We start from the raw sequence: 55,212 nt of genomic DNA, 5'->3' as shown, positions 1-55,212 counted from the left end.
CCGGCGGACATACGCGGCTCACCGCCCCGGACGTCCTCCCCGGCGGACATGTGTGGCTCACCGGCCCACCCGCTCTCCCCGGCGAACATATGCGGCTCATCGCCCCGGATGCCTTCTCCGGCGGACATGTGTGGCTCACCGCCCCACCCGCCCTCCCCGGCGGCCGTACGGAACTCACCGGCCCGGACGTCCTCCCAGGCAGGCGTGTGAGACTCACCGGCCCACCTGTCCTCACCAGCGGATATATGAGGCTCACCGCCCCACTCGGCCTCCCCGGCAGGCGCGTGGGGCTCACCGCCCCACCCGCTCTCCCCGGCGGCCGTACGAAGCTCACCGGCCCGGACGTCCTCTCCGGCGGCCGTACGGAGCTCACCGGCCCGGACGTCCTCTCCGGCGGGCGCACGGAGCTCGGCGGACCCCGGGCTCTCCCCGGCGGGCACGGGCGGCCGCTCTCGCCTCGGCCGCGGTCGGGGCGGCACCGGCCTGTGGCTCTCGGCGGGCCGGGTCTCGACCGCCACGATGAAGGCCTCCAGCGCGAAGTCCACGGCCATCTCGTTGTAGCCGCCGAGTTTCGTGCGGAACCGGGCGTCGCGGATCTCGTCGGCGGTGATCGGCTCGCCGTCCAGGGAACCCCGGCCGAGGGTGCCCTCGATCCGACGGATCAGGGCATCGACCTGGTCGGGGTCATATCCGGCACGCACTCCCAGCACCCGTGGAAAACGATTCAACCCCGGATCCCTTCTCGTCCCGTTTTCGGTGTCCCCATTCTGATAGGACACGGCCGGTAAAGCGAGTGATCGCGGTAGGGTGACGGCCTATGCGGCTTTCCCAAGTGTCCTTCCGATACTCACGCCGCAGCCCCTGGATCCTGCGGGACGTCGAGCTCACGCTCCGCCCGGGTTCCGTCATCGAGGTCACCGGCCGCAACGGCGCGGGCAAGTCCACCCTGCTGCGCCTGCTCGCCGGGATCATCCCCCCGACCCGGGGCACGGTCGCCGACCGGCCCCGCGTCGTCGGCTACGCCCCCGATGTCTTCCCCGTGGACCAGCCGTTCACCGTCACCGCCTACCTGACCCACATGGCCAGGGTCCGGGGCGTCTCCCCCGCCTCGGCCGGCGAGCTGGCCGGACGGCTGAACGCCACCCACCTGATGGACCAGCCGGTCGGCGACCTGTCCAAGGGCAGCGCCCAGAAGGTCGGGCTGATCCAGTCGCTGCTGGCCCCACCCGGCCTGCTGATCCTGGACGAGCCCTTCGCCGGGCTGGACGAGCAGACCCGCATCGAACTCCCCGTCATCATCGGCGAGATCGCCGCGGGCGGCGGGACGGTCGTGGTCAGCGACCACCAGAACCAGCTCCAGAACTTCCCGGGGGCCGACCACTGGCTGGTCGGCGCCGGCGCGGTCACCGCCCAGACCGGCGAGCGGCCGGCACAGGCGGTCATCGAGGTGCTCGTGGACGCCGCCGAGGCCGACGAGGTCGAGCAGAAACTCCGCGCCGACGGCTATACCACCAGGCGGGCCTCGTGACGGCCGGAACATCTCCGCCGGATACCCATGCCTCCGGCTCCGGCTCCGGCTCCGGCTCCGGCTCCGAGAAGCCTCCCACCACGGCGCACCGGCCCCCGGCGGCCGGAGCGCACCGATGATCTCCCCGCGGCACACCGGCACGCGGCGCATGCCCGGGAGGGGCCGATGACCGCCCTCGTCCGCTTCAAGCTGGCCGCCTACGCCCGGTCACACCGGCTTTTCCAGCCGATGATCGGGCTGTTCGCGATGCTGGCCGTCTTCTACTCCTCGGCGGTCCCGCCGGGCAGCGAGCTGTCCTCCTATGCCGACTCGGCCGGGCTGCTCGTCGTCGTCTTCGCCTGGGCCGCCCGGGGACTGCTCGACACCGAGCCGGCGACGCAGCGGCTGATCTCGATGACGGCGGCCGGCAGGCCCGGCCGGGAGGTCGGCGCCGGCCTGCTCGCCGCGCTCGCCGTCAACCTCGGGATGGCGGCGATCGCGGTCGCGATGCCGCTGGTCATCGGCTTCGCCGCCATGCCGTCCCCTGGCGACCTGGCCCAGGGCATCGCGCTGCACCTGCTCGGCCTGATTGCCGGGACGGCGCTGGGCACGCTGACCAGCAGGCCGATCCTGCCCTCCCCCGCCGCCTCGATGCTGGCCCTGTTCGGCGGCTACCTGGCCCTGCTGCTGATCAGCCTCACCCCGGTGGGCCGTTTCACGGTGCCGATCATGCCGTGGATGCGCGCGGCGAACGACGGCGCGCTCGGCGAGGCCCTGCCCATGCTCGCCGCCGCGACGCTCTTCTGGAGCGTCGCCGGAGTGGCCGCCTACGTACGGCTGCGCCGTACCCGCCCCTGAGCGGCCGGGCATCGGCCGAGCCGGCTCCCGGGGCCGTCTGTCCGGGACGGCCCGAGGCCCCGCCGCCCGCTTCCGAGGACTTCGACGAGGGAACGGCCGGCCCCGGCGTGGCCCCGGACCTCGCATGATCAACATGTTGCCGCGCCGATGGTCAGCGGCGAGACATGGCGATTTAATACCTTTGATTCTGGTGCGTCGTAAGTGGCATGCGAGGCTGGAGTGATGACGTGACCGCGACACCCGAAGGTGACGAGCTCACCGGCACCGGAGAGGCCGCCGGAGGATTGGTGGGCGCCGTCGTGAGCGAGGACGGCCTGCTGGCCAGGCTGCGGCTGGACGCGCGGGCGATGCGTTTCGGGTCCCAGGACCTGGCGGACCATATCGTCTCCGCCGTACGGGCGGCGCAGCAGGATCGGCTGGAGCGGATGGGCGAGCCCGCCGCGTCCCCCGAGGAGGGCGTGCTCCCGGAGGAGTTCATGCGCCGCCTGGACGACATGGAGGTCCAGGCCGCCCACGATTTCGCCCGATTGACGGCGAGCCTCGACGAGACACTTCGCCGCCTGGAGGAAAGGTGAGATGTCACGACAAACGATGAGATCGCATGGGATATGGATGGTCGGCAGGCATCCGGCCAGAGGTTCCGTACGCTGACAGACGAGCAGCAGCAGTCCCACCAGAGCCTCCGAGCACAGATGGGCGACGGAAATCCGTTGCCCTATCCGGAGTTCGCCGGCCCCTATCAGGAATTCATCGGCGCGCTGTGCGGTGGCTCCGAGGAGTTGACCACCGAGTGGGGCGGGGTCGGAGACGGCCAGGGCGGTCCAGTCAAACCTGGTTGCGGTCCGGCCGCAGGTGACCTAGGTTGCTGCCAACGCGTCGACGGAGACGAGTAGTCCGGGAACAGCGCGGGTCAGAGAGCCACCGGTAGCTGCGAAGGTGGCCTCGCACCCCCGGGCGAAGACACTCCTGAGCGCGGGGAGGAACGGCCCGCCGCATGCCGGCCGGGTCCAATGCCCCGCCGGCCGGCCCCCGTCACCGGGCCAGAACGAGGCCGCCGCCTCACCGGGTCCACCGAGCGGCGGTGGCGAAAGTGCGGTGGCACCGCGAGTTCCCTTCTCGCCCGCACTCCCAAGGGATCAGTTCATGCTCCGTGAGGGAATGTGATGATCCATCGAGTCCTCGCCGCCGACCTGCCCCGGCACGTCGGCCGCCATGTCCGTCTTGCCGGTTGGCTGCATCGCCGCCGCGACCTGAAGTCCGTCTCCTTCCTCGTGATCCGTGACCGCTCCGGCCTCGCCCAGGTCGTGCTCGGCCAGCCCGTGCCGTACCCCGAGGAGACGGTCCTGCAGATCAGTGGCACCGTGGTCGCGAACCCGCAGGCCCCGGGCGGCGCCGAGCTGACCGGTCCGACGATCGAGGTGCTGGCCGAGGCGGTGGAGCCGCCGCCGTTCGACCTCTACCGGCCCACGGTCCCGGCGACGCTGCCGACGGTCCTCGACCACGCCCCGGTCGCGCTCCGCCATCCCCGGCTACGGGCGCCCTTCGAGATCGCCGCGGCCGGCGTCGCCGGGTTCCGCGCCGCACTGGACGGGCTCGGGTTCGTCGAGAGCCAGACTCCGAAGATCGTCGGCACCGCCACCGAGTCGGGGGCCAACGTGTTCGGCATCGACTACTTCGGCCGTCCCGCCTTCCTCGCCCAGTCGCCGCAGTTCTTCAAGCAGGCGCTGGTCGGGGTCTTCGAGCGGGTCTACGAGGTGGGACCGGTCTTCCGGGCCGAGCCGCACGACACCGCCCGGCATCTGGCGCAGTACACCAGCCTGGACGCCGAGCTGGGATTCGTCCGCGACCACCGCGACGTGATGGCGGTGCTGCGGGAGGCCCTGGCGGGCATGCACGCGGCGGCGGCCGAGCGGGCCACCGGGGCCCTGGAACTGCTGGGGATCGAACCGCCCGAGGTCCCCGGGGAGATCCCGGCGATCCACTTCGCCGACGCGCAGGAACTGCTGGCCCGGCACACCGGTGAGGACCCGCGAGGGGAGCCCGACCTCGCCCCCGCGCACGAGCGCTGGCTGGGTGAGTGGGCGTTGCGCGAGCACGGCTCGGAGTTCCTGTTCGTCACCGGTTACCCGATGGTCAAACGCCCCTTCTACACGCACCCGGACCCGGAACGACCGGAGTTCTCGCGGAGCTTCGACCTGCTCTTCCGGGGGCTGGAGCTGGTCACCGGCGGGCAGCGGCTGCACCGGCACGCCGACTACCTCGCGGCGCTGGCCGTCCGGGGCGAGGACCCGCAGGCGTATGCGGGCTATCTGGCCGCCTTCGCCCACGGCATGCCTCCGCACGGTGGCTTCGCGATCGGCCTGGAGCGCTGGACCTCACGGTTGACGGGGGCCGCCAACATCAGGCAGACCACGCTGTTCCCCCGGGACCTGCACCGCCTGACGCCGTAGAGGTTCTTCGCGCCCGCCGTACGGTCCCCCGTACGGCGGGCGGGAGGGCTACTCGGCGGCGGCGAGCTGGCCGCAGGCGCCGTCGATCTCGCGGCCCCGGGTGTCGCGGACGGTCACCGGGACGCCGTGGAACTCCAGGCGGCGGACGAAGGCCCGCTCGTCCTCGGGACGGGAGGCCGTCCACTTCGAGCCGGGGGTGGGGTTGAGCGGGATCAGGTTGACGTGCACCAGCTTGTTCTTGATGAGCTTGCCGAGCAGGTCGGCCCGCCATTCCTGGTCGTTGATGTCCTTGATCAACGCGTACTCGATGGAGACGCGGCGCTTGGTCGTGGCCGCGTAGTTCCAGGCCGCGTCGAGGACCTCGGCGACCTTCCAGCGGGTGTTGATCGGCACCAGGGTGTCGCGGAGCTCGTCGTCGGGCGCGTGCAGGGAGAGCGCCAGCGTCACCGGCAGTCCCTCGGCGGCGAGCTTGCCGATCGCGGGGACCAGGCCGACGGTGGAGACCGTGACGCCCCGGGCGGAGATGCCCAGGCCGTCGGGCGAGGGCTCGACCATCCGGCGCACGGCGCCGATCACGGCCTTGTAGTTGGCCAGCGGCTCGCCCATGCCCATGAAGACCACGTTGCTGACCCGTCCGGGGCCGCCGGGGACCTCGCCGGCGGCCAGGGCCCGCGCACCGGCGACGACCTGCTCGACGATCTCGGCGGTGGTCATGTTGCGGGTCAGACCGGCCTGGCCGGTGGCGCAGAACGGGCAGTTCATGCCGCAGCCTGCCTGGGAGGACACGCACATGGTGGTGCGGTCGGTGTAACGCATGAGGACCGACTCGACCAGCGCGCCGTCGAACAGCCGCCACAGGGTCTTGCGGGTGGTGCCGGCGTCGGTCGTCATCTCCCGGACCGAGGTCAGCAGCTTGGGGAACAGCGCGGCGGCGAACTTCTCCCTGGCCGTGGCCGGCAGGTCCGTCATGAGCTCGGGATCGCCGTTGAGCTTCTCGAAGTAGTGCCGGGAGAGCTGGTCGGCGCGGAACGGCTTCTCACCCAGCTCGGCGACGACCGCCCGGCGCTCGGCCATGGTCAGGTCGGCCAGGTGGCGCGCGGGCTTCGCCCTGCGAGGCGCCACGAAGGTGAGCTGGCCGGGTGCGGGGGTCCCGGGCGGGCTGACAGTCGACAAGTCCAACGCCTTCTCTCGACGGTTACTCGAAGCGGTACTCGACTCTGATCTAGAGTCCGGAGGTATGGCGACAATCCGCCCCTCAGGCGAGCGGGGAGACGGCGTCGAGGTCGTGCTCACCGACATCAATCCCTACGGGAGCCGCACCCTGGTGGTCGAACGCGACGAGACTTCCTCGGTAGCTTACCTGTGCGGGCCCGGAGGCATGGTGCACGGAGCGGTATGGCTGGCCAACCACGGCCCGGCCCCGGAGGCGATCGACCAGAGACGCCTGACCTCCGAGCTGCCTCCGGCGGCGCCCCGGGCGAACACCCGGCACCCCGACGGCCGGCCTCCGCTGGGCGCGCTGCGACCGCTGTGGTTCGAGGAGGGCGACGGCGTCGCCCTGTACGAGAACGACGAACTGCTCGCGGTCATTCCTGGCTGGGCGGACATGGGCAGGGGCATGCCGGGCTACTCCCGCGACGCGGTGGGCGAGTCGCCGTTCGCCTGGTCGCTGGAGGAGGCCCACGAGGGGCTGGTCCCCCGCCTGGCGAAGGCCCGCGCCTACTGGGACTGGCGGGGCGGCGACGGCGCCTGGGCCTCGTTCCAGCAGTTCGTGATGGGCCATCTGGACCGGGCGGTCGGGACGGCGGGCCGGTTCTGGGACGCGGGCGGCGACCGGCTGCCCACGGTCGGCATCACCGAACGGCCGCCGGAAGGGGAGCGGGAGCACACGATCCTGTCCACGGTGGGGATGAGCTGCCAGCGGATGCCCACCGTGGAGCAGTACATCGACCGGCCGGACGCCTACGCCCGGGTGGAGCTCGCCGTCGCCACCCCCGGTGACGCGCGGGACGCGGCACGGCTGTTCCTGTGGCTGGGCCAGTACCCCTGGCATTCGGTCACCTGGCTGGGACACGGTCACACCGCGAAGTGGTATCACCGGCCGGAGACGTTCCCGCTCGGCTCCGCCTACAGCGGCGTCATCATGCTGACCGGGCTACCCGGCCTGCCCGACCTGTCGGGCTTCACCTTCGGCGGTGACGCCGTGCAGTGGCTCTGGCTGGTCCCGATCACCACCGGCGAGCTGCGCCTGGTCGCGGAGAACGGCTACCGGACGCTGCTCCCCCGCCTCTCGGCCGACCGGCTCACCCGGGCGGGATGACCGGCTCACCCGAGCGAGGACGGACGGCTCACGCAGGCTGGGTGACCGCACCGCGCGGCCCGGGAACGGTGGCCGGCATCGCTCGCACGGGCCGGGCGATCGGCGTCAGACGAGCTCAGACGAGCTCAGACGAGCTCAGACGAGCAGGGTGAGCAGCACCCAGACCGGGATCAGCGCGGCGACGAGGGAGTCGAGCCGGTCCATCAGACCGCCGTGGCCGGGCAGCACGCTGCCCATGTCCTTGACCCCGAGGTCTCGCTTGATCACCGACTCGACCAGGTCGCCGAGGGTGGCGAAGACCACCACGACGGCACCGATCAGCACGCCCTTCCAGACATCGTCCTCCAGCAGCCACGCCACCAGCCAGCCGCCCACGGCCATGCACGCCAGCGCGGACCCGGCGAAGCCCTCCCAGGTCTTCTTCGGGCTGATCAGCGGGGACATCTTGTGCTTGCCCAGAGAGATTCCCGCGAAATATCCGCCTATGTCACTCGCGACGGTGGTGGCGATGAAGACGACCACCCGGTCGGGACCGTCGAGCGGATGCGCGAGCAGCAATGCCACGAACGCGGCGAGCAACGAGGGGTAGACCGTGACCAGGATGGTCGCGGTCGTGTCGCGGACGTAGCCCTCGGTGCCCTGGAACATCCGCCACATCATCAGCACGAGCACCGTCATCGCGAAGACGCCGACCAGCCAGGCGGGACCGCCGTAGTAGGCGCCGACCACCATGGCGGCCATCCCGGCCAGGACCGGGATCAGCGGGACGGTGATGTCCCGGGCGGCGAACGATCGGACCAGTTCCATCACGCCGATGCCCACCGCCGCGATCACCACGGCCAGGAAGAGCACTTCGACAAAGTAGAGGGAGCCGATGGCCAAGGCTCCCAGACCGGCACCCACCGCGATCGCGACGGGAAGATTCCGGCCGGTACGGCTACCGCCCGCCGCAGATTCCAAGGGGGTCCTACTCTCATGCACAAAATCCTTGTCCCGCGCGGGCCTCCCGCGCGAGACAAGGATGAGGGGGCTCAGACTTCGAGCAGCTCGGCTTCCTTGTGCTTGAGCAGCTCATCGATCTTGGCTACGTGCTTCTGGGTGAGGTCGTCGAGCTCCTTCTCCGCACGACGCACCTCGTCCTCGCCCGCCTCGCTGTCCTTGACCATCTTGTCGAGGGTCTCCTTGGCGTTGCGGCGGATGTTGCGGATGGAGACCTTCGACTGCTCCGCCTTGTTCCGGGCGACCTTGATGTACTCCCTGCGGCGCTCCTCCGACAGCTCCGGGAAGGCCACACGGATGACCTGGCCGTCGTTGCCGGGGTTGACGCCGAGATCGGAGTTGCGGATCGCCTTCTCGATCGCGGCCATCGAGCCCTTGTCGAAGGGCTGGATGATGACCATGCGAGCCTCGGGGACGTGGAACGAGGCCAGTTGCTGAATGGGAGTGGGCGTCCCGTAGTACTCAGCGCTGATCTTGTTGAACATCGACGGGGTGACGCGGCCCGTGCGGATACCGGCGAAGTCGTCCTTCGCCACCGACACTGCCTTGTCCATCTTTTCCTCGGCTTCGAGGAGGGTATCGTCGATCACAGCGGCTCCCTGTCTTCTCGGTCACTCACCATTGTTCACGCGCTTCGCGGGACGTTCCTACGTCGCGTACCGCTCCGCCCGCTACGTCAGGTTCGCTCCCTATTTCCCTGCCGGACTCACCAGCGTGCCGATCTTCTCACCGTGCACCGCCCGCAGGATGTTGCCCTCACCCATGAGGTCGAAGACCACGATGGGCAGGCCGTTGTCCATGCACAGGCTGATGGCGGTGGCGTCCATGACACCGAGACCGCGGGTCAGCACCTCACCATATTCGAGGTGGTCGAACCGGACGGCGTCGGGGTTCTTCCTGGGGTCGGAGTCGTAGACGCCGTCCACCTGGGTGCCCTTGAGCAGCGCCTCGGCACCGATCTCCAGTGCGCGCTGCGCGGCACAGGTGTCGGTGGAGAAGAACGGCGAACCGAGCCCGGCCCCGAAGATGACCACGCGCCCCTTCTCCAGGTGGCGGATGGCGCGGCGGGGCAGGAAGGGCTCCGCGACCTGCTGCATGGTGATGGCCGTCTGGACGCGGGTCTCGATGCCCCGCTTCTCCAGGAAGTCCTGAAGGGCCAGGCAGTTGATCACTGTGCCGAGCATGCCCATGTAGTCGGCCCGGGCGCGGTCCATGCCGCGCTCGGACAGGGCGGCGCCACGGAACATGTTGCCACCGCCGACCACGACCGCGACCTGCACGCCCTTGCGGACGGCCTCGGCGATCGAGTCGGCCAGGTGACCGACCACAGCGGGGTCGATGCCCAGCGGCTCGCTGCCGGCGAACGCCTCGCCCGACAGCTTCAACATGACCCGCTTCCAACGGAGCGGGCCCGAATACGACGAAACCGCCGACGTAGCGGGTTCTGAGTTCTCCGACACGGCGGCGGCCTCCTCGTTTAGTGCTCTGCTGCTGAGAGAAGCTGAGTCAAGACTAAGCCTGGCCGACCTTGAAGCGGACGAAGGCCTCGACCTTGACACCGTTCTCGTTGGCGAACTTTGCGATGGACTTCTTGTTGTCCTTCACGAAGGCCTGCTCAAGCAGGGTGAAGTCCTTGTACCAGCCGTTGATGCGACCGTCGACGATCTTGCCGATAGCGGCCTCGGGCTTGCCCTCCTCGCGGGTCATCTCCTCGAAGAGCGCGCGCTCCTTCTCGATGACGTCGGCGGGGACCGCATCCGGGTTGAGGTACTTCGGAGCCATCGCGGCGGCGTGCTGCGCGATGTCCTTGGCGACCTGGGCGTTGGCGGTGTCGAGCTGCACGAGCACGCCGACCGCCGGCGGAAGCTGCGGGTCGGTCTTGTGCATGTAGGAGCCGATGAAGCCACCCTCGAGCACCGCGAAGCGGCGGATCTCGATCTTCTCGCCGAGCGCGGCGTTGGCCTCGTCCAGGTGCTCCTTGACGGACTTGCCGTCGAGGACGGACTCAAGCAGGGCGGGCACGTCGGCCGGCTTGGTGTCCAGGATGTGCTCGACGACCTGGGCGGCAAGCTCCTGGAAGCGCTCGCCCTTGGCGACGAAGTCGGTCTCGCAGTTGAGCTCGAGCAGCGCGGCGGCGGAGTCGCCGGCCTGCTTCAGGGCGACCAGGCCGTTGGAGGCGGTGCGAGCCTCACGCTTGCCGACGTCCTTGGCGCCCTTGAGGCGCAGGAGCTCGACGGCGCGGTCGAAGTCGCCCTCGGACTCCTCAAGAGCCTTCTTGCAGTCCATCATGCCGGCGGCGGTCAGCTCACGAAGCCGCTTGACGTCGGCCATGTTCACGGAAGCCATTGTCTTTTCCTCGCGGGGATCATCACTGATCTCAGAAGTCGGCATGAGATCAGGTGGCTGGGTGGGTCGGGTGGATGCGCTCGCCTGAGCGCATCCACCCGGAAGGGTCTTGCGGGTCGTACGGCCAGGCCGTACGGAAGGGCCTAGGCCTGCTTCTCGGTGCCCTCGGCCTCGGCGGTCTCGACCTCGGCGTCGTTCTCGGCGACCGGAGCAGCCTCAACCTCAGCCTCGGCCTCGGCGGCCGGGGCCTCGGCGGTCTCGGCCTCGGCGGCCGGAGCCTCAGCAGCCGGAGCCTCGGCGGCCGGAGCGGCCTCGGCGCCGGCGAGGAGCTCCTGCTCCCACTCGGCGAGCGGCTCGGCGCCACCGGCGACGGCCGGCTTGTCGTCGCCGCGGTTGGCGCCGGCGCGGGCCATGAGGCCGGCGGCGACGGCGTCGGCGACGACGCGGGTCAGCAGGCCGACGGCGCGGATGGCGTCGTCGTTACCCGGGATCGGGTAGTCGACCTCGTCCGGGTCACAGTTGGTGTCGAGGATCGCGACGACCGGGATGTTCAGCTTGCGGGCCTCGCTGATCCCGATGTGCTCCTTCTTGGTGTCGACGACCCACACCGCACTGGGAACGCGGGACATGTCGCGGATACCGCCGAGGGTGCGCTCCAGCTTCTCCTTCTCACGACGGCGCATGAGGAGCTCCTTCTTGGTGAGCCCCGACGCGGCGACGTTGTCGAAGTCGAGCTCCTCGAGCTCCTTCAGACGCTGAAGCCTCTTGTGCACGGTGGAGAAGTTGGTGAGCATGCCACCCAGCCAGCGCTGGTTGACATACGGCATGCCGACACGCGCCGCCTGCTCGGCGATGGCCTCCTGGGCCTGCTTCTTCGTGCCGATGAACATGATCGTGCCGCCGTGCGCGACGGTCTCCTTGACGAAGTCGTAGGCCCGGTCGATGAAGGCCAGCGACTTCTGCAGGTCGATGATGTAGATGCCGTTGCGCTCGGTGAAGATGAAGCGCTTCATCTTCGGGTTCCAGCGGCGGGTCTGGTGACCGAAGTGAACGCCGCTCTCGAGCAGCTGTCGCATGGTGACGACGGGGGTGGACATGTGATTGTCCTCCAGGTCGGGGCGCCCGTCCGGGCGCTGTTCTCGGTTGACGCGGCAGCCTGCGGCTGTCGCCCTGATGCCCCGAACCGGCTCCAGCCGGGCTCTCACCCGGACCGAGGGAACGGTTCTTGACGGGGCATGCGAAGTCGGCCTGTGAGTGACAGGCCATCGAAAAGTGTACCCGTAGCCGGGCCTCGCCCTGACCTCAGCGCGTCAAGAGCGCCCTATCGTTCCCGGCCGTTTCCGGAGGGATCCATGGCGGCCGCCCTCGTTTCGGATCATTCCCGGGGGAGCCCGTGCGGCCGGCGCTCGACACGGGGGAAGAGGCTCACCTGCGCCTCGGAGATCCGCGCCCCGGCTGGCGCCTGGGACCGCTGCCGGACGGTCGCGCGATAGGGGGAGAGCAGCTCGTCGATCTGCTCGTTCAGCCGTCCGAGCTCCTCGGCGTCGACCAGCAGGACCTGGCGGTTGAACATCGAGGCCTTCCGCCACTCGGGAGGCTCGCGGTCGTAGTTGCCCAGGGCCCGGGTCATCTCGTCGGCCGCCTGGTCGCGCACGGCCTTGATCAGCAGATCCTTGGCCGCCCGGACCTCCGGCCGGTCATCGGGTTCGTTGCTGACGGTAAAGCCGCCCGGAGTGGACCTCCACAACCTCTCCCTGCCGTCGCCGCGCGCCGGCGCGTCCTCGGCGAAGCCGTACTTGGCGAGCATGCGCAGGTGGTAGCTCGCCGCGCTCGGCGTGACCCCGACGACGTCGGCGACCTCGGTCGCGGTGGCGGGCCCCTCGGACTGGAGCCGGTTCAGGATGGCGAGCCGCGCCGGATGCGCCAGCGCGCGCATCGCCGTGGGGTCGGTGAGCGGCCTGCGTGCCTCGGTCATGTACAAACCGTACCCACTTTCGGTCTGAAGGATTGCCTTCATAACTATGAAGGATTATCTTCATACTTGTGAAGCCTTCCCTTCAGAAAGCGGTGTGACTCACATGTTCCAGCCCATCCCCCTGCGCAAACAGCGCGACTACCGGCTGCTGCTGTCCGCCCGCGCCGTCTCCGAGACCGGGGCCGAGGTCACCCGGCTGGCCGTGCCGCTGACCGCCGCCACCCTGCTCGGCGCCTCCCCCGCCCAGATGGGCATGCTCACCGCCGCCGCCTCGCTGCCCTACCTGCTGATCGGGCTCCAGGCGGGCGCGGTCGCCGACCGGATGCGGCGGCACCGCCCGGTCATGATCGGCTGCGAGCTGGTCTCGGCCGGCGTGATCGCCACGATCCCCGCGGCCTGGATCGCCGGGCTGCTGACCGTGCCGTGGCTGATCGCGGTGACGTTCGTCGTCGGCACCTGCTCGGTGATCTTCCGGGCCTTCAACTTCCCCCACCTGGCCGTGGTGGTCCACGAGAGCCAGCGCCCCCAGGCCCTGGCCGGGTTCCAGTCGGCCCACTCGCTCGCGGTCGTCGGCGGGCCCGGTCTTTCCGGCCTGCTGGTCCAGACCGTCACCGCGCCCTTCGCGATGCTGATCGACGCGGTGTCCTTCCTGGTCTCGGCGCTCCTGATCCGCGGCATCAAGGCACCGGAGACCCACACGCCCGCTCCCCCGCGCGGCATATGGACAGAGATCCGTGAGGGCCTGCGCGCCGTGGTCGTGGACCCGGCCCTGCGCGCGCTCTGCGGCTCCGGAATCACGATCAACTTCTTCGGCAGCGCCTACATGGCACTCTTCGTGATCTACGCGCTCACCGTCCTGAACCTGCCCGCCGGAATGGTCGGCGTGATCACCGCGTGCTTCGGCGTAGGCGGCCTGCTGGGCGCCCTCATCACCTCCCGCCTGGTCAAGCGGGTCGGCGAGAACCGGATGCTGACCTGCTCGGTGCTGCTGTTCCCGCTCGACTTCGTGGTCGCCGCCCTCGCCTCCGGGCCGGTCTGGGCCAAGTTCGCCCTCATGTCCGCCAGCGCGCTCATCAGCGGCGCGGCCGTCATCTCCTTCTCCATCTGCTTCGGCGCGATCACCCTCAGGGAGGCTCCCGCGGAGCTGCGCGGCCGGATCAACGCCACGATGGGCTTCGCCATGCAGGGCGTCCTCGCCCTCGGAGGTCTCTTCGGCGGCCTCATGGGCGAGCTGCTGGGTCTGCGCCCGGTGCTGTGGATGTGCGCGGCGGGGGTGGCGCTCATCATGATCCCGACGATCTGGCTCTCCCCGCTGCGCCACTCCTCCGCACAGCGAACACGATGACCCCGGCGACCAGCCAGACCAGACCGACGAGTTTGGCGAGGGGACTGGCCAGGGCGATGATCCAGATCGCGACCAGCGCTCCGGCGACCGGCACCAGCAGGTGCCGCAGCCAGTCCCGGCTCCCTCGCCGGATCCGGAAATACCCGATCACGGAGGCGTGCAGCATCGCGAACGCCGACAGCGCGCCGATGTCCACGATCGAGACCAGCACGTCGAGGCCGTCGTCCCGGCTCGCCGCCCAGACGGAGACCACCAGCGTGATCGCCCCGGCGCTGAGCAGCGCCACCCGAGGCGTCCCCGACCGGGGATCCACCGATGACAGCGCGCGGGGCAGCCCGCCGCCCCTGGCCATGCCGTACAGCAGCCGCCCGGCCGCCGCCACCGCGGCCATCGCGGCGAACGCCGGGCCCACCGCCTTGGCGATCTTCATGAGGGTGGCCAGCCAGGGTGAGACCGCCTCGCCGGTCACGTCGTAGAAGGCGGTGCCCTGCGCGGCCGGATGCGCGGCCAGTTCCGCCGGGGGCACCGGGTCCAGCACCCCGGCCAGGTAGGTCTGGACCGCGAACAGCACCCCGGCCACCCCAAGGCAGAGCAGCACCGCCCTGCCCACCTGGCGGGAGTCGCCGCTCGTCTCCTCGGCGAAGGAGGCGATGGCGTCGAAACCGAGGAACGACAGGACCGCCACCGAGACGGCCCCGATCACCGCGGCCACCGTGGTCCCCCCGACCCCGATGAACGGCGACAGCCACGGCCTGGAAGGCCCCTCCCCGACCAGCACGGCCACCGCCATGACCACGAACACGGCCAGCACCGTCACCTCGGCGAGGAGCACCACGAGGCCCACCCGGGCGGCCAGCCGTACTCCGGAGACGTTCAGCGTGGTGGTCACCGCGAAGGCCAGCGCCGTGAAGGCCCAGGCGGGAACCGCCGGGAACAGCGCGTGCAGCGCGATCCCGGAGAACAGGTACGCCACGCTGGGGATGAGCAGATAGTCGAGCATCACCAGCCAACCGGCCAGGAACCCGGCACCGGCCCCCAGCCCCGCCGACGCGTAGGCGAACACCGACCCCGCCTCCGGCACCACCCGTGACATCTGCGCGTAGGAGATGGCGGTGAAGGCCATGGCGATCGTGGCGACGACGTAGACGAGAGCCACCGCGCCGTTGCTCTTGGCGTCGAGCACCCCGAACACGCCCACCGGAGCCAGCGGCCCGATGAACAGCAGCCCATAGACGATCAGGTCCCGAGCCGAGAGCGTACGGCGCAGCGCCCCCTGCTCCTTCACCCCGTGTTCTTCCACGTCAATCCCCTTGTTCGAGGCTACGGGGAACCACCCGGCCGCCCGGAGAGCGGGTGCTCCACCCGCCTTCCGCCGCGAAGGCCGGGACGGAACGGGGACGACGGAGGCGGCGGGACAGGGGTGCCGCGAAGGCCGGGGACGGGGAGGCGAGCGGTGTCCACAACGCCGGCGAGACAGGGCACACCCCGAAAGACCTGGGCGGGAAAGCGAGCTGCGTCCACAACCCCGGTGGACAGGGGCTGCCGAAGGTCGGTGCGGGGAAGGCCGAAGGTCGGTGCGGGGAAGGCCGAAGGTCGGTGCGGGGAAGGCCGAAGGTCGGTGCGGGGAAGGCCGAAGGTCGGTGCGGGGAAGGCCGAAGGTCGGTGCGGGGAAGAAGACGATGTCCACAACGCCGGGTCGCCTGTCCACAGAATGCCACTCGGCGTGCTCCGGCCCCCTGGAGATCTCCCATCCTCGGGGACGTGAACTCCCTGCGGCCCTTCGGGCTCCGGGCCTTGTCGCCCGCTCCACTGCCCGTCCTGACAGCCGTCCTGCTGCTGACCGCCGTACCGGGGGGCGCGGGCGCCCAGAGCACGATCGACCTGATCGGCCGACGCACGGCATCCGAGCCCCCGCCCCACCGGCACACGACACCCGCCCACAGGCACCCGGCCCCCGAGCCCCCGGCCCACCGGCACACGGCATCCGAGCCCCGGGCCCGCTGGGAATGGCCGCTCGCCGGGCGGCCCCACGTGCTCCGTGGCTTCGCGCCCCCGGCACAGCCCTGGCTGGCCGGGCATCGAGGGATCGACCTCGCCGCCCGGCCCGGCACGGAGGTCCGCGCGGCCGGAGCCGGAACGGTGGGGTACGCGGGGCCGCTCGCGGAGCGGGGTGTGGTGACCATCCTCCATGCCGACGGCCTGCGGACGACCTACCTGCCCGTCCAGCCGTCGGTACGGCACGGCCAGACGGTGGTCCGGGGCGAGGCGATCGGTGTCGTCCAGGACGTTCCCGGGCACTGCCCTGCCGCCTGCCTGCACTGGGGCCTGCTCCGCGACCGTCTGTACCTCGACCCGTTGCTTCTGCTGGGCCGGGGTCAGGTCCGGCTGCTCCCCGTCTGGCCCGCGCACCGCGAACACGCCGGCCGCTTGTGAGAGGAAGGATCACCGGAGGCCGCTGACGGTTCCGCTCTCCATCAGGCCCACCCCGGGGACGGGCCCCACCCGCAGATCACCAGCCAGGAGCCCACCGGAGGAACGAGCCCTGCCACCGGTAACCCGTCAAAGGATCCACCGGAGGAATGGACCCCGCCTGCCGGTTACCCGGCAGGGGGTCCGTCAGGGCGTAGGCGCCAGCCGCGGGGGGCGCGCTCGACGTATCCGGCGGCGGCCAGGGCGCCGAGGCAGGACAGCACGGTGTCCAGGTCGACGCCCGCTGCCACCGCTATCGTCGCCGGGCCCGTCCCGGTCCGGGCGGGCACGGCCTCGAGAACCCTGCGGATCTCGGGACTCAACCGGTCACGCGGGAGCACCGGGCCGCGTGGTTCGGGGGCCAGGTCGCCGCCCATCGCACCGACGAGCTCGATCATCTCCTCGGGAGTGGTCACGCAGATGGCCCTCCCCTGCCGGATCAACCGATGGCACCCCGCGGAGGTCTCCGAGGTCACCGGCCCCGGCACGGCGGCCAGATGGCGGTTCAGCGAGACCGCGTGTCCCGCGGTGTTGAGCGCCCCGCTGCGCACCGCCGCCTCGATCACCACGGTGCCCCGCGACAGCGCGGCGATGAGCCGGTTGCGGATCAGGAAACGCGGCCGGGTCGGGGTGGCGCCCATCGGACACTCGCTCACCAGCACTCCCTGGGATCGCACGGCCGCGAACAGCGAATGGTGCGCGCTGGGATAGGCGACGTCGGCGCCACAGGCCAGCACCGCGACGGTCGGCGTCTCCCCCGCGAGGGCGCCGCGGTGGACCGCCCCGTCGATGCCGTAGGCGCCGCCCGAGATCACGACCCAGCCCCGCTCGCCCAGCCCGGCTCCGAACTCCGCCGCGACATGCGTGCCGTACGGCGTGGCGGCCCGGGAGCCGACGACCGCGACGGAGCGCAGGCAGGAGAAGCGCAGGTCGGCCTCACCGTGGAGCCACAAGGCGTGGGGACGGGACTCGCCGAGGTCGTCCAGCTGGGTCGGCCACTCGGAGTCGCCGGGGACCACCAGCCGCGCCCCACGGCGCTCCCCCTCGTCGAGGTCGCGGACGGGGTCGGCCGTCTCCAGCCGGGCCGCCCAGGAGGCGAACATCCGCCCGAGCCTGGCCGTGAGCCGCTCGTCCCGCGAGCCGGCCGACTCCCGGCGGGGGGAGTCGGCGAACCACCGGGCGAGCTCCGGCTCCGGCCGTCCCTCGCGGATGCGCGCGACGGCCGCCTGCGGGCCGTGAGCGGCGACGAGCCTGCCCATCATGGCGTCGCCGGGCTCGGCCACCCGCATCAACGTGACCCGCGCGAGCCGGTCGCTCACCGCTCCTCCCCCAGCCACAGCCCGAGTGCGGCGTTGGTCTCCTCGACCCCGGGCCTGTCCTTGCCGCCGAGGTCGGCCAGCGTCCAGGCCACCCTGAGCACCCGGTCCAGCCCGCGGGCACTGAGCTGACCGCTGTCGAGGCAGCGGAGCAGGGGTGCCATCGCCTTCGGCGGCGGACGGTATTCGGCGTGGAGGGCACGGGTGGGCATCTCCGCGTTGGACCGCCACGGCCTGCCCGCGAACCGCCTGGCGGCATGCCCGCGGGCGATGAGCACCCGGTCGGCCACCACCCGGCTCGGCTCGATGAACCGGCGGTCGGCGAGAAGCTCGCGCCGGGTCGACCGGTACAGAGTGACCTTGACGTCGATCCGGTCGAGCAGCGGGCCGGAGAGCCTGGCCAGGTAGCGGCGGCGGACCGCGGGGGTGCACCGGCACGGGTCCTCGGGGCTGGAGGGCTGCGCGCACGGGCACTGGTTGGCGGCCAGCACCAGCATGAACCTGGCGGGGAACGTGACCGAGCCCAGCGCCCTGGAGACCGTCACCCGGCCCGACTCGATCGGCTGCCTGAGCGAGTCGAGAACGGTCGTCGGATATTCGGGGGCCTCGTCCAGGAACAGGACGCCCCGATGGGCGAGCGACACCGCCCCCGGGCGGATCGCCCCGCTGCCCCCGCCGATGACGGCCGGGACGGTCGCGGTGTGGTGGGGTGCCACGAACGGCGGACGGGTCAGCAGCGGCCGGTCGACGGGCAGCACCCCGGCGACGGAGTGGATGGCGGTGACTTCGAGCGCCTCATCCCGCTCCAGGGGCGGGAGCAGGGTGGGCAGCCGCTCGGCGAGCATCGTCTTGCCGGTGCCCGGCTGGCCCAGCATCCAGAAGTTGTGGCCTCCGGCGGCGCAGACCTCCAGCGCGCGGCGGGCGAAGGGCTGACCGGCCACGTCACCGAGGTCGGGGACGAGCTCGGCGGAATCGGCCGGAGCGAGCAGCCGTGCGCCGCCCGGTCCGCCGACGGGCTCGGGCGCCTCGGCGGGCGGGAGGAGCTCGGCCAGGGGCAGGTTGACCGGGTCGTCGCTGCGCAGCCAGCTCACCAGCTCGCCCAGCGTGAGGGCGGGGATGACGGTCACGTCCGGCACGAGAGCGGCCTCGGCGGCGTTGCGCGCGGGGACCACGACGGTGTCGGCACCGGCTCCGGCCGCCGCCAGCACGGCCGGGAGCACGCCCCGTACCGGTCTCAGCGAGCCGTCGAGGCCGAGCTCGCCCAGGAAGAACGGCTGGGCGACCTTGGCGCGGGGAACGACCCCGGCCGCCGCGAGCAGGGCCACAGCGATCGCCAGTGCGAAAGTCAACTTATGGCATACTTCGATCCATGGCCCCCCAGGACGCTCCCACGTACGCCATCGTCTACGTGCGCATTTCCCGAGATAAGGAAGGTGCCGGCCTCGGCATCGACCGGCAGCGCGAGGACTGCGAAGCCCTCGCCGAGCGGCTCGGCTTTCGCGTCATCGCCGTCTACGACGACAACGACATCAGCGCGTACTCCGGCAAGGCTCGCCCCGGCTACCGGCAACTCCTCGCCGACCTCGAAGCCGGCCGCGCAACCGCCGTCCTGGCCTGGCACACTGACCGCCTTCACCGCTCCCCCGTCGAGCTGGAGGAGTACATCACCGTGTGCGAGCCGCGCGGGATCGTCACGCACACGGTGAAAGCTGGCCCGATCGACCTCGCCACCCCCTCCGGTCGGATGATCGCCCGGCAGCTCGGCGCCGTCGCACGCTTCGAGTCCGAGCACAAGTCCGACCGGGCCCGGCGCAAGCGCGACCAGATGGCCCAGGCCGGACAGTGGAAGGGCGGGCGGCGCCCCTTCGGCTACGAGGACAACGGCGTCACAGTCCGACCAGACGAAGCCGCCGAGGTGAAGCAGGCGAGCGAGAGTCTCCTGTCCGGGATGAGCATGCACGCGATCGTGCGGGACTGGAACGCGCGAGGAGTGAAGACGACGACCGGGGCCACCTGGTCAACGAGGAGCGTGCGCAACGTCCTGACCCGGCCACGTAACGCCGGGATCATGGAGCACCGCGGCGAGGAGCTCGGCCCCGCCGAGTGGCCAGCCATCGTCGACGAGATGACATGGCGATCCCTGTGCGCCCTGCTGGCCGACCCTAATCGGCGCACAAGCCCCGGTTCCGAACGGCGATGGTTGCTGTCAGGCATTGCCGAGTGCGGCATCTGCGAGGTTGGAGGAGTGCTCACCTATCTGAGGGCGGGGACCGCAGGGAAGAACACGGGTGAAGATCGGAAGACCGCCCCGGCCTATCGGTGCCGCCTCGACGATGCAGCCAAGCACGTGGTACGAAACGCGATCCACCTGGACAAGTACGTATCCGCCGTTGCCGTGGAAAGACTTTCGCAGCCAGGTGCCGCCGCGGAGCTCACCATACGTAACGACGGCGGCGCCGCCCGGGAGCGGGCGATCGAGCGGGAGGCACTCCGAATCCATGAGCAGGAGGCCGGCGAGATGTTCGCCGCCCGGGAGATGACGCGCGCCCAGCTCGCCACGACAAACCGGGAGATCGCCGCCCGGCGCGCGGAACTCGACTTGGCCGACGCTGCCGCAGCCCGAGTGACAGCTCTGGCCCCGTTCGCCAGCGGGGCCGACGCATCGCAAGTCTGGGAGGACTTGACGTTGGATCAGCGTCGCGCGGTTATCTCCCAGGTCATGCGCGTGGTTGTGCTTCCGGCAGGGAAAGGGCGGCCGAAGGGCTGGACTCCGGAGTACGGCAAGGAGTGGGGCTACTTTGATCCCGAGGCCGTCCGAATTGGCTGGAAGGGATAAGAAAACCCTCTCGACTTGGAGCATCGTGGCATATGGCGGTACACCATTATTCATTATGCGCCGAGAACGGGATTTGCCTCTTCTCTAATTGTCATTTAGTATAAATCCTATCCCCGTTAAACGGGCATCAAGGCAGCTCAGACGCACAGAAGCTCAGGAACAAAGCAGCTCCGGAACTCAGGAACAAAGCAGCTCAGGCGCACAGGAACTCAGGCACAGAGCACCATCCCCCTCGCCATTCCTGTTTCTGGAGGAGCCATCTCATGGCCCGGAAATTCTCCGGTCCGCGACTTCGTGCAGCGCGGACCGCAGCCAAGCTCAGTCGTGCAAAACTCGCCATCGGCGTCGGGCGCACCGCCCAGAGCATCTACCTGTACGAGCGTGAGAGCGTCACGCCTCCTGTGAACGTGCTCGCCCAGATCGCCGACTTCCTCGACTGCCGCTTCGACGACCTCCTCGTCGAGGAGGTGGCCTCGAATGTCGCTTGATATGGATGCCCACATCAAGGCACTCGTAGCCCAGGCACCGCCCTTCACCCCCACGCAAGTCGCGCGACTTCAGGTGATCCTCTGGGGCCCCCAGGTCACCCCCCTACCCGTCGAAGCCGCCACCCCCGACGTCCGCGCTGATGTCGCCGCCTGAAACGGCGAAGGCCGGCCCCGTCGCCACAACGGAAACCGGCCAGCACATCGCCACCAACGCCCGCACTCACGACCAAGAGAGATGCGGATGATCCGTCAGCCCAACCACCACGAAAGGCCTGAGGAATGACCTCGATACTAGACGTTCCCGCCCAGCCGGGCAGCACCGACCGCGCAGAATCCTCGGCCGAAGTCGCGCAGATCGCCCCCGACCTGGAGGAGCTCGCGCAGCTCGCGACCGCGCTCAAGCAGCTCGGCCACGTCATCACGCCTGACCCCGACTGGCCCAACCAGTGGACCAGCCCCTGCCCTCTCTGTATCGCCCAGGGCAACCCGGACGGAACCATGGGTATCTTCCCGTGGCAGGGCATCGAGCACGCTGGCAGCGTGGCCTTCTGGTGTAACCAGCACGCCATGCACGCGATCGGCACCGCGCTGGGCTTGAAGACCCGGCTTATGGGTGGGGTTGACCTCGGTCGCGTCGAGGTGAAGCAGATCCTTCGCGCTCTGAGCGAGCGCGGTCTTGCCTACAGCTTCCGCCCCGACTCCCGTAACTCCACCTATGACACCTTCCACGTCGCCCAGTGCCCCCTGTGCATCAAGGAACGCCGCCTCGCGCAAGACCTGGAGATCTACGTCGACAACCTCCTCGAAGGAGACAATGACACCTTCGGGCACGTCTTCGTCGACTGCGACGTCCGAGAGCACAGCGCATCCATCCTCGCCGAGCTGAACGTCATCACCCGGCGATCTCTCGGCCAGGACTACGGCGCCGTCGGCTGGGACGACGAGGGTGACCAGGGCGAGGATTGGCTGATTGAGTCGATCGTCGAGCGCGGCCAGTCCGCTCTCATCTACGGCCCGACTGGTGCGAAGAAGAGCCTCTTCTCACAGGAGCAGGCATTCCGGCTCGCCAAGCAGGGGCACCGGGTGCTCTACCTCGACCACGAGAACCAACCGGCCGAGGTCAACAAGCGCCGCCGCGCCATGGAGTACCCGGCCGCGGCCCTGTCCACCTTGAAGTACCTCAGCTTCCCGCCCGTCTCCGCACTGGACACTCCCGAGGGTGCCGCGCAGCTGCACGCCTTGGTCAAGGCGGTCCGGCCTGATGTGATCTTCCTCGACACCTGGTCGAAGTTTCTCAACGGCGACGAGGCGTCCCCTTCGACGCACACTGCGGTCTACAACCTGGCCATCATCCCTCTGCGCAGCCAGGGCATCACCGTGATCGCCCTCGACCACTCCGGCAAGGATCTCGGCCGCGGCCCCCGGGGCGGGTCCAGCAAGAAAGACAACGTCGACGTGATGTGGCTGCAGACCGTCAAGAGCGACGGCCGGATCAGACTGGAGCGAAAGAAGACCCGCACCGGCCGGGGGCCCGATCTCATCGAGCTGGAGTGCCTCACGGGACCTCTCCGGCATGAGCGGATTGAGCAGCGCCGCGGCGATGTCCTGCCCCCCGATGTGCGGGCCTGTGTCGCCAAGCTCGACGAGCTCGAAGTACCGCCCGGCTGGGGCAGGGACAAGGCTTCTCCGGTCCTTCGGGCGAACGGGTTCAGGATCCGCAATGAGGCGTTGGCCTCGGCAATGCGGGTGCGCCGAGAGCGCGGAAATGCCCCCGCTGACACCCTCGACCTGTCCGGGACAGGTGGGGACAGGTTCGAGGGCGAGTGACGTGGATCTGTCCGGGACAGGCGGGAGGCTGATTCCTATTTCCCTAGGTCAGCCCTCTATTTACCTGTCCCGGACAGATCGGGGACAGGCAGGGGACAGCGCCGCAGGACAAACGCGTCCACCTGTCCCCCCCTCCCCCTCTATGGGAGGGGGACAGGGTGGGCGAGCCCTCGCCCGGGACGGCAGCGATTCACAGGCTCGCGCCCGTCAGATTCGTCAGGGCGCCTTGCGTGCGCCCCTCAGGCGATCCGCAGAAACGATGCGTGCGCAAGGCCGTGGGCCGGATCCCTGCCAAGGGAGCGGCTACTCCGCACCTCGACCGGTCCACCCCCCAAAAAGACGACCGCCGCGCGTGGGCCCGGTACAGCCGTGCCGCGCGCGCGAGGACACCGGTACAACCCAGGAAGGGAGCATGATGCCCGCACCGCTCGATGACGCCAAGCGCGCCGAGCGCGCCGAGATCCTTGCCGACCGGTTCAACCGGTCGGTCCCCGCGCGCGCGATCGCGCATGCGCCCGCGTTAGACGACCAAGGTGTGTGCGGACACTTCTTCGACCGGTCCAAGCCGGATGACGTCGAGCGGGAGCGCCTGGCCGCCACGCTCGGCGCGCTGCTCCGTTCGATGCGGGCCGAGCGCGCCCTGTCGACGCGGGTCCTGGCCGTCCGCTCGACGGTGGCTCGCTCGACCATCACCCGGCTGGAGCGTGGGGAGCGCCGGCCTCGCCCGGCCGTACTCGCGGCGATCGCCTACGGCCTCGACCACACCAACCCGGGCCCGCTCGCCGAGCTGCTCCAGGCCGCGGCCGGGGAGTCGCTGCGACCGGACACCCCGCAGGGCGTACGGCGCCGCTCCAGGCGACTCGGTCGGGCTCAGCGTGAGGTGAAGGCGCTTCGGGATGAGGTCGAGCGAGAGGCGGGCCGGGCGCGCGCCGCGTCGACGCGGCTCGCGATCGCCGGGGCGCGCGCCTTCCCCATCCCCCCGCGAGGCGACCTCACCCGGGCCCAGCTCGACCGCCTCGAAGCTGAGCTTGTCCGTACCGAGGCGATCGTGAACGAGTCGCAGCGCCTTGACCGACACACCGAGAACCTGTTGAGCACGCTGGCTTGGCCGTACCACCCCCTATGGAAGGAACACCTTGAGCGCCACCTCGAAGCCTGACATCGCCGAGATGCGGAAGACCCTGCGCGAGTTCCGGAAGGTCGAGCGGGATCGGAAGCTCGCCCGAGGGAAGGCGAAGCCGCGGACACGCCGGGAGTGGGAGATCTGGGAGGCAGGCGTCAAGAAGCGGCTCGGCACGGGTGATGACGATGCGTGATCCACCTCAGCCCGATTGATGCATAAGCGTCATTATGCATCACTTCAAAACACGCTGACCTGCACAGATACAAAAGCGCCCATCGAGCACCGCCTCCGTGTCCGCTCTTGTCCGTTTATGCAGCCTCATGCAGCCCGTCATGCAGTGACCGGACGTGATATCTCCCCCCCTTTCCCTGACCTCGACCCCGAAGGACTCCCCCATGAAGATCACCGCCCCGAACCCGACCTACAGCGGCCGGATCGGCGACGTCCAGTTCCGGAACGGCGTCGCCTCGACCGACAACCCCGCCGTCATCTCCTACTGCCGGGGCGCCGGCTACACCATCGACGACGAGGTGGTCGAGCAGCCGGCCGGGGCCGCCCCGGTCGACTCCCGTGACGTCGAGTGCATCCAGCTCGGCACGCCGCTCCGGGACGCGGCCGTCGATCCGCACCCGGGCGACTTCAAGGCGCCGACCAACGCGGGCGCCGCGGACCCGCACAGTCCGCACGTCGTCTCGGCCCGCCCCGGGTGGCCGCCGATCATCCCGGCCCCGCTGCCTGCGTCGGTCTGACCCCGGACGGCCCCTCGTGAAGTCCCCCGCAGCAGTGGCCGGCGACTTCCGCACGCTGCTGCGGGAGGACGGCTCAGTCCTCATCCCGGGCGACGTCGCCCCTGACGTCCTGCGGTCCCTCATCCGCGACCTGACGGCCCGTATCCGCCTCGACGGCGGCCACCCCTCCCCCTCTGTGCATCGCGTCCTCTACGCCCTGCATGCGGCCTCTGAGCAGCGTGAGCGGAGCGGTTCCGCACGCGGAAGCGAGATCGGCGAGCCCGGCACGATCGAGGTAACCAGCGCGGCCATGGCCGAGCGCATGGGGTGCTCGACGCGGCACGTCCGCAGCCTGTGTTCCTCCGGAAGGCTGCGGGCGCGCCGCGCCGGTCGCGACTGGTTGATCACGATCAAGCGAGAGGAAGAGCCCGTGAACCTGACCGACGCCATCAGCAAGAAGATGACCGCCCAGGACGCCCCGTCGGCCGAGCGGCGCAAGGAGCTGGAGGGCTACGCCCAGCTCGCCAAGGAGAACCCCGCGCTGTTCGCCGAGCTGCCCGAGGACGAGCGCCGGGCCACAGCCATCTTCGCCGCCTCCCAGCTCGTCCAGGACGCGACCGAGCAGGACGCCGGCGGTCAGGAGTGAGCGCCGACCACGCCGACGTCCAGGCCGCGGAGACCGAAGCCGCCGAGGCCGCCGAGCTGCTGGCCGCCCTGGAAGAGCGCGTGCTCGACGGCGACGCCACCGTCACGCATGCCCAGCTCGCCGAACACCGCGACCTCCTGAACTTCGCGCAGATGCGCGCACAGGCCGCGCGGCGCAAGGCCGACAAGGAACAGGCCGCCGCACGCCGCACCGAGTATGAGGCGCTGGCCGCCGAGGTGGCCGCCCTCGACGGGCAGGCCGCCCCGGTGCGCGCCGCCTACGCCGAGGCGCTGGCCGCGCTCGGCCGCCTCGTCGACGTCGAAGCGGAGCTCTCCGACCGCGTGCGCGCCGCTCACGCGCGCACTGCCCAGGCCCGCACGGTGGCCGAGGAGCACGGAGAGGTTGAGCTGCTGAGGTCAACGGGTGTGCTCGGCGCCGATGGCGGCCCCGCCGGCCGATCGGTGCACTACCGCCAACCGGACGGCGCCCGGCAGACGTGGACTCTTCTACCGCCCGGCGAGGTGGCCGCGCTCGCCCTGCGACGCAGCATCGAAGAAGCAACCGCACGCCGCGGTGAGCGGGTCCCCCCGGCTTCCTGGCCGAACACGATCGAGGAACGCACCGGGCGGGCCGCGGAACGTCTGCTGCCCGACCTGGTCGACACGGGACGACGGGACGCCTGACCGTGCCCCATCAGCCGCTCAGCGCAGCCGGCCGGGCCGACGCCCTCGCCGCCGCGGTTGGCCTCATCACCGCTCGGCGCGCCGGCCTTCCCTCCGGCGAGCTCGGCCGCCAAGTCCTCGCCGCCATGACCGATCTGCAGGCCCGGCACCCCGGGCAGGCCGCGCAGACGCTCGCGTGGCTGATCGGGCAGCTCGCCGCCCAGGCCGCGCACGCCTGCGACGAGTGGGACAAGGCCGCCGGCGGCACCCCGGCCGCGGAGTGGCTGACCAACGTGGGCGCCCACGCGGCGCAGAGACGGGAGTAACCCCATGGCCTTGACCGTCGGCGAACTCGTCGCCTACGCCACCGTTGACGACTCCGGGTTCGACCGGGGGGTCAGCGGCATCGAGAGCGCCATGAGGACCCTTCAGTCCACCTCGACCGCCTCCATGGCGTCCCTGGACGCTGTGGTCGACAAGGCCATGAAGGACGTCGCCACCTCGATCGGCGACGGCTTCGACCCCACCGAGGTACTCGCCGACATCGACCGCATGGTGTCCGGCTTTGCGGCCGACCTAGACCGGATGGAGGCCGAAGCAGGCGCGGGTGCGCAGGGCGTCGTCAACGAGCTGCGCACCACCCTGGACGACGTCGAGAACGTCGCCCGTCAGGCCGGGCGCGACGGCGGGCAAGGGCTCGTCGAAGGTCTGCGCGAGGAGCTGCGCGACGCCGAACGGATCGCCCGGCAGGCCGGAGACGACGCCGGGCGGGAGTTCGGCGACGGCACCGAGCAGACCGGCCGCGGCCGAATGGGCGGAATCGCCGACGGCTTCATGTCATCGCTGAAGGCCGCCCCGTGGCTCGCGGCCGGCGCCGCGATCGGCGCCGTGCTCATGGACGGCTTCATGTCCGCGCTGGACGCCGAGGAAGCCAAGCAGAAGCTCTACGCGCAGATCGGCGCCACCGAAGCGGAGATGGGCACGCTGGGCCGCGTCGCGGGCAAGGTGTACGCGGACGGCTACGGCGAGGGCCTGGGGGACGTCACCAACGCCCTGAAGTCGGTGATTCAGAACATCGACGGCATCCGGACCGCCTCTGACGAGAGCATCGCCGCCGTCACGAAGAACACCATGAACCTGGCCTCCCTTATGGAGGAGGACGTCTCCCGGGTCACCGCGGCCGTGACTTCCATGCTGCGCACCGGGGTTGCGAAGACCTCAGAGGAAGCCTTCGACATCCTCGCCAAGGGCACGCAGATCGGCCTGAACAAGTCGGAAGACCTCCTCGACACGTTCGAGGAGTACTCGACGAAGTTCCGCGACATCGGTGTCAACGGGAAGATGGCGCTCGGCTTGGTTCAGCAGATGCTCCAGGGTGGCGCCCGGGATGCTGATGTTGCCGGCGACGCGCTGAAGGAGTTCGCGCTCAGCACGGCCAACGGCACCGACGCGGCCCGCAACTCCTTCGAGCTGCTCGGCTTCGACGCCGACAAGATGTTCGGCATCTTCTCCCGGGGCGGCCCTGAGGCGAGCGCCGCTTTCGACAAGGTCATGGAGCGAATCCAGGAGTTCAAGGGCACCACGCGAGAGGCCGAGGTCACCGTCGGCCTCTTCGGCACGAAGGCCGAAGACCTCGGCGACGCCTTGTTCGCCATGGATCCGTCGACGGCGATCGCTGGTCTCGGCAACCTGGACGGCACCGCGAAGAAGGCCGGCGACACCCTGCACGACACGGCCACCAACAAGATCGAAACCTGGAAGCGGGGGCTTCAGACCGGCGTCGTCGACTTCCTCGGCGGGACTGTGCTCCCGGCCCTGGAGAACGCCGCTGAAGGCTTCGAGCTGAGCGGCGCCCTCGGCAAGGTTCAGGAGTGGGCGGGCCAGCTCGGCGCCATCTGGGACTCCGTCGTCGCCGACGTCCAGGAGTGGGTGTCGGCGAATCAGGAGACCATCGACGGGTGGACGGCCAAATTCCAAGAGGGATTCGGCTCCATCTCCGAAATCGTCGACACCGCTCTGACTTGGATCAAGGAGCTGTGGAACGAATATGGCGACACGATCATCACCAGCGTCACCTTCCTCGTCGACACGTTCCTCAACATCTGGAACGGGTTCTGGGGCACCGTCTCCGGCCTCGTTAAGATCTTCAAGGGGATTCTCACAGGCGACTTTGACTCCCTGAAGGAGGGCATAGGAGAGGTCTGGAACAGCCTGTGGGGACTGGTCGAAGACACCATTACCACCGCCCTGAACACGATCTCCAACCTCGCAGGCACCACTTGGGAGCAGCTCAAGAGCGACGCGTCGGCCGCGTGGGAGAAGCTGGTCTCGGCGATCACGTCGAAGGTGTCTGAGCTGGTCGCGGACGTGCAGAAGCTCCCCGGAAAGATCAAGGACGTTTTCGCGGACGTCGGCACCTGGCTGCTTCAAGCCGGACGAGATCTGATCGACGGAATGATCAACGGCGTCAAGGCCAAAGCACAGGAGCTCGTCAATCAGGTCAGGGGCCTCGCCGACACCGTGGTCCAGGCCGTCAAGGGCGCACTCGACTCCCACTCCCCCAGCCGGGTGTTCCACCAGATCGGCGAGGACACCGTGCAGGGCTGGATCGACGGCGTGATGGCCGGCGAGGGGCGCGCGGTCAAGGCCGTGCAGGGTGTGATTGGCAAGGCCATCTCCGCGGCGAACGACGCCATCGGTGGCCCTATGGCCAGCATGGATGCGGGAGTCCGCGCCATCCTCGCGAAGAAAAAGGGCCCCGCGGTCGAGCAGAAGATCGGCATCAACGGTGTCGCTACCGGAACCGCGGGTGTCGCCATGGGCGGAGGCGGCGGGTTCGGCGCTGCTCAGGCGCAGGGCGGCGTGACCGTCCACATGCACAACACCGTGATCCGCGAAGAGGCCGACGTCCACAAGATCGGCGCCCAGTTCGGGTTCGAATACTCCCTCCGCGGCGCCGTCTAACCCCATCGACATGAGAGGCGGTTTCGCCATGCCCTTGCAGGGCTCCACGCCTGCGGACCTGGTCGGGCCCGCCCATGTAGACGAGATGCGCGACGCACCTGGTAGCGCTTCGAGGCTATGAGAGATGGCACGCACCGGCGCGACATGCAACCGTAAGTAGTCATTCCATGTCATTTCGTTGATAATCGGAAATATCGCACAGGTGTTCGCGCTTACGTTCGGCAATGCAGTCATCGCCGAACGCAAGGATGGCCCATGCCCCCCGTAGAAAGCGGTCCCGACTGGGCCGCCATCGCCGCCCTGATCGCGCTCGCTGCCCTGATCGTGGCCATCCTGGCCTGGCGGGCAGCGAAAACCCAGGCCGCGATGGCCGAGAGCCAGGCGGCCGACGCTCGCAGGTCCGCCGACGCAGCCAATGAACAGGTCGCCCTCGGCAAGGACCAGCTTGACGTCGCACTGCGTCAGCTAGAGCTGGAGCAACAGGTACGCCGCGAGCAGCAAGAGCCGTACATCGTCGTCGACATCCAGCCGTCGGCCTTCGTCAGCAAAGCATTCCTGATCGTGATCGAGAACATCGGGCCGACCGTGGCCAGGAACGTCCAGATCAAGTTCGATCCGGAGATCGAGCGGTTCATGGACACCGATGGCATGGGCATATTCGTCCTGGCCGAGTCCTTCCTCTTCAAGAACGGGATCCCGGCCATGCCCCCGGGACGCCGTATCGAATTGCTCTTCGATTTCGGGTACAAGCGGCTGAACTCCGACCTGCCCAAGGAGTACACCGTGACGGTGGACTGCGAAGGGCCGGGCGGCCGGCCGGTCGAGACGATGACATACAAGATCGACCTCCGGATCTACGAAGGCACCGAGCAGCTCACCGTGAAGAACATGCACGACGGCGTGAAGGCGCTGGAGAACGTCACGGACGAACTCGCCGGGATCAGGAAGCTGCTGCCATACGAAAGAGCCAATCCGACTCCTCGCCGCGCCAATCCCAATCTCTAGATTCACAGGGAGGTCGGCATGCAAGTCGACGCAGGAGACACCGCCGCATGGGTCAGCATCATCGTGGCCTTGGCATTCTCGACCATCGCCCTTGGGGTCTCGCTGGTCTCGCTGAAGTATCAGCGGGAGGCCGCCAAGGCCGCGAAGCGCGCAGTCGACGAGGCAGCGCGATCCGCTGACGCCTCCGAACGCTCCGCCGAGGCCGGCGCCCGGTCCGCCACCGCAGCCGAACAGGTTGCCGAGATCGAAGCACTCCGGGACATGCGGCCCACGGTGAACTGGGATTTATCAAAGTCCGTCGGGCATGGCTATGTGTTACGCAACACCGGGACTGAGATCGCCACTGGGGTGACCGTGGACAACTCCAGCAGGACGATGACGAATGCTCCTGAAAATGCGGTTATTCCGCCGGGAGCTTCGGTGAAGTTCGTGATGGAGGGGTCGTTGGCCCGGTCAACCCCACATGAGATCTTGGTTTCATGGGACGGCGCGGCAGAGCCCGCTGTCATCCCCGTACCGACTCGGCAACGCAGCGCCTGAAATGGTGGTGGCCCCGTCTCGCCCTTCACGAGACGGGGCCACCGTTCCCTGCTCCACCCCTCAGAAGAGCAGGGCCGTCAGCCCGCGCGCCGCGTTCAACGCGCGGGCTGCCCGGCCGGACGCGGGGATGCGCCGGCCGGGAGGATCAGTGCAGCCGGCCGAAGCGCCCCGGCGGTTCGAGGTGGCGATTGAACGCCATCACCAGGAAGTGCATTCGGACGGCTTCGACTAGTTCCTGGTCGCCCTTGGCGAGCCGTAGCGCCTTGCCGGTGAGCTGGAAATCCTGCGGCTGTCCGGCGTCGAACGCAGCCTGTGCGGCGGCGGCAAGGCGGTCGTACTCGGAGGTCACGGCTCGCTCATCTCCGCCCACTCCTCGTCGGTCACCCGGGCCACGCCGAGGGCGTCGGCCGCGTGGTCGAGGTCTTCCCGGGCGAGCTTCCAGCGGCGGGCGAGGGCGACGGCCAGCTCCTGCGGGCTCATGCTGACTCGCGGTGGTTGGCCTGGACTCTGCGGACCGTGTCGACGATCCGGGTGAGCGCGGCCTCGACGTCCAACGTGACCTGTGTGCCGTCCGGCCAGTAGCGGACTGGGGGTGTCTGCGCGGGCGTAGCTTCGCGGCTGCTGCCGGGCTTATCGTGGGCCATGGTTCGGACCTCCATCGTCCGATCAAGGGCCGTCACGACGTTCTCAGCGTCGGGGCGGCCCGTTACGTTGTGCGACCTAGGAAGGACTGTACGTCCTACTCGTACAGCTCGTACAGCCTGTGCAATACGGACCGTATGCGCAGGTCATTCAGCCTGTCCGTAACGCGTGACCCATGACGGTCGACCAGCTCAACCCGGAGCCATTGTGGGAGCAGCTCGCCGAGATCCTGCGTCAGCGGATCCGTGCCGGCGAGCTCAAACCGCGCCAGGTGCTCCCCTCCGAATCGCACCTACAGGACGAGCACGGCGTCAGCCGCGGCACCGTGCGCCGAGCCATGCAGGCGCTCGGCAAGCAGGGATGGACGGTCACGATCCAAGGCCGCGGAACCTACGTCGCCGAGCGGGATTCCTGGCCGGCGGAATGACCCGGGGCCGGGCAGTCCCACGACTGTCCGGCCCCGGGCCGAGCGGTTCAGGTAGTGCGCCTCACGCCGCGACCTCGACGAGCTGGCCGAGGTACGCCTGAAGCTTGCGTGCCCGGTCGGTGCCGACCGACATCCGCGTCTTGATCGTTCGGACGCTCGGCACCTCCCCCTCGGTCACGTCGGCGAGGAAGTGGGACAGGGCGAGCGGGTACAGCGGATCGTCGGACTCAGGTACATAGGGCGGCTGTACCTCGACCCCCGGCTCGTCGACGGGCGCCCCGCCGGCTTCCCGCTGATCGGCCGAGCCGTTCGAGTCGATGAGCTGCAGAGGTACAGCAGGTACGCGTACCTCATCGCCGAACAGCGACGCGATCAGCCGGTCGGCCTCACGCTCGAAGTCGTCGACGGCGCCCGGCTCGACGTCCTCGACGAGCCGCTCGTCGACGACCGGGGCGGGTACGTTCCCGCGCCGGATCATCCCCATCAGCAGCTCATACGACAGCACCAGGGCGACGGCCGGCCACGCCGCGACGATCGCCCCGACCGGGCCGTGAGCCCACCCTGTCGCGACGTTCGCGGCGAGGGTGGCCAGGATGCCCAGGCCGAGCGTCCACCGCGCCAGAGCGGGCACAGGAAGACCTCGGCGGGCCGCGTCGAGCAGAACCATGGAGCTGGCGAAGATCGCGCCGTCGATCGTCAACGGCACCAGGTACGCGGTCAGGCCCGACTCGCCGTTCGCGGTGACGACTTCGAGCGCGTGCCGGTAGGAGACGACCGCAGCGACCGCGGCGAGCAGGACAACCACGGCGGTCGTGAAGAAGCGGATCACCACGTCACCGCCTTCGCCTGGCCGGGCCCCTTCGAGCCGTGCGTCAGGGCCGCGCCGAACTCCGCGTAGGTCTGCACGGTCAGCAGGGCGAGGATGTCGCCGAGCGCCCCGGCCGCGGGCAACGGAATGTCGAGCGAGTCGTTGACCGCCCACGTCGAGCCGTACAGGACGCGCAGGACGGGCGTCTGCAGGGCGCCGGCCACCTGTGCCTGCATGTACCGGATCTCGACCACGTTCCGCTCAAGGTCGAAGTCAGCGACGAACGCGGTATGCACCACGTCAACGTCCGCGGACAGGACGGGGGTAGCGGCGTGGTCGTTGCGGCACCACGGCAAGTGGCAGGCCGGGTGCCAGGTGGGCGGCTGGTTGGGTACGGTCGGTTCCACGATCTCGCTCCTGCTTCGATCAGGGGATGGGGTCCAGGCCCCGGACCGGTGTTCGCGCACCGGCCCGGGGCCGTTCTGCTATCAGGAACGGGCGCCCGCGCGGGCGGCCGTGATGAGGGTCTGAAGGTGTTCGACGAGGCGCTCGGCCTCGGTCAGGAAGAGCTCAGTCTCGGCGTCGCACTCCACGCCCTCGTACAGCCCCAGGGAGAGCCGAAGAGCCCCGCCGGGGAACTGGAGGAGCCGGGCGACCACCTCGACGCCCTCGGCCGCCTCAGGGGCCGCCACGGTGATGAGCTCCCCCTCGTGCTCGACGTCGACACCGTTGCCGTGGTCGGCTCGACACCACGCTGGGCACGCCGAGCAGGAAGGAGCGGCCGGCGCCCACTCGCCGCCCGCAGGCCGGGACACGACGACCGCGTCCACCACGCCGCCCTGCCGGTGCTGCACGTCCCGCAGCTCGGCGAGCATGCCGACGGCGTCCGTGCCGGTGTAGGTGCGGATCTGGGGGCCGTTGCCGTGGTCGACGGTGCCACGCACCCCGTACTCCCGGCCGTGGTCGGCACACTCGAACAACTGGCCACGCTCACCGGTCCCCGCGGGAACCATGGGGGCGTCGGTGGCGCTGCAGCGGATGCAGGCGACGCCGTCGAGCTGGTCGCCGGTCAGGCGGATGATGTCGGCCGGCGGCGCGGCGGGGAGTTCCTGGCGCTCGACAACCTTGACCGGCTGGAGCTTCAGACAGGAGCGGCACGAGACCGGCGCGGAGACGACCTCCACGCCGTCAGCAGCCACACGGGCCGGGCAGAGGGAGCGGCCGTCGGCGGTGGCCACATGGACGGTGCCGGTGGAACGGGTCCGCAGGTTCACGGGGGAAGTGGCGCCCTCGACGGTGAGGGTCGTACGCTTGCTCACTGGATCTACTTCCTGTTAGCGCAGGTGGTGATCAAGGGCTCGTTCCGGTGTTAGCGCACCGGGCGGGCCCGTCTTCGTACTTCTAAGTGAGCCCTAGCTTGCTCTTCGCCAGGTCGAACACGCTTCCGCGTTTGGGCAGGCTGGCGGGGAACAGGCTGACGGTGATCCGCGCGTCGGGCCACCCGTAGCGGCTGTTGACCACCGCCGAGCGGACCCGGTCGCGCGCCTCGCTCAGCGCGGTGTCCAGCATGCCGATGAGGTGCAGGCCGGCCATTCCGGAGCCGACGTCGGCCTCGACGTCGACGGGGTGGCCGGTCACTCCGACCAGCGCGATGCAGCGCGTGCGTGCGACGGCCACTCACGCCACCCCCCAGGCGGGGCGGATGATCCAGGACAGTCCGGGAGGCATCTAGCACACCCCCCGCTCGTGGCGGATGACGAGGTCTCCGGCGAACCGCTCCAGGGCGATGACGTCGATGCGGACGGAGTCGAACCGCTCACGCCGCTCGGCCAGCCATCTGCCCGTGAGCCTGCGCAGGCGGGCGAGCTTCACCACGGTCACCGCCTCGAAGGCGGTCCCGTGGGTGCGGCCGGAGCGGGTCTTCACCTCCACCACGACGAGCGCCCGCCCCTCGCGGGCGACCACGTCGATCTCACCGTCCGGGCATCGCCAGTTGCGATCCAGGATCTGCATGCCGTGCGCCAGCAGATAGTCGACGGCGACCTGTTCGCCGTGCCTGCCGAGCTCGTCCTTCGCGGCCATGGAACCACCTCCGGTTCCCGACCTTCGCTCAGCTCACCCCGGCCTCAGAGGGCCGAACCCGATTCTGTGGACATCCGTTCAGGCACGGCCCGCGGCTGTGGAGAACACCTCAGTTCGAGAACCCCTCCTTGGGCATCTCCAGGTCGGGCTTGGCCAGCTCCTCGACGTTGACGTCCTTGAAGGTGACGACGCGGACGTTCTTCACGAACCTCGCCGGGCGGTACATGTCCCAGACCCAGGCGTCCTGCATCTTCACGTCGAAGAACACGTCACCGTTCTCGGCCGTACGGACGTCCAGGTCGACGGAGTTGGTCAGATAGAAGCGCCGCTCGGTCTCGACGACGTAGGTGAACAACCCGACGACGTCGCGGTACTCACGGTAAAGCTGCAGCTCCATCTCGGTTTCGTATTTCTCGAGATCCTCTGCGCTCATACCGGTCCTCCTGATCGCACGCCTTCCCGGCCCGCCTGATCAGGCGAGACCGGCCCCCACTTCATTCTCACTCATCACCTCACCCGGCCCGGACCGCGCCACCGTCGCGAACGAGAATCGGTGGGCCGGACACGGGCCGTACGTCTCGAGTGCCCTGCGATGACCCACGGTGCCATACCCCTTGTGCACGGCGAAACCGTACTCGGGATGACGGTCACCGAGCGCGGTCATCATCCTGTCGCGTGTCACCTTCGCCACGATCGAGGCGGCCGCGACGCAGGCCGCGACCTGGTCCCCCTTCCAGACGCCGAGTGACGGCACGGGCAGGCCCGGGACGGGGAACCCGTCGGTCAGCACATAACCGAGGTCACAGGACAACCGGGCGACGGCCCTGCGCATTCCCTCGATGTTGGATCTGTGCAGGCCGCGCGCGTCGATCTCGGCCGGCTCGATCACCACCACGCTCACCGCCCCCGCGGTCGCGGTGATCCGCTCGTAGAGCGATTCACGCCGGGCGGCGGTGAGCAGCTTGGAGTCACTCAGACCGTCGATCCGGCGGCCGAGCACGACCGCGGCGACCACCAGCGGCCCGGCACAGGCGCCCCGGCCGGCCTCGTCGACTCCGGCCACGGGCCCCAGCCCGCGGCGCGCGAGAGCCCGCTCGTAGCCGTACAGTCCCGAATCCCGCCGGACCACGCTCGGCGTGGGGCGAAACGCAACCGTCATGGCACCACGGCAGACATAGCGACCATGAGCAGAGAGTACGCCCGATCCGGATCGTTCGGTACCGCTATCTCACCTCAGCGGAGCTCTCCCTATTCCGACCTGGATCCCGCCCCGGTGAAGATCTCCGGCTTGGCGAACATCTCCGGCGTCGACAGGACGCCCGCGCGGGAGAGCGGCCAGTAGATCGCGAAGGCCCGGCCGATCACGTCGTCCTCGGAGACGGTGCCCTCCCCCTCCATCTCCTGATGGTTGCGCGAGTCGCCGGAGGCCGAGCGGTGGTCGCCCATGACCCAGAGCCGCCCCTCCGGCACGACCTTCTCGAACTTGTCGCCCGAGGCGAAGTCGTCGGGATGCAGGTAGGCCCGCTCGTCGAGCGGGACCCCGTTGACGGTGATCCGGTTCTGGGCGTCACAGCACTTCACGGTGTCGCCGCCGACCGCGATGACCCGCTTGATGGTGTCACCGCCCGGCCAGCCCTCGAAGACCACCACGTCTCCGCGCTCGGTCTCGCCGTGCAGTTTGTTGACGACCACGCGGTCGCCCTCCCGCAGGGTGTTCTCCATCGACTCCGACGGGATCCGGAAGGTCGGGAAGACGAAGGCCTGCAGCAGCAGCGCCACCACCACGCCGGAGACGAGCAGGGTGATCGTCTCGCGCAGGCCGCCCTTGCCGGACGGCTTCCCTTTCCCGGCGTCCGCGGGCTTGCTCTCGTTCCCGGCGTCCGCGGGCTTGCTCTCGGGTTCCACAGTCATGAGGTACGGCTACCGCCTTGAGTTCCGGCGACGACGCCACATCACCAGCGGCACGGCCCCCGCGAGACCGCCGACGAGCGGGGTTGCCTCCGTCAGGGCGACGGCCGCCTTGAGTGCGGGCTGCTGGAAGGTGTCGGGGATGGGGAGGATCTTCGCCCTGGAGAACGGCCACACGATCACGAAGGCACGGCCGATCACCTTGTCCACCGGGATCGTGCCGTTACCCGGGTCGCCCTTGTGGGAGCGGGAGTCGAGGGAGACCGAACGGTGGTCGCCCATGACCCACAGGCGGCCCTGCGGGACCTTGACCTCGAAGGGCTCACCGGACGGCTCGTCACCCGGATAGAGGTAGCCCTTCTCGTCGAGGGGGACCCCGTTGACCGTGACCCGGCCCTGGGCGTCACAGCACTTCACGGTGTCGCCGGCGACGCCGATGACCCGCTTGATGTAGTCCTTCTCGCCGGGGACCACGCCGAACGCGGTGCCGATCCAGCGGAAGAACGCGGAGACCGGGTTGGACGGCTCCTCGAACCGGACCTCGCCGTCCCAGGAGTCGACGCCGGAGAAGACCACGACGTCGCCGCGCTCGATGTCACGGACCCGGTAGACGAGCTTGTTCACCAGGACCCGGTCGTTCGTCAGAAGGGTGTTCTCCATCGACTCCGACGGGATGTAGAACGCCTGGATCACGAAGGTCTTGATTATCAGCGCGAGGACCAGTGCCACGACGACCAGGACCGGGAGCTCTTTCCAGAAGGAGCCCTTCTTCTTGCCCTTGCCGTCCGTGGCGGTCTTCTGGGTGTCTTCGGCGACCACGTCCACCTCGTCCTCGACAGGTCGACGCGAGGCTGCGCCGTACTCCCGGTCTTCGCTAGTCATCGTTGACGAGCCTAGATGATGGCCGGCACCGACCGGCTGCCTGCCGGGTCACCATGGCTATGCGTCTTTCCCATAGGAGGTCAAACCTCCTTGCACGCGACTGGCCCGCACCCGGGGAGGGGGCGGGCCAGGACGGCATGACGCGAGGGGCTCTAGCGGGCTTCGCGCTTCTCGCGGATACGGGCGGCCTTGCCGCGCAGGTCACGCATGTAGTAGAGCTTGGCGCGGCGGACGTCGCCACGGGTCACCAGGGTGATCTTCTCGATGACCGGGCTGTGCACCGGGAAGGTCCGCTCGACGCCGACGCTGTAGCTGACCTTGCGGACGGTGAAGGTCTCGCGGGCGCCACTGCCCTGGCGACGCAGGACGAAGCCCTTGAAGACCTGGACACGGGAGCGGGTGCCCTCGATCACGCGGACGTGAACTTCGAGGGTGTCACCGGGACGGAAGTCCGGGACGTCGCTGCGGAGCGTGGCCTTCTCGAGCTCGGTGATCAGCGTGTGCATGGCAGTGGTACCTCATTTACGCGAGCACCCGGAGGTCCACCCGGCCGCGATGGGCGGCGTCGTGATGGACACGCGTGCTGAATTGGACGGTGTCTTGGGAGTCAGGCCCATCTGCCCGACAGCGCACGCCAACCAGAGGACAGTCGGCGGCAACGCTTCAGTCTGCCATATTTTCGCGACCGACCGGAAATCAACCTGTCAGAGCAGGCCGGTGAAGCGGTCCGAAGGGCCGGGGAACGGCGGGGACTCCCCCGCCGCGGCCGCCCCGGTCAGGCGGGGAAGCCGAGCTCCGACAGGAGCTTCCGGTCGTGCTTGTCCAGCGTCTCGGGATCGAGTGCGGCCAGCAGTTCGAGACGGTTCCTCGCGGTACGGCGGAGCGCCTCGTCCCGCCGCCACCGGGCGATCTTGCCGTGGTGCCCGGAGAGCAGGATCTCCGGAACCTCGTGTCCCCGCCACTCGGGCGGCTTGGTGTAGACCGGCCCCTCCAGGAGGTTCTCCATCGCCCCCGGGGCGAACGAGTCGTCCACGGCCGAGTTGGCGTTGCCGAGCACGCCGGGCAGCAGCCGGCCGACGGCCTCCACCATCACCAGCACGGCCACCTCTCCGCCGGCGAGCACGTAGTCGCCGACGCTGACCTCGTCCACGCGCATGCGCGAGCCGTACTCGGCCATGACCCGGGAGTCGATGCCCTCGTAGCGGGCCGGGGTGAACAGCAGCCACGGCTCGGCGGCGTACTCCATGGCCAGCTTCTGGGTGAAGGGCACCCCGCTGGGGGTCGGCACGATGATCCTGGGCTGCGCGGCGGGGTCGGCGGCGAGGACGGTGTCGATCGCCTCACCCCACGGCTCCGGCTTCATGACCATGCCGGGCCCGCCCCCGTAGGGGGTGTCGTCCACCGTGCGGTGCACGTCGTGGGCCCAGTCGCGGAGCTGGTGGAGGTGGATGTCGAGGATGCCGCGCTCACGGGCCTTGCCGATGAGGGAGACGTCGAGCGGGGCGAAGTATTCGGGGAAGATCGAGATGACGTCGACGCGCATGTCAGACGATCTCGTCCGGGTCGAGCAGGCCGGCGGGCCCGTCCACGACGAGGACGCCCTTGTCCAGGTCGACCACGGGGACCAGCGCCTTCACGAACGGCACGTAGACCTCGGCGCCGCCCCGCCGTACGACGAGCAGGTCCTGACCGTGGTGGAGGACGTCGGAGACCTCCCCGACCCGCTCGCCGTCGGGGGTGAGCACGGCGAGGCCGATGAGCTGGTGGTCGTAGAACTCGTCGGGGTCGTCGGAGGGCGGGATGTCCGCCGAGTCGATGACGAGCGTGGTGCCGCGGAGGTCCTCGGCACGGTTGCGGTCGTTGACGCCCTCGAACCTGACCAGCAGGACCCCGGAGTGCCAGCGCCGGGACTCGATGACGAGCGGACCGGCCGACGCGGGGTCGGTGGCGACGGCCGTCCCGGGGGCGAAACGCCGCTCCGGATCGTCGGTGCGCACCTCCACGGACACGTCGCCGCGGAGTCCGTGCGGGCGGCCGATCCGGCCTATGACAAGCTGCACGCCCGCCTCCCAAAGTAGTCGTGTGTGGCAGAAAGCAAACGGGTCACCCACAGCTGTGGGTGACCCGTTCACTCGATGAATCTCGTGTCGGCTAGCGGGCCTCGTTCAGGTCGAGCAGATCGACCCGAACGTATTTGCCGTCGCCCAGGGCGTTCACGACAGTGCGCAACGCCTTGGCCGTGCGGCCACCACGGCCGATGACCTTGCCCAGGTCCTCGGGGTGGACCCGGACCTCAAGCACACGCCCGCTGCGGATGCGGCGAGCGTGAACCTGGACCTCGTCGGGATGCTCGACGATGCCCTTCACCAGGTGCTCGAGGGCCTCCTCGAGCACCTCAGGCCTCGCCTTCCGGCTTCTCCTCCGCAACCGGCTCAGCCGGGGTCTCAGCGGCGGGCTCGTCGGCCTTCACGGGCTTCTTGGCCGACTTCTTCGCCGTGGTGGCGGCGGCGTCCAGGGACAGCGCCTCCTTGGCCGCGGCCTCGTAGGCGGCGTGACGGTCGGCCTTGGGCTCGGCGACCTTGAGCGGAGCCGGAGCCGGCTCGCCCTTGAACTTCTGCCAGTCACCGGTGAGCTTGAGGAGCTTCAGCACGGGCTCGGTCGGCTGCGCGCCGACACCCAGCCAGTAGGCCGCCCGCTCGGCATCGATCTCGATGCGCGAGGGGTTCTCCTTCGGGTGGTACAGGCCGATCTCTTCGATCGCCCGGCCGTCACGCTTGGTGCGGCTGTCGGCGATGACGACGCGGTACTGCGGGTTGCGGATCATGCCGAGCCGCTTGAGCTTGATCTTGACTGCCACTGGTGTGGTCTCTCCTGCATTAGAGCGTGGGCGAGCGGCGTCTCATCGAGTGGGGCACGAGGAGAGGACCGTTCATAGGGACAGGCGTGGCACGCGGGGGTGAGAGGGCACCCACGTGGTCACGATGTTCCAACATGTCATTGTGCCAGACGTATGGGAGTGCCCGGCCAAACAACCTCCATCTCGTACGGCCCGCAGAGGGCAAATCTCGGTAATCCCCGTGTGTCCGAGGTGCTGGGCGGCTCGCCCTGCTGCGCTAATTGGCCGCCGTGGCAACCACCCTGAGGTCCCTGCTGTTGACCGCGACCGGTTCCGTCGCCGTTCTGGGCGCCGTGCTCGCCATGAGAGCGACCGCCGCCACGGGCGAGTTCGTCCTGGTCAGAGGTGTCGAACTGGAGATCCGTGGCATCCCCGCCCTTGGGCAGGAGGCGTTCACCGGCAGCTGGGGCCGCGCCTCCATGGGCTCCTCGGGCGGTGAGGACGGCGGGGACTGGGACGATCCCGACGGCGTGCGGGCCTTCGTCTCGCTGGCGGGCAGGCAGCTCCGGGCGAGGGTCGCCGCACCGGTCTCGTGGGAGGCCGGCGGCCGGTTCAGGGTCAGGCACCTCAGGCTCAACCCCCGGGCCGGCCTGCCGTTGCTGGTCACCGGCACGGTGCGGACCGGCGTCAGCTGGCGGCCGTCCGGTCCGGTGGGCTCCTCGGTCGTGGCCGCCCCCGGCTCCGTGGCCGTGCTGGGCCAGCCGGTCGAGGCCGGGACGACGAGCATCCCGGCGACGGGCGTCCAGCTCGGCTATCCCGGGGTGACGACTGCGGTTCTGACCGTCGTCAGAACCGACGTCCGGAAGACCTCCCCGCACACCGGAGGCGGGCCCCGGGCCGCCGAGGCCGGGATGACCCTCGCCATCAGCGGGCGCATGGTCGGCGCCTCGGGCGACGTCGTCTACGACGGACCGCTCGCCGAGGTGACCCTGGGCGGGGCCAGCGTCGACTGCGCCCCGGACGCCGCGAGGCGGGAGCCGGGCCTCACCCCGTCCCCGGCGCCCGCCCCCACCCCGTCCGGGGCGCCTGCCTCAGCGCCGCCCACCACAGGCGGCCCGGACGGCACGCCGATGTTCGCCGACTCGCTGCTGGGCATGCTGGCCGTACCGGCCGACTGTTCACGGCCTTCGGCCTGACCGCTCCCGCCCGCGGCCCCGCATGACCGGACCCCCGGGAGGGAGCCCGCGAGGCGGAGGGCGGGCGGCGGGACTTCACAGGACGCGGAGGCGCCGGCGACGGAACAGGGCCGGGGTGACCGGGGCAGGGGTGACCGGGACAGGACAGAGCGGGGGCGGCGGATCCGTCCGCCACCCCCGCTCTCCACGCCCTATCCGGGCCGCACTCCCAGCAGCTCCAGCGCCGCCACGGCGATGAAGCCCACCATGATGGCCAGCCAGACCCACCGGGCCCGCCCGTGGAACCTGTCGTCGCTCACTTCTGCCCGGGAAACTTGAACTTCGAGGGGTCGAAGCCCGGCGGCAGCTCAAGGCCGGGCGGGAGCTGACCGGCTCCCAGGTTGCCGAGAGCGCCTCCCGTGCTCGCGGGGGCGTCGGCCGGACCGGAGGAACCCTTGCCCAGCGCCGCCTTGCGCGGGTCACCGCTGACCCGCCGCCCCTTGGCCGACTTCTTCTGCGCGGCCTTGTTCGCCTTGCGCCCGCCGGGCATGCCGGGGATGCCCATCCCGCCGGCCATCCTCTTCATCATCTTCTGCGCGTCGAAGAAGCGGGTGACCAGGCCGTTCACCTCGGTCACCGTCACCCCGGAGCCCTTGGCGATGCGGGCCCGGCGAGAGCCGTCGATCATCTTGGGGTTCTGGCGCTCGCCCGGGGTCATCGAGCGGATGATGGCGGCGATGCGGTCCAGGTCGCGGTCGTCGACCTGGTTGATCTGCTCGCGCATCTGCCCCATGCCGGGCATCATGCCGAGCAGGTTCTTGATGGGGCCCATCTTCTGGACCATCATCATCTGCTCGAGGAAGTCCTCCAGCGTGAAGCCCTCACCCGAGGCGAGCTTGCCCGCCATCTTGGCGGCTTCCTGCTCGTCGAAGGTCTTCTGGGCCTGCTCGATCAGGGTGAGGATGTCACCCATGTCGAGGATGCGGGAGGCCATCCGGTCCGGGTGGAAGGCGTCGAAGTCCTCGAGCTTCTCACCGGTGGACGCGAACATGATCGGCTTGCCGGTGATGTGGCGGACCGACAGGGCCGCGCCACCCCGGGCGTCACCGTCGAGCTTGGTGAGCACGACGCCGTCGAAGCCGACGCCCTCCATGAAGGCCTGGGCCGTGGAGACGGCGTCCTGGCCGATCATGGCGTCGACGACGAACAGGACCTCGTCGGGCGACACCGCGTCGCGGATGTCCGCGGCCTGCTTCATCAGCTCCTGGTCGATGCCCAGGCGGCCGGCGGTGTCGATGATGACGATGTCGTGCTGCTGCCGCCTGGCGTGGTCGATCGACTGGCGTGCCACCTCGATGGGGTCGCCGACGCCGTTGCCGGGCTCGGGCGCGTAGACCGCGACCCCCGCCCGCTCGGCCATGACCTGGAGCTGTTGGACCGCGTTGGGACGCTGAAGGTCGGCGGCGACCAGCATGGGCGCGTGGTTCTGGTCACGCAGCCAGCGGGCGAGCTTGCCGGCCAGGGTGGTCTTGCCGGCACCCTGGAGACCCGCGAGCATGATGACGGTCGGCGGGTTCTTCGCATAGCGGAGCCGCCGGGTCTCGCCGCCGAGGATCTCGATCAGCTCGTCGTTGACGATCTTGACGACCTGCTGCGCCGGGTTCAGCGCCTGGGAGACCTCGACGCCGCGGGCGCGCTCCTTGACCTGCGCGACGAACGTCTTGACCACGGGCAGCGCGACGTCAGCCTCGAGCAGCGCGATGCGGATCTCGCGGCAGGTCGCGTCGATGTCGGCCTCGGACAGCCGACCCTTGGAACGGAGGGAGGAGAAGACCGATGTGAGCCGGTCGGAAAGCGTCTCGAACACGTGATTGGCCAGCCTCTGCGCTACAGGTCTGCGACTCGACCCCCCAGCCTATCCGTTGGGAGGCGTGACTAACGCCCCGACGGTCGGCGCCCCCACCCGGGAACGCCTGCCCGCGTGGTCAGCGCCCCCAGCCGGGAACGGCCATCCGCATGGTCAGCGCGTGCTCCACCAGCGTGATGAGCGTGGCCTTCACCGCGTCGCGCGAGCGCGCGTCGGTCCGTGAGATCGGGATGTGCGGCGCCAGCGTCAGCGCCTCCCGCACCTCTTCCTCACCGTGCAGATAGGTCCCGTCCCAGCCGTTGACCGCGACCACGAAGGGGAGCTTGGCCTCCTCGAAGTAGTCGATCGCCGGGAAGCTGTCGGCCAGCCGCCGGGTGTCGACCAGCACGATCGCGCCGATCGCGCCGCGCACGAGGTCGTCCCACATGAACCAGAACCGGTGCTGGCCGGGCGTGCCGAACAGGTAGAGGATCAGGTCCCGGTCCAGCGATACACGGCCGAAGTCCATCGCGACCGTGGTGGTGGTCTTGTTCGGGGTGAGACCGAGGTCGTCGATGCCGGCGCTGGCGTCGGTCATCACCGCCTCCGTGGTCAGGGGGAGGATCTCCGACACCGCCCCCACGAACGTGGTCTTACCCACACCGAATCCACCGGCGACGACGATCTTCGTCGATGTCAGGCCGCCGCCGCGGCTAGAGCCTGCGAAGTCCACTGAGCACCCTTTCCAGCAGGTTGAGATCCGGCTTGCCCGCGTCCAGCTGCGGCTGATGCAGCTGGATCAGACCCTCGGCCGCCATGTCCGCGACCAGGATCCGGGTCACGCCGAGCGGGATGCGGAGCATCGCAGAGATCTCAGCGACCGAACGCACTTGCCGGCACAGGGCGCTGATCGCCTGATACTCCGGAGTGCGGGTGGATAGATCATGATGTGCGGACGTCGCCGAGGAGACGAGTGCCTCCATGGCGAGCTGGGTCCGGGGGGCGGTCCGCCCCCCGGTCACGGCATACGGCCGGACCAGGGAGCTCTGCTCCGCCGGTGCCGGTTGCATGAGATGTGAAGGACCCCCCTGTTGCCGATAGGGGTCGTCCATCGACTGATAAGGCGACCCGCCCAGCGGGTCACCTTCACCAGCCCAGCCGCGGCCTGCCACGGCATCCTCCTAGGATCATCGTCCTCACCTGGGGTGGGAGGCCTGGAGTTCGGCGCGGACGGCCGGCGTCAGCACCTGCCCCGCTCGTTCGACAAGCAGGGTCATCTGATAGGCCACCAGACCCATGTCACAGTCGGCGGCGGCCAGTACGGCGAGGCAGGAGCCGTCACTGATCGACATGATGAGGAGCAGCCCTCGCTGCATCTCCACCACCGTCTGGGTGACCGCTCCGCCCTCGAATACCCTGGAAGCCCCCTGGGTCAGGCTGATCAGACCGGCCGCGACCGCCGCCAGCTGGTCCGCCCGGTCCCGGGGGAATCCGTCGGAATACGCCAACGGCAGACCGTCCGCCGACACCACGACCGTGTGCGCCACGCCTGGGACGTTGTTCACAAAGTCGGTGATCAGCCAATTGACCCCCCGGGCGGCCTGGCTCATTTCGCGCACGTGTCATCCTCCTTGGCGACCATGATGAGCTCGCTCACCGGTCCTCCTTGTTTCCTTCAACGTCCCGACCGAAGTCGGGATACGGCTGCCCGTCGCCGGCCTCGCCCCTGGCCGCCGCGCGGCCCTGCCGTACTCCCTGCTGGAAGCTCGCCAGCCTGTTGCGCACCGCCTCGGGGGAGACGGTCGGCCGGAGTACGGGGGTCTGGGGGGCCGCACCCGGGTCGGGTGCGGCCGTACCGGGCACCAGGTTCGCCTTGGGCACCCGCTTGGGGAGCCCGGAACCGGTGATCCCGCCGAGCGAGGGTTCGCTCGCCGCCTGGGCGGCCTGCCAGCCCGCGTCCGCGGGCGAGGACCAGGCGTCGGAGGCGGGCGCGGGCTGGGGGGAGACCGCGTCCTTGAGCTCCTCGGTCAGGTCCTGGACGGGCGCCGCGGGTTCGACCTTCCTGAACCAGTCGGACTCGACCGCGGCGAAGATCGGCAGGAACTCCTCCTTCGCCTCTTCCATGGGCGAGGAGTCGCGGACCACGGGCAGCGGACCGGTGCTGTCGGCCGGCTCGAAGGTGCGCCGTTCGAACGGCCCCGAGTCGGCGGTGGACGGCCATCCCCCGGCCCCGCCCTCGCGGGCGGGCGGGTTCGGCCAGGCTCCGCCGTCGCCCTCGCGGGAGGGCGGGGTGGGCCATATCCCGGAGTCGCCGCCGCTCATCGGCGCGCTCGGCCACATCCCGGAGTCGCCTTCACGGGCGGGCGGGTTCGGCCAGGCCCCGGAGTCGCCGCCGCGCATCGGCGCGTTCGGCCACACGCCGGTGTCCGTCTGGGAGGTGTTCGGCCAGCCGGAGTCGGCTCCCGGTGGCGGCACGTGGCCGGGCCACGGGGTGTCGACCGGCGCCTGGCCGAAGTAGCCGCCGCCCGGTGAGGACTGCCCGGCGTCGAAGGAGCCGAACTGCTGCCCCATGTCGAAGGAGGTGAAGGGGTGGGCGGCGTCGAACGAGGCGAACGCCTGCTGCGCGGGGTCGAGCGCGGTGGGGCTGGCCAGCACGGGCGCCCGGTCCATGGGGCTCATCGACCCGGCCCAGTCGCCGCCCTGCGGCACGGCCGTGCCGCCCGGGTGGGCGCCGGCGGCGGCGAGCAGGGCCTCGGGGAGCAGCACCATGGCGGTCAGGCCGCCGCTGTCCTGCTGGCGGAGCTGCACGCGGATGCCGTGCCGCAGGGCCAGCCGGCCGACCACGAACAGGCCCATGCGGCGGGAGACCGAGACGTCCACCACCGGCGGGTTGGCCAGCCGCCAGTTCGCCTGCCCGAGCTCCTCGGGAGTCATGCCGATGCCGATGTCGGTGACCGAGACCATCACGCCGCCGCCGTCGATGCGGTTGCTGGACACGACGACCTTGGTCTCCCGGGGGGAGAAGGAGATGGCGTTCTCCACCAGCTCGGCGATCAGGTGCACGACGTCGTTGACGGAGGTGCCGACCACGGCCACACCGGCGGAGAGCCGCAGGTCCACCCGCTCGTAGTTCTCGACCTCGGAGAGCGAGGCGCGGACCACGTCGATCAGGGGGATCGGCTGGCTCCACCGGCGCGCGGGCTCCTGGCCGGCGAGGACCAGGAGGTTCTCGCTGTTGCGGCGCATGCGGGTGGCCAGGTGGTCGAGGCGGAACAGGCTGCCGAGACGGCTCTCGTCCTGCTCGCCCTGCTCCAGGCTCTCGATGAGGGACAGCTGGCGTTCGACCAGGGTCTGGCTGCGCCGGGAGAGGTTGACGAACATCGCGTTGACGTTGCTCCGCAGCGTCGCCTCCTGGCCGGCCAGCCGTACGGCCTCGCGGTGCACCTCGTCGAAGGCGCGGGCGACCTGGCCGATCTCGTCGTCGGAGGCCACCCCGATCGGGGCGATGTCCTCGGCCGCGGCCTCGCCGCTCTCGCGCATGCTCTGCACGGTGTCCGGGAGGCGCTGGCCGGCGATGGACAGGGCCTCGGTGCGCAGCGTGCGCAGCGGCCTGACCAGCGACCGCGCCATGATCGCGGTGATGACGAGGACGAGGATGAGCAGCAGCACGCTCAGCCCACCGGCGATCAGCGCGCCCTGCTGCTCGGACTCCTGGAGGACGCGGCTCTGCGTGATCAGGGTGTCGGCGATCCGCTTCTCCACCGCACGCATCCGCTCGATGGTGTCGGAGGAGGCGTCGAACCAGGTCGTCTGGTCGCCGGCGCCGGTCCTGGAGACGTCGATGCGGACGAGCGGTGCGCCCTCGACGGCCAGCACGAGGGCGCGGGCGCGCATGGACTCCGCGCGGTCCTTCTTCTGGCTGCTCACGGTGTCGTCGTAGAGCTGGCGCTGGGTGACCGAGGCGTCGGAGCGGAAGGCCGCGAGCTCGCTGTCGCGCTGCGCGCGGGCGGCCAGCATGGCGTTCAGGCCTTCGGAGGTGAAGGTCCTGTCGGCGAGGGCGATAGCGAGGTTCGCCCGTTCCCTGGAGGCCTGTTCCTTGGCCCTGGACAGCGCGCCGAACGCGGTCGCGCTGCCGGCGAGCTCCTGGTCGGCGACACCCTGGATGATCTCGTCGTGCAGGGCCAGCAGGTCGGCGATCGTCCGGGAGTACATGGCGATCGTGGGCTGGGCGGGGAGCTGGGTGCCGACCGCGGTCTTGCGGACGCTGTCAAGCTCGTCGATGCGGCTGCGCATCTGGGCGAGCTCGGTCTTGCCCCGCTCGCCGAAGCCCTCGTCGGCATTGCTGCCGATGATGAGGTCGATGCGGTCCCTGGCCTTCTTGGCCACCTGGTCGACGGCCCGGTACTGCTCCTGCAGCCTGGCCTTGCCGGTGCTGCCGCGGCCCTGGGCGACGAACCGGGCCGACAGGTCGCGCTCGGCCTCCAGGTTGTGCGCCAGGTCGCTCAGCTCGGCGACCAGCTCGGCGCTGGTCCGCACCCGCTCGTATTCGGCGGCGGTGCTGATCGACGTGGTCACCCGCAGGCCGCCCAGGATGATCGCGGCGGCGGTGGGGATGACGATGAGCGCGATCAGCCGCGTCCGCACGCGCCAGTTCTTGAGCGCGAGCTTGCTGCCGTTCGTCTCGGGTCCACGACCGTCGAGGTCCGGAGCCTGGCCGCCTTCCGGCGGCACCCCCTGGGCGTCGAACGCCGGGGGGGATGCCGCCCCGGATTCGCGTTCGCTGGGGATTGACGCTGTCCTCACTGGCCTCCGCTGCCTCTCCTCGGATCGTCTGCTTGGAGGGGATCGCGTCACGCAAATGATGTGCAAGTGACGCCGACGCATCCATGGGGTAGGGGTTATTGGAGCACAGCCGGATGAGTTCAGCCAACAGCACATAACTCGCGTTTTATGCGCAACCGGCACACATGGCGCGTAACCGGACAGTCACTCTCCGACCGAACGTGCGAATTTTCACAAAGCGATGAAATACCTTTCTTGACACCCTTGACTGCGACGACTAGACAAATCCCAGCCATCGCGATTCACGGGCACAGGGCAAGAAAGTCCGATTATGACCCTTTTGGCCCTTTAGGCCGATATTTGTAATTTGGGCGATCTACTCCGCTACTCTGATCCGCGGTCGGCATACCCCCCTTGATCACGTGCCTCCCGGGACATCTCCATGTCGCCCGCTAGCTTCCAGTAGCTTCCAGCGAGTTCCGGCCGGGGCGGTCAAACGCAGCTAAGGAGACCCCATGAGGTTCAGACTTGCGGGCCGGGCGGTCGTCGCAGGGCTCGCCGCCGTGCTGACCCTGAGCGCCTGTGGTGGTTCGGACGCCAAGACCGACACCGCCAACGCGAGCGGGCTTGAGAAGACCAAGATCACGATTGGCGCGCTGCCCATCCCCGACTCGGCCGCGCTCTACATCGCCAACAAGAGGGGCTTCTTCCAGAAAGAGGGCCTGACGGTCGACATCCAGGTGGTCCAGGGTGGCGCCCAGGCGCAGCAGTCCCTGTTCGGCGGCTCCCTCGACGCCACGCAGACCAACTACGTCTCCACCTTCCTGGCCACGGCGGCCGGCAACAAGCCGAAGATCATCTCTGACCTCTACCAGGCGACCCCGAACTCCTTCAACCTCATGGTGGCCAAGGACTCCTCGATCAAGACCCCGGCCGACCTGAAGGGCAAGAAGATCGCGGTCAACAGCCTCAGGAACATCGGCACCCTGTCGGTGACCTCCGTGCTCAAGACGCACGGACTGACCGACAAGGACGTCGAGTTCCTGGAGTTCCCCTTCCCCGACATGGCCGGCAAGCTGGAGCAGGGCGTGGTCGACGCGGCCTGGATGACCGAGCCGCACCTGACCGCGGTCCAGAAGAACATCGGCGCCCAGAAGCTCGCCGACACCATGGTCGACTCGACCGCCGACTTCCCCATCGCCGGCGTGATCGTCACCGAGGACTTCGCCGCCAAGAACCCCAAGACCGTCGCCGCCTTCCAGCGCGCGGTCGCCGAGGCCCAGAAGATCTCCGCCGCCGACCGCAAGGCCGTCGAGGAGATCCTGCCGACCTACACCAAGGGGATCGACGCGGCCACCGCCGCCGTCATCACGCTCGGCACCTTCCCCACCAGCCTTGACGCCACCCGCCTGCAGCGGGTGGCCGACCTGATGCTCGAGCAGGGCCTGCTGAAGAGCAAGATCGAGGCCAAGTCCCTCCTCCTCGGAAACTCCGGGTGATCGGACGGCGCCTGCTCGACAGCAAACCGCTCTGCGGCGCCCTCGGCGCCGCAGGGCTGTTCTGTGTCCTGGAGGCAACCGGCCGGACCGGGCTGATCAGCCCGATCGTGTTTCCGCTGGCCTCGACGGTGCTCGGCCGCGCGGCCGAGCTCGCGACCGACGCGGACTTCCTCCTCGACGTCGTCTCGACCCTCGGCGCCTGGGCGCTGGGGCTCCTGCTCACCGTCATGATCGCCGTACCCGCCGGGTTCGTGCTCGGCACCCTGCCGCGTGCGGAGACCGCACTCCGGCCCGTCCTGGAGTTCCTCCGCCCGATCCCGTCGCTGGCGCTGATCCCGCTGGCGCTCGCCCTGTTCTCCGACAGGTTCGACATGAAGATCACGCTGATCGTCTACGCCGCCACCTGGCCGGTCCTGATGAACACGCTGTACGGGCTCAAGGACGTCGATCCGCTCGCCAAGGAGACGCTGCGCAGCTTCGGGTTCGGCCCGCTGTCCGTGCTGTGGCGGGTGTCGCTGCCGAGCACCGCGCCGTTCGTCGCCACCGGCGTACGGCTGGCCTCGGCGATCGCGCTCATCGTGGCGATCAGCGTGGAGCTGCTCGCCGGAGGCTCCGACGGCATCGGCGTCTTCCTCATCGAGGTGGGCGGCAGCCCCGACGCGATGGTGTACATCATCGCCACCGCCATCTGGGCCGGAGTCATCGGCCTGGTCACCGACAGCCTGTTCGTGCTGGCGGAACGGCGGATCTTCCGCTGGCACACCGCCCGGACCGAGGTGGTCTGATGAACCGCGTCCTGCGCGCCGCCGGCCGCCTGTGGGCGGTGCCGGTGGTGCTGGTGGTCTGGGAGCTCGTCACCCGCGCCGCGGAGAATCTCTCCTTCCCGCCGCCGACGACGATCGCCGCGAGCATGTACGAGATGTGGCTGACCGGCCCGGCCGAGCGGCTGTGGCTCACCGACGCGGCGCTGGAGAACATCCCGGCGAGCATCGGCCGGCTGCTGGCCGGATGGGTGCTGGCCGGAGTGATCGGGACCGCCGTCGGGCTCGTTCTGGGCCGCCGGCCGCTGTACTTCCGGTTCGTGGACCCGCTCGTGCAGTTCGCCCGCGCCATCCCCCCGCCCATGCTGCTGCCGTTCTTCATGGCGCTGTTCGCCATCGGCCCGCAGATGCAGATCAACGTGATCGTGTTCGGCATCATCTGGCCGGTGCTGATCAACGCGGCCGAAGGGGCCCGGCACATCGACCGCCAGTACGTGGACACCGCCAGGGTCTTCGGGCTGTCGCTCAAGCAGCGGCTGTTCCTGCTCGTCCTCCCCGCGGCGATGCCGAAGATCTTCGCCGGTCTGCGGGTCAGCCTGTCCCTGGCGTTGATCCTGATGGTCATCTCCGAGCTGGTGGGCAGCACCGACGGGATCGGCTTCCAGCTCCTGGACGCCCAGAGGTCTTACGACCTCCCCGGCGTGTGGGGGACCATCGTGGTACTCGGTGTCCTGGGATATGTGCTCAACTCGGCGTTCCTCGCGGCCGAACGACGCGTCCTGTCCTGGCACCGGACCGCCAAGCAGACGACCTGAGGACCTGCTGTGCTTGAGATCTCCAACCTGACCCACACCTACGGCAGCGGACCGAGCGCGCACAATGCGCTGGGCGGCATCGACCTGTCGGTCGCCGAGGGCGAGCTGGTGTGCATCGTCGGCCCCTCGGGGTGCGGCAAGTCGACCCTGCTGCGCTCCATCGCCGGGCTCCTGCGGCCCACCGGCGGCCAGGTGGTGCTCAACGGCTCTCCCGTCGAGCAGACACCGGACAACCTGGCCGTGGTCTTCCAGGACTACAGCCGCTCCCTGTTCCCCTGGATGTCGGTGGCCGACAACGTCTCCCTCCCCCTGCGCCGCAAGGGAATGGACAAGAAGCGGCGCCGGGAGGCGGCGCTGGAGGCGCTGGAGCAGGTCGGCCTGGAGGGGGCCGCGGCCAAATACCCGTGGCAGCTGTCCGGAGGCATGCAGCAGCGGGTCTCCATCGCCCGCGCCCTCGCCTACCGCCCCGCCCTGCTGCTGATGGACGAGCCCTTCGGGTCGGTGGACGCCCAGACCCGCGAGGAGCTGGAGGACCTCACCCTGCAGGTCCGCGGCCTCCACAACATGACCATCGTGCTCATCACCCACGACATCGACGAGAGCGTCTACGTCGGCGACCGCGTCGTGGTCCTGTCCAAGGCCCCGGCCGGGATCGTGGGCGACCTCCGCGTGGACCTGCCCGGACCGCGCGACCAGATCACCACGCGGGAGCACCCCGACTTCGTGCACCTGCGCGCCGAGGTCGGCCGCCTGGTCCGCGGCATGCGGAGCCAACCGGCCTCCGCCCCCCAGTAAGACCAGTAAGAGAGGACTGCCAATGAGCGACCCACAGGCACCGGTCTGGGATGCGATCGGCGGGGTCTCCCGCTTCGCCGCCCTGGCCACCATGGCCGAGCTGGGCTGCGCCGATCACCTGAAGGACGGGCCGCTGAGCGTCGAGGAGCTCGCGGTCCGATGCGGGGCGGACCCGGCGGCGCTCGGCCGGGTGCTCCGCCAGCTCGCCGCCATGGGCATGGTGGCGACGGCGGCGGCCGGGACCTACGAGCTGACCGAGGCGGGCGCCACGCTCCGCGGCGACGTGCCCGACTCGCTGCGGTCCGCCGTACGGATGATCGCCGAGGAGGGCTTCTGGTACGGCATGGGCACGGTCGCCCAGACCGTGCGGACCGGCAGGTCGGCCTTCGTCGAGCGGCACGGGCCCCTCTACGGCTACCTCGGCGACAACCCCGGGGCCGGGCGCCTGTTCGACGACTACATGGTGGCCAGGGCCCTGCCGTTCGCGGACGCCGTGGCCTCCCGCTACGACTTCTCCGGCGTGCGCACCCTGGTGGACGTGGCCGGCGGCAAGGGGCACATCCTGGCCGCCGTCCTGAAGGCCCATTCAGACATGCGAGGAATCCTGTTCGACCTGGAACAGGTGGTCCCGGGGTCACGGGAGTTCTTCGCCGAGGCCGGTCTTGAAGATCGGTGCAAATGCGTCAGCGGGGACTTCTTCGCCTCGGTGCCCGCCGGGGCGGACGCCTACCTGCTGGGCAGCGTGATCCACAACTGGTCCGACGAGGACGCCGTGCGGATCCTGCGCAACATCCGGGACGTCATCGCGGACGACGGCCGGGTGCTCCTGGTCGAGTTCGTCGTGCCGGACGACGACAGCGCCCACATCAGCAAGGACGTGGACATGCGGATGCTCGCCCTGTTCGGCGAGGGCATGGAGCGCAGCGCCTCCGAGTACGGCGAGCTGCTGGGCAAGGCCGGTTTCCGGCTGAGCCGCCGGGTGGAGCTGCCGGGCGGGTCGAGCATCGTCGAGGCACTGCCGATCTGACCCGGGCGGAAGGCCGGTGACGTGGAGATCCGCGTCACCGGCCTTCGGCGTTTCGGAGAGCCCGCGTCACCGGCTCCTGGCGCAATTCCACGGCCGGCTCGGCGACCACGCATTCGATTCTCGCGGCGTTCGGGCCGAGCGCGGTGGCGAGAGCGCCGATTCCTCCTTCGACCGTCAATACGCGCATGCGTCGCCGCCCCCCGGCCGCCATTCCGTCGGACCGGCCTCCATTCAAGATCATGAATCATGAATTTATGTATCGTCTTAATAGTTGATTTCGGATGGTTTTCCACTGGAGCCGCCCGATGGAATCGCCATGGCCGAGTCGAATTCCCTCCGCTAGAGTCACTGTCGCTTCAAAAGCCGCCGGGACGGGTGATCTATTAGGCGCATCGGCCCGTTCCGATTCCGCTCATGAAATGCAGCACCCGTCCAAAGGAGAGTTCATGGGAGTCAGACGTGCCTGTCTGGCCGGGCTGGTGGCCGCGCTGGCGCTCAGCGCCTGCGGGGGCGTGGACGGCGGCGCCGCCCGGCCCTCGGCCGGCGACGGGCCGGAGAAGACGGAGATCACCGTGGGTGTGGTGCCCGTCCCCTCGGCGGCGCCGCTGTTCATCGCGATCGAGAAGGGCTTCTTCAAGGAGGAGGGGCTGACCGTCAGGACGGAGACCATCCAGGCGCCCCAGGCCGTCATGCCGAAGATCCTCAACGGCGGCATCGACACCTTCCTGACCAGCTACGTCTCCCTGATCACCATCCAGGACTCCGGGGTGGCCAAGCTCAAGATGCTGGTGGAGTCCCAGCAGGGCGCGCCGGGCGTCAACGGCGTGCTGGTCACCGGCGACTCGCCGCTGAAGGAGATCGGCGACCTCAGGGGCAAGAAGATCGCGGTGAACGTGGTCAAGGCACTGGGCGAGGTGGCCACCAGCGCCCATCTGAAAGCCGCCGGGCTCACCCCCGCGGACGTGAGCTTCGTGCCGGTGCCCTTCGCCGAGCAGCTCGCGGCGCTGCGCGCGGGCCGCGTCGACGCGGCCTGGACGACCGAGCCCTACATCTCGGCCGCCAAGAAGGACCTGTCGGCCCGCGTGCTGGTGGACACCCTCACCGGCCCCACCGAGGGACTGCCGCTGGACGGCTGGGCGGCGAGCGCCGACTGGACGGCCAGGAACCCGAAGACCGCCGCCGCCTTCCAGCGCGCCCTGGGCAGGGCCCAGAAGCTGGCCGCCGCCGACCGCTCCGAGATCGACAGGGTGATCCCGTCCTTCACCAAGATCCCGGCCGACGTGGCGGCCGCGATGACCCTGGCCACGTTCAGCACCTCACTCGACGCCGCCCGGATCCAGCGGGTGGCCGACCTGATGTCCGAGTTCGGGCTGACCAGGACCCGGATCGACGCCACCGCCCTCGTGGCGGGGTGAGGGCCCGCATCCGGATGACGAGCCGCCCGCCCTCCCAGGGACCTGACCGTTGAGCCTGCGCAGGACCCGCCGCGGCGTCGCCGGCGTCGCGGTGTGCCTGGCCGTACTGGAGACGCTCGGACGCACCGGGCTGATCGATCCGCTGCTGCTGCCGCTCGCCTCCACCGTGGTGGCCGGCGTGGCCCGGCTGGCGATCGACCCGGACTTCCTGGCCGACGCGGGCCACACCCTCCTGGCCTGCGGCTGCGGGCTGCTGATCGCGGTGGCGGTCGCCGTACCCGCCGGGTTGCTGCTGGGCACGGTGCCCACGGTGGAGAGCGCGCTGCGCCCGCTGATCGAGTTCCTCCGGCCGATCCCGTCGGTGGCGCTGATCCCGCTCGCCCTGTTCCTGTTCACCGACGGCACCCAGGCCAAGGTCGCGCTCATCGTGTTCACCGCGGCCTGGCCACTGCTGATCAACACGATGTACGGCCTGCGGGAGGTGGACCCGGTGGCCAAGGACACCCTGCGGAGCTTCGGCTTCGGCCCCCTGGCCGTCGTGGTCCGGGTCTCGCTGCCCAGCGCGGCCCCGTTCGTCGTCACCGGCGTGCGGATCGCGGCCTCGGTCGCCCTGATCGTGGCGGTGAGCGTGGAACTGGTCGCGGGAGGCGCCGGGATCGGCACCTTCCTCGGCGACGCCGCGGCCGGGAACCAGCGGGACACGATGCTCGCCGCCGTGCTGTGGACCGGTGTCATCGGCCTGACCGCCAATACCCTGCTGGTCACGGCCGAGCACCGGCTGTTCGGCTGGCGTCGCGCCGGGGCCGGGGAGGTCCGGTGAGAGGCCTGCCGGCCCGATGGTGGAGCGTGCCCGTCGCGCTCGCAGGCTGGGAGCTGCTGACCCGGTGGGCTCGGGCGGTCTACTTCCCGCCGCCCTCGGCGATCGCGGCCCGGCTGCACGAGATGTGGTTCTCCGGACCGGCCGCCCGCCTCTTCCTGACCGACGAGGCGCTCGGCGACGTGCTGCCCAGCCTGGGCAGGCTGCTGCTCGGCTGGAGTACGGCGTGCCTGGTCGGGATCGTCGCCGGGGTGGCCGTCGGCCGCTCGGCCCGCCTGTCGGAGTATGTCG

The 55,212-nt window shown here is 69.7% G+C and carries 62 protein-coding genes and 1 pseudogene (2 of these 63 cut by a window edge); 30 read left to right on the top strand and 33 right to left on the bottom strand.

Translation table 11 applies throughout. From position 1 onward, the window contains the following. On the bottom strand, positions 1 to 728 hold the 5' portion of the coding sequence (locus SROS_RS09040) for a DivIVA domain-containing protein (protein WP_012888608.1). 430 nt of this gene lie to the left of the window's left edge; only the first 728 of its 1,158 coding nucleotides appear in the window; its start codon is at positions 726 to 728; the stop codon falls past the left edge of the window. A gap of 89 nt (positions 729 to 817) precedes the next feature. On the opposite strand from SROS_RS09040, the gene SROS_RS09035 reads away from it, so the two are divergent. The 4 genes from SROS_RS09035 to aspS all read left to right on the top strand — a co-directional run bounded on the left by SROS_RS09035 (position 818) and on the right by aspS (position 4,815). Continuing rightward, the gene (locus SROS_RS09035; protein WP_012888607.1) at positions 818 to 1,528 is read left to right on the top strand and encodes an ATP-binding cassette domain-containing protein; all 711 of its coding nucleotides are present in this window, start codon (positions 818 to 820) and stop codon (positions 1,526 to 1,528) included. Positions 1,529 to 1,693: 165 nt separating this feature from the next. Further along, complete coding sequence (locus SROS_RS09030; RefSeq protein ID WP_012888606.1) at positions 1,694 to 2,365, top strand: hypothetical protein; 672 nt, start codon at positions 1,694 to 1,696, stop codon at positions 2,363 to 2,365. Between the two features lie 227 nt (positions 2,366 to 2,592). Continuing rightward, positions 2,593 to 2,940 carry a YbaB/EbfC family nucleoid-associated protein gene (locus SROS_RS09025; RefSeq protein ID WP_012888605.1) on the top strand — a complete coding sequence of 116 codons (348 nt, stop codon included), beginning with the start codon at positions 2,593 to 2,595 and terminating at the stop codon, positions 2,938 to 2,940. A gap of 588 nt (positions 2,941 to 3,528) precedes the next feature. Further along, the gene (gene aspS / locus SROS_RS09020; protein ID WP_012888603.1) at positions 3,529 to 4,815 is read left to right on the top strand and encodes an aspartate--tRNA(Asn) ligase; all 1,287 of its coding nucleotides are present in this window, start codon (positions 3,529 to 3,531) and stop codon (positions 4,813 to 4,815) included. 48 nt (positions 4,816 to 4,863) lie between these two features. Here the strand turns inward: aspS and rlmN are convergent, their stop codons facing one another. Next, a complete protein-coding gene (gene rlmN / locus SROS_RS09015; RefSeq protein WP_012888602.1) occupies positions 4,864 to 5,988 on the bottom strand; it encodes a dual-specificity RNA methyltransferase RlmN in 1,125 nt (374 codons plus the stop codon). A gap of 64 nt (positions 5,989 to 6,052) precedes the next feature. On the opposite strand from rlmN, the gene SROS_RS09010 reads away from it, so the two are divergent. Then, the gene (locus SROS_RS09010) at positions 6,053 to 7,135 is read left to right on the top strand and encodes a suppressor of fused domain protein (protein ID WP_012888601.1); all 1,083 of its coding nucleotides are present in this window, start codon (positions 6,053 to 6,055) and stop codon (positions 7,133 to 7,135) included. Between the two features lie 135 nt (positions 7,136 to 7,270). Here SROS_RS09010 and SROS_RS09005 read toward each other — a convergent pair whose 3' ends face one another. The 6 genes from SROS_RS09005 to SROS_RS08980 form a co-directional block, all read right to left on the bottom strand. Next, complete coding sequence (locus SROS_RS09005; protein WP_245564593.1) at positions 7,271 to 8,095, bottom strand: phosphatidate cytidylyltransferase; 825 nt, start codon at positions 8,093 to 8,095, stop codon at positions 7,271 to 7,273. Between the two features lie 71 nt (positions 8,096 to 8,166). Next, positions 8,167 to 8,724 (bottom strand): ribosome recycling factor, encoded by a 558-nt coding sequence (gene frr / locus SROS_RS09000; RefSeq protein ID WP_012888599.1) that lies wholly within the window; start codon positions 8,722 to 8,724, stop codon positions 8,167 to 8,169. Between the two features lie 99 nt (positions 8,725 to 8,823). Beyond that, entirely contained in the window at positions 8,824 to 9,522 is a 699-nt protein-coding gene (gene pyrH, locus SROS_RS08995) for a UMP kinase (RefSeq protein ID WP_043651628.1), read from the bottom strand. A 124-nt stretch (positions 9,523 to 9,646) separates the two neighbouring features. Continuing rightward, on the bottom strand, positions 9,647 to 10,480 hold the full coding sequence (gene tsf / locus SROS_RS08990) for a translation elongation factor Ts (RefSeq protein WP_012888597.1): 834 nt from the start codon (positions 10,478 to 10,480) through the stop codon (positions 9,647 to 9,649). 143 nt (positions 10,481 to 10,623) lie between these two features. Further along, positions 10,624 to 11,577 (bottom strand): 30S ribosomal protein S2, encoded by a 954-nt coding sequence (gene rpsB / locus SROS_RS08985; protein ID WP_012888596.1) that lies wholly within the window; start codon positions 11,575 to 11,577, stop codon positions 10,624 to 10,626. A gap of 278 nt (positions 11,578 to 11,855) precedes the next feature. Beyond that, complete coding sequence (locus SROS_RS08980) at positions 11,856 to 12,455, bottom strand: ArsR/SmtB family transcription factor (protein ID WP_043655098.1); 600 nt, start codon at positions 12,453 to 12,455, stop codon at positions 11,856 to 11,858. Between the two features lie 103 nt (positions 12,456 to 12,558). Here SROS_RS08980 and SROS_RS08975 point away from each other — a divergent pair, with 103 nt between their 5' ends. Next, positions 12,559 to 13,800: an MFS transporter gene (locus SROS_RS08975; RefSeq protein WP_012888594.1), complete on the top strand. Its 1,242-nt coding sequence runs from the start codon at positions 12,559 to 12,561 to the stop codon at positions 13,798 to 13,800. Here SROS_RS08975 and SROS_RS08970 read toward each other — a convergent pair. Next, positions 13,739 to 15,100, bottom strand: coding sequence for an APC family permease (locus SROS_RS08970; protein ID WP_218919825.1), 1,362 nt, complete (start codon positions 15,098 to 15,100; stop codon positions 13,739 to 13,741). The two genes, SROS_RS08975 and SROS_RS08970, sit on opposite strands and share 62 nt — an antisense overlap. 461 nt (positions 15,101 to 15,561) lie before the next feature. Between SROS_RS08970 and SROS_RS08965 the strand changes: the two genes are divergently transcribed. Then, a complete protein-coding gene (locus SROS_RS08965; protein WP_012888592.1) occupies positions 15,562 to 16,233 on the top strand; it encodes a murein hydrolase activator EnvC family protein in 672 nt (223 codons plus the stop codon). A gap of 164 nt (positions 16,234 to 16,397) precedes the next feature. Here SROS_RS08965 and dprA read toward each other — a convergent pair whose 3' ends face one another. Further along, positions 16,398 to 17,588: a DNA-processing protein DprA gene (gene dprA, locus SROS_RS08960; RefSeq protein ID WP_012888591.1), complete on the bottom strand. Its 1,191-nt coding sequence runs from the start codon at positions 17,586 to 17,588 to the stop codon at positions 16,398 to 16,400. Beyond that, a complete protein-coding gene (locus tag SROS_RS08955) occupies positions 17,585 to 18,934 on the bottom strand; it encodes a YifB family Mg chelatase-like AAA ATPase (protein ID WP_052316900.1) in 1,350 nt (449 codons plus the stop codon). Before SROS_RS08955 ends, dprA begins: the two co-directional genes overlap by 4 nt. 20 nt (positions 18,935 to 18,954) lie before the next feature. On the opposite strand from SROS_RS08955, the gene SROS_RS08950 reads away from it, so the two are divergent. From SROS_RS08950 to SROS_RS08895, 13 genes are all read left to right on the top strand, one after another. Further along, positions 18,955 to 20,421 (top strand): recombinase family protein, encoded by a 1,467-nt coding sequence (locus SROS_RS08950; protein WP_012888590.1) that lies wholly within the window; start codon positions 18,955 to 18,957, stop codon positions 20,419 to 20,421. A gap of 263 nt (positions 20,422 to 20,684) precedes the next feature. Then, the gene (locus SROS_RS08945) at positions 20,685 to 20,909 is read left to right on the top strand and encodes a helix-turn-helix domain-containing protein (protein WP_012888589.1); all 225 of its coding nucleotides are present in this window, start codon (positions 20,685 to 20,687) and stop codon (positions 20,907 to 20,909) included. Next, the gene (locus tag SROS_RS50840) at positions 20,899 to 21,063 is read left to right on the top strand and encodes a hypothetical protein (protein WP_012888588.1); all 165 of its coding nucleotides are present in this window, start codon (positions 20,899 to 20,901) and stop codon (positions 21,061 to 21,063) included. Before SROS_RS08945 ends, SROS_RS50840 begins: the two co-directional genes overlap by 11 nt. A gap of 125 nt (positions 21,064 to 21,188) precedes the next feature. After that, positions 21,189 to 22,736: an AAA family ATPase gene (locus SROS_RS08940; RefSeq protein ID WP_012888587.1), complete on the top strand. Its 1,548-nt coding sequence runs from the start codon at positions 21,189 to 21,191 to the stop codon at positions 22,734 to 22,736. A 412-nt stretch (positions 22,737 to 23,148) separates the two neighbouring features. After that, a complete protein-coding gene (locus tag SROS_RS50835) occupies positions 23,149 to 23,895 on the top strand; it encodes a helix-turn-helix domain-containing protein (RefSeq protein ID WP_012888586.1) in 747 nt (248 codons plus the stop codon). Then, positions 23,873 to 24,052: a hypothetical protein gene (locus SROS_RS08930; protein ID WP_012888585.1), complete on the top strand. Its 180-nt coding sequence runs from the start codon at positions 23,873 to 23,875 to the stop codon at positions 24,050 to 24,052. Before SROS_RS50835 ends, SROS_RS08930 begins: the two co-directional genes overlap by 23 nt. Positions 24,053 to 24,254: 202 nt before the next feature. Then, a complete protein-coding gene (locus tag SROS_RS08925; RefSeq protein WP_012888584.1) occupies positions 24,255 to 24,608 on the top strand; it encodes a hypothetical protein in 354 nt (117 codons plus the stop codon). 16 nt (positions 24,609 to 24,624) lie between these two features. Further along, positions 24,625 to 25,233: a hypothetical protein gene (locus SROS_RS45805; protein ID WP_012888583.1), complete on the top strand. Its 609-nt coding sequence runs from the start codon at positions 24,625 to 24,627 to the stop codon at positions 25,231 to 25,233. Further along, entirely contained in the window at positions 25,230 to 25,916 is a 687-nt protein-coding gene (locus SROS_RS08915; protein ID WP_012888582.1) for a hypothetical protein, read from the top strand. Before SROS_RS45805 ends, SROS_RS08915 begins: the two co-directional genes overlap by 4 nt. A 2-nt stretch (positions 25,917 to 25,918) precedes the next feature. Further along, positions 25,919 to 26,221: a hypothetical protein gene (locus SROS_RS08910; RefSeq protein ID WP_012888581.1), complete on the top strand. Its 303-nt coding sequence runs from the start codon at positions 25,919 to 25,921 to the stop codon at positions 26,219 to 26,221. 124 nt (positions 26,222 to 26,345) lie between these two features. Next, the gene (locus SROS_RS45800; RefSeq protein ID WP_148268996.1) at positions 26,346 to 28,859 is read left to right on the top strand and encodes a phage tail tape measure protein; all 2,514 of its coding nucleotides are present in this window, start codon (positions 26,346 to 26,348) and stop codon (positions 28,857 to 28,859) included. A 255-nt stretch (positions 28,860 to 29,114) separates the two neighbouring features. After that, positions 29,115 to 29,864 (top strand): hypothetical protein, encoded by a 750-nt coding sequence (locus tag SROS_RS45795; RefSeq protein WP_012888579.1) that lies wholly within the window; start codon positions 29,115 to 29,117, stop codon positions 29,862 to 29,864. An 18-nt stretch (positions 29,865 to 29,882) separates the two neighbouring features. Beyond that, positions 29,883 to 30,404 (top strand): hypothetical protein, encoded by a 522-nt coding sequence (locus SROS_RS08895; protein WP_012888578.1) that lies wholly within the window; start codon positions 29,883 to 29,885, stop codon positions 30,402 to 30,404. A gap of 145 nt (positions 30,405 to 30,549) precedes the next feature. Here SROS_RS08895 and SROS_RS08890 read toward each other — a convergent pair whose 3' ends face one another. The 3 genes from SROS_RS08890 to SROS_RS50830 are packed head-to-tail and all read right to left on the bottom strand — an operon-like array spanning position 30,550 to position 31,048. Then, positions 30,550 to 30,753, bottom strand: a complete 204-nt coding sequence (locus tag SROS_RS08890; protein ID WP_012888577.1) for a hypothetical protein — start codon at positions 30,751 to 30,753, stop codon at positions 30,550 to 30,552. After that, the gene (locus SROS_RS53810) at positions 30,750 to 30,884 is read right to left on the bottom strand and encodes a hypothetical protein (protein ID WP_012888576.1); all 135 of its coding nucleotides are present in this window, start codon (positions 30,882 to 30,884) and stop codon (positions 30,750 to 30,752) included. Before SROS_RS53810 ends, SROS_RS08890 begins: the two co-directional genes overlap by 4 nt. After that, positions 30,881 to 31,048 carry a hypothetical protein gene (locus SROS_RS50830; protein ID WP_012888575.1) on the bottom strand — a complete coding sequence of 56 codons (168 nt, stop codon included), beginning with the start codon at positions 31,046 to 31,048 and terminating at the stop codon, positions 30,881 to 30,883. Before SROS_RS50830 ends, SROS_RS53810 begins: the two co-directional genes overlap by 4 nt. 173 nt (positions 31,049 to 31,221) lie before the next feature. Here SROS_RS50830 and SROS_RS08880 point away from each other — a divergent pair, with 173 nt between their 5' ends. Beyond that, positions 31,222 to 31,473, top strand: coding sequence for a GntR family transcriptional regulator (locus tag SROS_RS08880; RefSeq protein ID WP_012888574.1), 252 nt, complete (start codon positions 31,222 to 31,224; stop codon positions 31,471 to 31,473). A gap of 61 nt (positions 31,474 to 31,534) precedes the next feature. Here SROS_RS08880 and SROS_RS45790 read toward each other — a convergent pair whose 3' ends face one another. The 14 genes and pseudogenes from SROS_RS45790 to rpsP form a co-directional block, all read right to left on the bottom strand. Next, positions 31,535 to 32,305, bottom strand: a complete 771-nt coding sequence (locus SROS_RS45790; RefSeq protein WP_012888573.1) for a DUF2637 domain-containing protein — start codon at positions 32,303 to 32,305, stop codon at positions 31,535 to 31,537. Continuing rightward, on the bottom strand, positions 32,299 to 32,688 hold the full coding sequence (locus SROS_RS08870; protein WP_012888572.1) for a hypothetical protein: 390 nt from the start codon (positions 32,686 to 32,688) through the stop codon (positions 32,299 to 32,301). Before SROS_RS08870 ends, SROS_RS45790 begins: the two co-directional genes overlap by 7 nt. 81 nt (positions 32,689 to 32,769) lie before the next feature. Next, positions 32,770 to 33,600 carry a DUF6907 domain-containing protein gene (locus SROS_RS08865; RefSeq protein ID WP_012888571.1) on the bottom strand — a complete coding sequence of 277 codons (831 nt, stop codon included), beginning with the start codon at positions 33,598 to 33,600 and terminating at the stop codon, positions 32,770 to 32,772. A 106-nt stretch (positions 33,601 to 33,706) separates the two neighbouring features. Beyond that, a pseudogene (locus tag SROS_RS08860) lies at positions 33,707 to 33,958 on the bottom strand (magnesium chelatase domain-containing protein); the annotation flags it as partial. A 51-nt stretch (positions 33,959 to 34,009) separates the two neighbouring features. Further along, positions 34,010 to 34,363 (bottom strand): YraN family protein, encoded by a 354-nt coding sequence (locus SROS_RS08855; RefSeq protein ID WP_012888570.1) that lies wholly within the window; start codon positions 34,361 to 34,363, stop codon positions 34,010 to 34,012. 109 nt (positions 34,364 to 34,472) lie between these two features. Then, entirely contained in the window at positions 34,473 to 34,796 is a 324-nt protein-coding gene (locus SROS_RS08850) for a DUF2469 domain-containing protein (RefSeq protein ID WP_012888569.1), read from the bottom strand. A 39-nt stretch (positions 34,797 to 34,835) separates the two neighbouring features. Then, entirely contained in the window at positions 34,836 to 35,522 is a 687-nt protein-coding gene (locus SROS_RS08845; protein WP_012888568.1) for a ribonuclease HII, read from the bottom strand. A gap of 89 nt (positions 35,523 to 35,611) precedes the next feature. Further along, positions 35,612 to 36,274, bottom strand: a complete 663-nt coding sequence (gene lepB / locus SROS_RS08840) for a signal peptidase I (RefSeq protein WP_012888567.1) — start codon at positions 36,272 to 36,274, stop codon at positions 35,612 to 35,614. A gap of 9 nt (positions 36,275 to 36,283) precedes the next feature. Beyond that, entirely contained in the window at positions 36,284 to 37,153 is an 870-nt protein-coding gene (gene lepB, locus SROS_RS08835) for a signal peptidase I (RefSeq protein ID WP_012888566.1), read from the bottom strand. 152 nt (positions 37,154 to 37,305) lie between these two features. Continuing rightward, positions 37,306 to 37,659 carry a 50S ribosomal protein L19 gene (rplS, locus tag SROS_RS08830; RefSeq protein ID WP_012888565.1) on the bottom strand — a complete coding sequence of 118 codons (354 nt, stop codon included), beginning with the start codon at positions 37,657 to 37,659 and terminating at the stop codon, positions 37,306 to 37,308. A 269-nt stretch (positions 37,660 to 37,928) separates the two neighbouring features. After that, entirely contained in the window at positions 37,929 to 38,696 is a 768-nt protein-coding gene (gene trmD, locus SROS_RS08825; protein WP_012888564.1) for a tRNA (guanosine(37)-N1)-methyltransferase TrmD, read from the bottom strand. 1 nt (position 38,697) lies between these two features. Next, the gene (rimM, locus tag SROS_RS08820; protein WP_012888563.1) at positions 38,698 to 39,213 is read right to left on the bottom strand and encodes a ribosome maturation factor RimM; all 516 of its coding nucleotides are present in this window, start codon (positions 39,211 to 39,213) and stop codon (positions 38,698 to 38,700) included. Positions 39,214 to 39,304: 91 nt separating this feature from the next. Then, on the bottom strand, positions 39,305 to 39,547 hold the full coding sequence (locus SROS_RS08815; protein ID WP_012888562.1) for an RNA-binding protein: 243 nt from the start codon (positions 39,545 to 39,547) through the stop codon (positions 39,305 to 39,307). Between the two features lies 1 nt (position 39,548). Next, positions 39,549 to 40,010 carry a 30S ribosomal protein S16 gene (gene rpsP, locus SROS_RS08810; RefSeq protein ID WP_012888561.1) on the bottom strand — a complete coding sequence of 154 codons (462 nt, stop codon included), beginning with the start codon at positions 40,008 to 40,010 and terminating at the stop codon, positions 39,549 to 39,551. A gap of 269 nt (positions 40,011 to 40,279) precedes the next feature. Between rpsP and SROS_RS08805 the strand changes: the two genes are divergently transcribed. Then, a complete protein-coding gene (locus SROS_RS08805; RefSeq protein ID WP_012888560.1) occupies positions 40,280 to 41,185 on the top strand; it encodes a hypothetical protein in 906 nt (301 codons plus the stop codon). A gap of 295 nt (positions 41,186 to 41,480) precedes the next feature. Here SROS_RS08805 and ffh read toward each other — a convergent pair whose 3' ends face one another. The 5 genes from ffh to SROS_RS08780 form a co-directional block, all read right to left on the bottom strand. After that, positions 41,481 to 43,031, bottom strand: coding sequence for a signal recognition particle protein (ffh, locus tag SROS_RS08800; protein ID WP_012888559.1), 1,551 nt, complete (start codon positions 43,029 to 43,031; stop codon positions 41,481 to 41,483). Between the two features lie 118 nt (positions 43,032 to 43,149). Next, complete coding sequence (locus tag SROS_RS08795; RefSeq protein ID WP_031158879.1) at positions 43,150 to 43,710, bottom strand: GTP-binding protein; 561 nt, start codon at positions 43,708 to 43,710, stop codon at positions 43,150 to 43,152. 13 nt (positions 43,711 to 43,723) lie between these two features. Then, complete coding sequence (locus tag SROS_RS08790; RefSeq protein ID WP_043651616.1) at positions 43,724 to 44,122, bottom strand: DUF742 domain-containing protein; 399 nt, start codon at positions 44,120 to 44,122, stop codon at positions 43,724 to 43,726. An 84-nt stretch (positions 44,123 to 44,206) separates the two neighbouring features. Then, on the bottom strand, positions 44,207 to 44,620 hold the full coding sequence (locus SROS_RS08785) for a roadblock/LC7 domain-containing protein (RefSeq protein ID WP_197048434.1): 414 nt from the start codon (positions 44,618 to 44,620) through the stop codon (positions 44,207 to 44,209). A gap of 43 nt (positions 44,621 to 44,663) precedes the next feature. Next, complete coding sequence (locus SROS_RS08780) at positions 44,664 to 47,813, bottom strand: sensor histidine kinase (protein WP_012888555.1); 3,150 nt, start codon at positions 47,811 to 47,813, stop codon at positions 44,664 to 44,666. Positions 47,814 to 48,307: 494 nt separating this feature from the next. Between SROS_RS08780 and SROS_RS08775 the strand changes: the two genes are divergently transcribed. From SROS_RS08775 to SROS_RS08740, 8 genes are all read left to right on the top strand, one after another. Beyond that, positions 48,308 to 49,291, top strand: a complete 984-nt coding sequence (locus tag SROS_RS08775) for an ABC transporter substrate-binding protein (protein ID WP_012888554.1) — start codon at positions 48,308 to 48,310, stop codon at positions 49,289 to 49,291. Next, positions 49,288 to 50,076: an ABC transporter permease gene (locus tag SROS_RS08770; RefSeq protein ID WP_012888553.1), complete on the top strand. Its 789-nt coding sequence runs from the start codon at positions 49,288 to 49,290 to the stop codon at positions 50,074 to 50,076. Before SROS_RS08775 ends, SROS_RS08770 begins: the two co-directional genes overlap by 4 nt. After that, positions 50,076 to 50,867, top strand: a complete 792-nt coding sequence (locus tag SROS_RS08765) for an ABC transporter permease (RefSeq protein ID WP_012888552.1) — start codon at positions 50,076 to 50,078, stop codon at positions 50,865 to 50,867. Before SROS_RS08770 ends, SROS_RS08765 begins: the two co-directional genes overlap by 1 nt. Positions 50,868 to 50,876: 9 nt before the next feature. Further along, complete coding sequence (locus SROS_RS08760; RefSeq protein ID WP_012888551.1) at positions 50,877 to 51,662, top strand: ABC transporter ATP-binding protein; 786 nt, start codon at positions 50,877 to 50,879, stop codon at positions 51,660 to 51,662. Between the two features lie 22 nt (positions 51,663 to 51,684). After that, a complete protein-coding gene (locus SROS_RS08755; RefSeq protein WP_012888550.1) occupies positions 51,685 to 52,689 on the top strand; it encodes a methyltransferase in 1,005 nt (334 codons plus the stop codon). 446 nt (positions 52,690 to 53,135) lie between these two features. Next, positions 53,136 to 54,104, top strand: coding sequence for an ABC transporter substrate-binding protein (locus tag SROS_RS08750; RefSeq protein WP_012888548.1), 969 nt, complete (start codon positions 53,136 to 53,138; stop codon positions 54,102 to 54,104). A gap of 49 nt (positions 54,105 to 54,153) precedes the next feature. After that, positions 54,154 to 54,924: an ABC transporter permease gene (locus tag SROS_RS08745; RefSeq protein ID WP_012888547.1), complete on the top strand. Its 771-nt coding sequence runs from the start codon at positions 54,154 to 54,156 to the stop codon at positions 54,922 to 54,924. Further along, positions 54,921 to 55,212, top strand: the 5' portion of a protein-coding gene (locus SROS_RS08740) for an ABC transporter permease (RefSeq protein ID WP_012888546.1). It continues 482 nt past the right edge of the window; the window shows 292 of its 774 coding nt (coding positions 1-292); the start codon lies at positions 54,921 to 54,923; its stop codon lies beyond the right edge, outside the window. The genes SROS_RS08745 and SROS_RS08740 overlap by 4 nt, the downstream gene beginning before the upstream one ends.

Source organism: Streptosporangium roseum DSM 43021 (assembly GCF_000024865.1).
Lineage (GTDB): Bacteria > Actinomycetota > Actinomycetes > Streptosporangiales > Streptosporangiaceae > Streptosporangium > Streptosporangium roseum.
Note: the sequence above shows the minus strand (reverse complement) of the source record. Positions and strands in the feature narration are given on the sequence as shown.

What these genes read in the sequence shown, in the direction of transcription:
- rplS (WP_012888565.1), bottom strand. Translation starts at nt 37,659, where the DNA reads ATGCACACGCTGATCACCGAGCTCGAGAAGGCCACGCTCCGCAGCGAC.
- SROS_RS08945 (WP_012888589.1), top strand. Translation starts at nt 20,685, where the DNA reads ATGGCCCGGAAATTCTCCGGTCCGCGACTTCGTGCAGCGCGGACCGCA.
- SROS_RS08765 (WP_012888552.1), top strand. Translation starts at nt 50,076, where the DNA reads ATGAACCGCGTCCTGCGCGCCGCCGGCCGCCTGTGGGCGGTGCCGGTG.
- SROS_RS08845 (WP_012888568.1), bottom strand. Translation starts at nt 35,522, where the DNA reads ATGACGGTTGCGTTTCGCCCCACGCCGAGCGTGGTCCGGCGGGATTCG.
- SROS_RS08950 (WP_012888590.1), top strand. Translation starts at nt 18,955, where the DNA reads ATGGCCCCCCAGGACGCTCCCACGTACGCCATCGTCTACGTGCGCATT.
- lepB (WP_012888566.1), bottom strand. Translation starts at nt 37,153, where the DNA reads ATGACTAGCGAAGACCGGGAGTACGGCGCAGCCTCGCGTCGACCTGTC.
- SROS_RS08880 (WP_012888574.1), top strand. Translation starts at nt 31,222, where the DNA reads ATGACGGTCGACCAGCTCAACCCGGAGCCATTGTGGGAGCAGCTCGCC.
- SROS_RS50840 (WP_012888588.1), top strand. Translation starts at nt 20,899, where the DNA reads ATGTCGCTTGATATGGATGCCCACATCAAGGCACTCGTAGCCCAGGCA.
- SROS_RS08925 (WP_012888584.1), top strand. Translation starts at nt 24,255, where the DNA reads ATGAAGATCACCGCCCCGAACCCGACCTACAGCGGCCGGATCGGCGAC.
- pyrH (WP_043651628.1), bottom strand. Translation starts at nt 9,522, where the DNA reads ATGTTGAAGCTGTCGGGCGAGGCGTTCGCCGGCAGCGAGCCGCTGGGC.
- aspS (WP_012888603.1), top strand. Translation starts at nt 3,529, where the DNA reads ATGATCCATCGAGTCCTCGCCGCCGACCTGCCCCGGCACGTCGGCCGC.
- SROS_RS09030 (WP_012888606.1), top strand. Translation starts at nt 1,694, where the DNA reads ATGACCGCCCTCGTCCGCTTCAAGCTGGCCGCCTACGCCCGGTCACAC.
- lepB (WP_012888567.1), bottom strand. Translation starts at nt 36,274, where the DNA reads ATGACTGTGGAACCCGAGAGCAAGCCCGCGGACGCCGGGAACGAGAGC.
- SROS_RS08750 (WP_012888548.1), top strand. Translation starts at nt 53,136, where the DNA reads ATGGGAGTCAGACGTGCCTGTCTGGCCGGGCTGGTGGCCGCGCTGGCG.
- SROS_RS09010 (WP_012888601.1), top strand. Translation starts at nt 6,053, where the DNA reads ATGGCGACAATCCGCCCCTCAGGCGAGCGGGGAGACGGCGTCGAGGTC.
- SROS_RS50830 (WP_012888575.1), bottom strand. Translation starts at nt 31,048, where the DNA reads ATGGCCCACGATAAGCCCGGCAGCAGCCGCGAAGCTACGCCCGCGCAG.
- SROS_RS08850 (WP_012888569.1), bottom strand. Translation starts at nt 34,796, where the DNA reads ATGAGCGCAGAGGATCTCGAGAAATACGAAACCGAGATGGAGCTGCAG.
- SROS_RS53810 (WP_012888576.1), bottom strand. Translation starts at nt 30,884, where the DNA reads ATGAGCCCGCAGGAGCTGGCCGTCGCCCTCGCCCGCCGCTGGAAGCTC.
- SROS_RS08975 (WP_012888594.1), top strand. Translation starts at nt 12,559, where the DNA reads ATGTTCCAGCCCATCCCCCTGCGCAAACAGCGCGACTACCGGCTGCTG.
- SROS_RS08775 (WP_012888554.1), top strand. Translation starts at nt 48,308, where the DNA reads ATGAGGTTCAGACTTGCGGGCCGGGCGGTCGTCGCAGGGCTCGCCGCC.
- rpsB (WP_012888596.1), bottom strand. Translation starts at nt 11,577, where the DNA reads ATGTCCACCCCCGTCGTCACCATGCGACAGCTGCTCGAGAGCGGCGTT.
- SROS_RS08980 (WP_043655098.1), bottom strand. Translation starts at nt 12,455, where the DNA reads ATGACCGAGGCACGCAGGCCGCTCACCGACCCCACGGCGATGCGCGCG.
- trmD (WP_012888564.1), bottom strand. Translation starts at nt 38,696, where the DNA reads ATGCGCGTCGACGTCATCTCGATCTTCCCCGAATACTTCGCCCCGCTC.
- SROS_RS08855 (WP_012888570.1), bottom strand. Translation starts at nt 34,363, where the DNA reads ATGGCCGCGAAGGACGAGCTCGGCAGGCACGGCGAACAGGTCGCCGTC.
- tsf (WP_012888597.1), bottom strand. Translation starts at nt 10,480, where the DNA reads ATGGCTTCCGTGAACATGGCCGACGTCAAGCGGCTTCGTGAGCTGACC.
- SROS_RS08940 (WP_012888587.1), top strand. Translation starts at nt 21,189, where the DNA reads ATGACCTCGATACTAGACGTTCCCGCCCAGCCGGGCAGCACCGACCGC.
- SROS_RS08895 (WP_012888578.1), top strand. Translation starts at nt 29,883, where the DNA reads ATGCAAGTCGACGCAGGAGACACCGCCGCATGGGTCAGCATCATCGTG.
- SROS_RS08755 (WP_012888550.1), top strand. Translation starts at nt 51,685, where the DNA reads ATGAGCGACCCACAGGCACCGGTCTGGGATGCGATCGGCGGGGTCTCC.
- SROS_RS45795 (WP_012888579.1), top strand. Translation starts at nt 29,115, where the DNA reads ATGCCCCCCGTAGAAAGCGGTCCCGACTGGGCCGCCATCGCCGCCCTG.
- SROS_RS45800 (WP_148268996.1), top strand. Translation starts at nt 26,346, where the DNA reads ATGGCGTCCCTGGACGCTGTGGTCGACAAGGCCATGAAGGACGTCGCC.
- SROS_RS09035 (WP_012888607.1), top strand. Translation starts at nt 818, where the DNA reads ATGCGGCTTTCCCAAGTGTCCTTCCGATACTCACGCCGCAGCCCCTGG.
- SROS_RS08790 (WP_043651616.1), bottom strand. Translation starts at nt 44,122, where the DNA reads ATGGACGACCCCTATCGGCAACAGGGGGGTCCTTCACATCTCATGCAA.
- SROS_RS50835 (WP_012888586.1), top strand. Translation starts at nt 23,149, where the DNA reads ATGATGCCCGCACCGCTCGATGACGCCAAGCGCGCCGAGCGCGCCGAG.
- SROS_RS08785 (WP_197048434.1), bottom strand. Translation starts at nt 44,620, where the DNA reads ATGAGCCAGGCCGCCCGGGGGGTCAATTGGCTGATCACCGACTTTGTG.